Raw genomic sequence first — 46,074 nt, forward strand, 5'->3', positions numbered from 1 at the left:
AGTAATTCGTCCTGATGAATTTTTGCACTTGACCTGACAAGTTTAAAAAGCAGTCTGTATAACCTTATCTTCTCTTGAGTAGATTTTGAAACCACAAACCGTCAAGTCGGTATCATATCAGGAAAAAGAATAGAACTCGACGTCACCATGCAACGCAATCAATCCGATAAAAATCAGAGCAATCCGAGGCAAAAACCTTGCGCAAAAACCCCTAAAATCCAAAAACCCAGCAAAATCAACCCTTTGCAGACCAGTTAGACAGGTTTAAGTCTGAATAGTATTGCTACAACGCAGCATAATAGTAGTGTTTATAGGTCTTTTGGAGGTTTTTTGATTTTAAATTGATTGTGATTATGTTGAAAAAGATGGCAATTTGGAGACTTTAATTGCGAATTTGGGGACATTAAATGCGAATTCAACGACCTTAAATGCGAATTCAACGACCTTAAATCTATTCTCTATTTTCTAAATCCTGAATTCTACCTTCCAACTTCCATCTCCAAACTCCCAACTCCCATCTCTCAACCCGAAACCCGCAACCCGAAACCCGCAACATCTTGTCTCTTTCCTCTTGTCTCTTTCCTCTAAATTCCTTCCTTCCCCAAGCACCATTCCAGCGCCTTCACCTTGGTAGCTCTAAAAATAGTAGAATGCTCCTCTTTCGGCTCATCAGAATACTTCCAAACCAAGGTTTTAGGACTTTCTTTCTCCAAAACCTTCGCAAGACTATTCGTGTGAACCGATATATCACCAGCACTAGAACCAGCAAACCATAATCTCTTGTGCTCCGCCGGAAGTTTAGCCAAGCTTTCCTTAGCATTCTTTACCAAATAATGATTGTTCCACCACAGCGATGGATCAAAAGCAATATAAAAGTCAAACAATTCAGGAGTTTGCATAAAAGTCTCCATCACAAACAATCCAGACAACGACTCCCCAATAATCCCTTTTTCCTTAGTCGTTCTATATTTCTTAGTAATTTCAGGAATAAGTTCATCCTTAATAAAGTTTCTAAAATTAGCTGAACCGCCTACAACCGGTGCAATCTCTTTATCTTTAGCCACCACAGTTGGACCACTCAAATCCCTTCTACGAACCGTGTTTTCAATACCAACCAATATAATAGGAGCAATACTTTTAGACTTAATCAATTCCGCAAGCGTATTAGCAATATGAGGAAAATCCTCCTTCACACCACCATCCGCCATATACAATACAGGAAGCGAATCAGTAGAACTAGCATAATCAGCCGGTGTCCAAACATTGATAACACGGGTTTCACCAACATGTTTTGATACCATTTTAAAACTATCATGCACCGGAATAGGATCCTGCGGTTGCGATTTAGAACAAGCCGTCAAAAAGAATAACAACAACAAAGGGAGATAACTAGTTTTCATACTAAAGATTTAAAAGTTCATTCAATCCAAATATAAGTAAAACAAGAAAATAACAAAAGTAAATACAGTATATTCGGTATGCTACTGAAAATTAGTCAGTTAAAACAATGTTAAAACCGCCATTTTTTCATTTTTACTACCAATAAAGCGATGAATTTCCGTCAAAATGACCTAAAAAACACACTGGTACATCCTTTGTTAAAAGCTAAGCATAAGTAAAAAATTGTTTAACATAAATCATAAAGCTATGAACTTAGTAAAAAGAAACACAGTACATCTACCATCTATCATTGATGAATTTCTAAAACCAGATTGGTTTGGCGGAATGCAAAACTATGCACCAAATATTCCAGCCGTAAACATCAAAGAAACCGATACCGCCTTTGGCCTAGAGCTGGCAGCACCAGGAAAAACAAAAGAAGACTTCATCATTGAGATAGACCACAATGTATTAACCATTTCTTCCGAAACCAAAAACGAAACCGAACAAACCGAGAACAACGGTCGCTATACCCGAAGAGAATTCAGCTATACATCCTTCCGCAGAGCATTTACACTACCCGAAACCGTAAATACAGACGCCATCAATGCCGTCTATGAAAACGGAGTACTACTAATAACTTTGCCTAAAAAAGAAGAAGCATTACCAAAACCAAAACGATTGATTGATATTATATAAGTTTAGATTGGGTTACCTAAAACCGCTTCCATAGTGAAGCGGTTTTTTTATACCATTACTATAAAAATAAATATCTTTGACCAAAATAAAACCACAGTCCTACAATGATTATCAATTTAAAAAACGGAATAGACCAACTCCTTTTTGGCATGAAACAAAAAGACGTTGAAGCCCTTTACGGAAAACCCAGCAAGCAGTTTAACGACGACGATGGTAACATTATTTACCTCTACAATGACCAAAAACTCCGTTTAACCTTCTATGAAGACGAAGACTATCGTTTAGGATACATCATTACTTCCAATGCAGAAGCAACCGTTTTAAACCAAACAGTAATAGGGAAGAATATAGAACAAATAAAAGCAGATTTGCCTTTCACCACCTGGGAAGTAGAAGAGTTTGATAGCACAGAAAATCACTTTAATGAAAGCAACTGGCTAATCCTTCAAGCCGAATTCAATACCATCATCCGTGCCGAAGTAGGCGCAATTATCAAAGACAACGACGAATTTGACTGGAAGTTCAAAGGATAAGATTGTAAAAAATAAATTCCAAATTCCATAGCAACCAGCTTGGAATTTGGAATTTATTTTTTGGAATTTAATTTATATGATTTCAGCGCTCAAACCAGCTTCTAAAAGTTGAGTGCATTGAGGTTTTAATTCGTCAAAATGACCAGTTTTTACAGTACATTTCCCTTTATAATGCACGAGTATAGCACATTGTTCCGCCTGTTCAGCAGTATGTTTACAAACCCTGATTAGCGTATCGATAACGTGGTCAAAAGTATTTACATCGTCGTTATACAAAACAATTTCGTTGTTAACTCCCGTTAATTCATCAACTAAAACGTCTTCTTGAACTTTTTCTATCGTACTCATTTTCATCTAATTTATTAAAAATTAATCATTAACCATTAAACTTTAAAAAGTGTATTTCAATGAAACCCAATTGTTTCTTTCAAATTTTTTAACATAAGTCAATCCTTTTTCAGTACATGATGCATCAATAAAAGGAATATCTTCAGTATAAAAACCGCTCAATAACAGAATACCGTTTTTATTTAAACAATCAACATACTGTTGCATGTCGTTCAACAAAATATTTCGGTTGATGTTAGCAATAATCAAGTCATATTTTTTACCTGCTAACAAAGCAGCATCGCCTTCATAAACCGTAATCTCTTTGCAATTATTGCGTTCAGCATTTTCAATAGAGTTGAGGTAACACCAGTTATCAATATCAATAGCATCAATAGGTTTTGCACCTTTCATCTCAGCAAGAATGGCCAAAATAGCGGTTCCACATCCCATATCAAGAGTTTTCATGTTCTTAACATCGGTTTCCAATAAATGTTGTATCATCATGTGCGTAGTTTCATGATGACCAGTGCCAAAACTCATTTTAGGTTCAATAACAATGTCAAACTGAGCATCAGTTTTTGGATGAAATGGTGCACGAACATGGCATTTTCCGTCAACATCAATGGGTTCGAAGTTTTTTTCCCATTCTTCATTCCAATTTACTTGATCGATTTCTTCCATCGTGTAGGTAATAACAAATTCATCAGAGTTTAATATACTGATGTCACTCAAGATATCTTCTGTCCAAAGCTCTTTTTGAATATAAGCACTAAAGCCATCTTCGGTTTCAATGAAACTTTCAAACGGTTTTTCGCCCAATTCGGCAATTAAAATTTCTGAACCAAGTTCTTTGGGTTGAACGCTAAAGTGATATCCTAAATAGATGTTTGACATGATATATTTTTTTTGCAAAGGTAAGTATCAAGCATTCGATTTTGAACTTATTTGCAAAAAAAAATTACTCCACTTTTGTGATAGTCTTCAAGTGAGAGTCAGGAATTTCATCTGGATAAACATTGAAAATCATCAATCTATTGTAGCGTTCATTATCAGCATCATACAAATAGGTTATCGTGTTTTCTTCTGGGTTATAAGTTAATTTGGCTTTGCTAGTTTTTGACTTAAAGAACCATGTTCCTTCTTTTTCGCTTGTTTTTGTATAGCTGTAAATGGAACCATGATGCAATCGAGTTAAACCATTATCAAGCATGCTGATAACAATGTAACCGTTTGTTTTTGAGCCAATTTCACGAATGTCGATGATGGAATGTTCGTATTCAGTTTCTTTTAATTCATATTTTTTTTCAAAAACATCCCAAACATAATATTTACGCGTATCCGATTGAAATCGTTTTTGGTTGTCGATTTGTCCATAAAATTTTACGCTAAGCAATAGCAGAAATAATAGCGTTAATTTTGATTTCATAATTAATTTGTGGATTTTGTGGCAGGTAAAAATAAGCAAAAAACCTTTCAAATTCATGAAAGGTTTCTTAGAGTTCTATTTTTTAGTAGAATTAAATCGCTTCTACAATTTTAGCAAAATCTTCAGCTTTAAGTGCTGCACCACCAATTAATCCACCATCAACATCGGGTTTAGAAAATATTTCGCCAGCATTTTCTGGTTTAACACTTCCACCATATAGTATTGATACGTCTTCAGCAATTGCATTTCCATATCTCTTTCTAACGGTTTCTCTAATGAATTCGTGCATTTCTTGAGCTTGTTCAGGTGAAGCAGTTTCTCCGGTTCCAATGGCCCAAACGGGTTCATATGCTAACACAATTTGTTCCCAATCTTTATTCTCAATATGGAATAATCCGTCGCGAAGTTGGTTTTCTACAACATTAAAGTGTTGGTTGTCTTGTCTATCTTTCAATTCTTCACCAAAACAGAAAATAACAACCATATCGTGTTTTAAAGCTGTCGAAACTTTATTGGCAAGCAAAGCATCAGTTTCGTTAAAATAAGCTCTTCTTTCTGAATGACCAATGATTACCGTGTTTACACCAATACTTTTCAACATATTTGCCGAAATTTCTCCGGTAAATGCGCCAGCTTCTGCCTGATGCATATTTTGAGCTGCAACCGCAATATTAGTAAACTCAAGATGATCAACTGCTGAGGCCAAGTTTACAAAAGTTGGTGCCACAATAATTTGTGCTTCAACATCATTAGGAAGTTTATCAATTAAATCGTTCAATAAATCTTCGGTTTCCTCGGCGTTTTTATGCATTTTCCAGTTGCCGGCAACAATTTTTTTTCTCATTATTTTAGGTTTTTTAAAGTAGTGTTGATAGTTTCAAAATCAGTTTCAATCGCACGATACAGTACAACTTTATTATCTTTATCCAGTATGATATATCTTGGAATCCAATCTAAATTTATAGACTTCCCAAATTCGCCTTTCATTCCGTCTTCTGCCCAATAATGGTCGCCTTTCAATTCGTGTTTTTCAATTCCGGCTTGCCATTTTCCAAATTCTTTATCCATAGAAATGAATACATAATCAACATCAGGATGATTGGCTTGTAATTCTTTGAGTTTTGGCATTGCTTTTACACAATCGCCACACCAAGAAGCCCAAACTTCAATAACGGTGACTTTACCTTCGTGTTTTTTTAGTATTTCACGAAAATTAAGTTGTTTGTTTTCTACTGTTGTCAAGTTTTTTGACAAAGCATCTTTGGTAAATTGCTTATTTTCTTGCGCTTTGGAACAAGAAAAAGAAACAATAGCCAATAAAAGGGTTGAAATGTATTTTTTCATAATTTATTTTTTTAGTTCGCTGTAGGGTTTTGCGATTAGTTTTTCAAAATCATGAACGTCAAATTTGTTGGCGTTAATTCCATCATAATATTTGTATTCATTTCCATTCCAAAGGTATTTAATTCCTGGCGTATCGCGTCCTGAACCTAAAACTTTCCAAAACGGTATTACTTCAATAATTTTATAAGGATATTCAGCTCCAGCTGCTTTAAAAAAGTCGGGTATTAATTCCGCTTCTTCATTCATAAAGATAATTGAAATTTCTGGAAAATTTTTAGTTTTCTTTCTTAAATCGGTTAATTCTTTTGCCGCATCACGACAATGATCACAACCCGGAACAAAAAGAGCAAGTGTTTTTCTTCCATTATCGATAGTCGAGAAATATTGAGCAAATCCAGATTTTTTCTTCGCAGGTTCGTCGATTACTTTTTCAACTTCTTTTTCCACTTTTTTAGTTGCATCTGTTTTGATGGAAGTGGTATCTTTTAGCGTTTCAACAGCAGGAATTGAAGTCATTGTAGTATCAATTACGGGTAAAACCGAGTTGATTTCTGGTTCTACAGTTTCAGCAACAACTGGTTGAATTGGTGCTACCATAAATAAGGCTAAAATGGATGCCAATGTTACCGTTGCTAAAACCCAAAAGTTATGTCCTTTTTCAATAGTTTTTGGCAAAATAATAAACAACCAAACCAATAAAGCCATTGCTAAAACGTTCTTGATTATAGCTTCAATCGGTGTCATTGGTAACAAACTTCCAAAACAACCACAATTACCGGAATTTCCACCATTCATAAACGTTTCAATCGTTAAATGCGTAGTGAAAACGGCTAATAATAAAATCGTTGCCGGAATGACAATTGTTCTCAGAAAGTTTTTTTGAAGTAATAAAAACCCAAGTGCAAATTCAATTCCAATAAGAATTCGGGAAAAATAAGGCGCAAAACCTTCCGAAAATCCCATTGGATATAATTGTTTTACTTCAAATGTTGAAATGGCAAAATAAGCCGATGGATATAATTTTGCTACAGCTGAAAGCAAGAATAAAAATGAAATTACAATTCGAATTCCCCAAGCGATATTGTTTTTTGACATAATTTTTAGTTTAATTTTTTTGTCCAAATCCCATTAAAATCAACGCAAATACTGAATAATTCAGCATATCTTGATAATTAGCATCAATGCCTTCAGATACTAAAGTTTTTCCTTTGTTGTCTTCAATTTGCTTCACGCGAAGTAGTTTTTGTAAAATCAAATCGGTTAACGAACTCACGCGCATTTCGCGCCAAGCTTCGCCATAATCGTGATTTTTAGCTTCCATTAATGCTTTGGTTAATGCTACTTTTTCGTCATAAAGTTGTGTAGCTTTTTCAACGTCCAAATCAGGTTGTTCAACAACGCCAAGTTCCAATTGAATTAACGCCATGATGGAATAATTGATAATCCCGATGAATTCGCCAGTTTCGTCTTCGTCAACTTTACGAACTTCGTTTTGCTGTAAACTTCTAATACGTTGTGCTTTGATAAATATTTGGTCGGTTAATGATGGCAATCTTAATATTCGCCAAGCACTTCCATAATCTTTCATTTTATTGATGTAAAGTTGTCGGCAAATAGCGATAACTTTGTCATATTCTTGAGAAGTAGTACTCATTTCGATGTATCTTTGTGTCAAATTTTTTGCTTTGTTGGTTCAACCCAAAAGGTCTAGCGTCAAAAGTAAAGAATAAAGATTGAAGTTCAAAGTACTAAATCTTATAACTATCTTAAAATAGAAATGACTATCAATTGTAAAGGAAATTTAATCGATTTAACTTCGCCCAAAGTAATGGGAATTCTCAATATTACGCCAAATTCATTTTTTGACGGCGGAAAATATTCCGATGAAAATTCCATTTTGCAACAAGTGGAGAAAATGCTGATTGACGGCGCAACGTTTATTGATGTTGGAGCATATTCCAGTAAACCCAATGCCGAATTTGTTTCTGAAAATGAAGAAATTAGTCGATTAATTCCTGTTATCGAATTAATTTTGAAAAATTTCCCTGAAACGTTGATTTCTGTAGATACTTTTCGAGCTACTGTGGCAAAAAAAGCCATTGAAAACGGCGCTTGTATTATTAATGATATTTCTGCCGGAAGTTTGGATGAAGATATGATGCAAACCCTTGCCAAACTTCAAGTTCCGTATATTATGATGCATATGAAAGGCAATCCGCAAACGATGCAAAGTTTGGCTCAATATGAAAATATAGTCAAAGAAATGTTGTTTTATTTTTCAGAAAAAGTAGTGCAGGCAAGAAGTTTAGGGATAAATGATTTAATCATCGATCCAGGATTTGGATTTGCTAAAACATTAGAACAAAATTTTGAAGTAATGAACAAGTTAGAATTATTTCAAATGCTTGAATTGCCTTTACTTGTAGGTGTTTCCAGAAAATCGATGATATACAAAACACTTGAAACTTCGGCTGAATTTGCTTTGAACGGAACAACTGTTTTAAATACCATTGCGTTACAAAAAGGAGCAAAAATCCTCAGAGTTCACGATGTAAAAGAAGCAATGGAATGTGTGAAATTGTGCAATAGTTTAATTGGTTAAATATGAAAAAAATAGTAATTGCTTTGTTGTTAATTTCGTTGTTTTCTTGCGGGAAAAAAGAAATCCAATTGCCTCAATTGAATGAAACGGTTGTGGCTGATGTCAAAGATCATTCACCGATTTTTATGTTTTTTGAAACTAATGGAAAAGATACTTTGATTGATGTAAACCGAAGTAATTCTATTAGTTCGACAAATTGGTTGTTTAATATCGACAAGCGATTGCCGTTGAAATTGGTTATTCCTGAAATTCAAAAACTGCAAGCCAAAAAAGAGAAAAGTTCACATAAAAAAGAAGGTACTGAAAACTATTTTACCTATATGGATAAAAAGAAGAAGACGTTGGCTTTTTTACCACTAGTTGATGTTGAATATGTTTTTGATAAAGCAACATTGGGATTGAATACACTTTATTTTAAAGCAGACGGGAAGATTTTTTTTAACAATCAACAATTATCAGAACAAGAGTTAGAGCAATATTTTAATAATTTGAAAGTTGAAAGAGAAAGTGAAATTTTTATTGGTTATGATAAAAATTTGAGTTTTGAAAACTATTTAAAATATAGGTTGAAGACTAAAAAAATAGTGATAACTAAATTAGGCTTGACTATTAATTATACCAAAGAGTTTGTGTATTGAATTTGAAAACTTTGAACTTGAAACTCGAAACTTTCAACTATTGATGATGATATGGTTCATTTCGTAAAATTGTAAATCCGCGATATAATTGTTCAATAAAAAATAACCGAACCATTTGATGTGAAAAAGTCATTTCAGAAAGCGAAACTTTTCCTTGTGCTTTTTTGTAAACTTCCTCGCTAAAACCATATGGTCCGCCAATGACAAAAACCAAAGTTTTTACACCAGAATTCATTTTCTTTTGTAGATAATCCGCAAATTTCATGCTCGAGAAAGTACTTCCGTTTTCGTCTAACAAAATCAATTGATCAGTAGGAGTGAGTTTGGCTAAAATCAATTCGCCTTCTTTTTCTTTCTGTTGGCTTTCGGATAAATTCTTTACGTTTTTAATATCCGGAATGATTTCTAAATCAAACTTGATGTAAAAAGACAAACGTTTGGTATAATCGTCAATTAAGGTTTGTAACGATTTGTTGTCGGTTTTTCCAATGGCGATTAGTTTGATGTTCATGGTTTGGATACTATCTTTTTTACTGATATCATTTCAGCTATCTCAAAGAAAGTTCTGTTAATATTTGTTTGATGTCCAAATGCTTTGTATCTTGAATTTTCTTTGCATGTTCAGAAACTAAATCTATCCAATCAAAAAATTTTGTTTTTTCAGTCGTTTTAGTTTCCCAATATTCCGAAAGTTCAAACGCTGATGTTTGTAAAATTGTTTCAATGATATTTGGAATATTGTTAAACAAGTTCAAAAATATCCTAGAAACTTTTGGATAAACTCTCGTATTAAATGAAAAATCATTCGTGCCTCCTGCCGTAAATGGATCTCTTGTGTTAGGACAAACTATATTATGTTTTGAAACTAACCAAAATGCAAACCTATTGAATTTGTCCTGTGTCTTTCCAAATATTTCTGGAAAAAAAATCATTCCTAAAACTAATAAATTATCTCTTTCCTTTTTACTAATATTATTCCAAAAGCGAAGTTTTAACCCTCCAACATCTGTTTGATTATCCATCCACCAAAGTTCTTCGCCTGGTTTTAGTTTACTTCTATAATAATCAACAATTGGTTTGATTGGACTTTCTTTTTTTCGTAAGGTGTCATAAGGCATATTTATTTTGTCAAAAATGGTTTTGCCATGTTCCAAATTCATATCTATCAAATATCGTGGTGAATGTGTAACTACAACTTCTGATAAGACTTCTTCATATGGACGACAACGAAATTCTATCGGACTCGCAAGTTTTGCGAACAACATATAAATTCGTTCGACATTATCAACTCTTGTGCTTTCCAATACACTATTTCCTGTTGTTTTCCAATGGTTTTGTGTGGTTGTTTTTACTTCAATTCCGTAATATTTTTTCGCAATAATATCTGGAAATTTTTGTCCGCCAATTAATTCTATTGAGTTTTCAAATATGGTTCCAACAGCTAAATCTGTCATCACATCTCTTACGTAAGGCTCAAGATTTCTTCCTAAAAGTGTTGCAACTTTCTTTGTTGATTTTTTTGCGTGAATATTCAGCTCGTCAATGGTCGAACCAAGTAACAAATCAAATTCACTTCTATTTGGATCTGAATTTACTGAAATTATCATTCTTATTTCTTAAAATATAAGTCCCAAACATCTTCAATTCTCTTGGCTAAATTGTAAGCCAAAAGTGGTGGAACTGCGTTACCAATAATTTTATACGCTTGTGATGGACTAACTAAATATGAACCTTTTCTACCATTTTTATTCTCGATAACGAAATCATAATCTGGCGGAAATGTTTGGATTAATGCACATTCTCTTGGTGTTAATCTTCTTTCGGTTAATCCATTGTTTAATTCCTTTTCTATTTTTCCACCATTTACAGAAGAAAGTCTTCTAAATTCAATATTTCCGTGATGTTCAGAACGAATTGTTGGTGCAATTCCTTCTAATTTTATTTCAGTTTGTCCTTGACAATGTTTTCCCATAAACTTTGCTTTTGAATAAAATTTTTGGGATAAATCTTCTGTATTTTCAGGTTCTTCCAAATTTTTAAATAAATCTTTTAACTGAACGAAATGTTTCAAATTTTCACCTTCTACCGTATAAGAATGCGTTGGATTTGGATAAGGATTGTATTGCTCTGAAATCGTTTCTTTTTCTAATTCTGCCAAAGCCGATTTTTTCAAAGCCGATTTTTTGATACCAATAAAAATTACTCTTTCTCTTGATTGTGGAACGCCAAAATCTGCCGAATGTAAAACTTGCGGATCAAGTACAATGTAACCGTTTCCGTTAGCTGATGAAAAGTCATTTTGAATAATTGATTTTACATCACCAAGATTTACCAAACCTTTTACATTTTCTGCAATGAAAATTTTCGGCTGTGTAATTTCAATCACTTCTTTCATCCACATATAAAGCTGTCCGCGAGTTTCAATGGATGCCGTCTTGTTTTCGATAAGTTCACCTTTGTGATTTTTGTGTGAATTAAAACCGTTTCGTTTTCCTGCTATACTAAAATCTTGGCAAGGAAATCCACCTGTTACAACATCTACTTCTTTGGGGAAAACATTCAAGCCATTGTGATACATTTTTACTAAATCAACAATACTTTCCTTGTGAAAATCCTCTACATTGTGTCCGCGTTTTGAAAAATAGTTAACCCAAGCATTTCTTGCATCAGTCAAAATATCGTTAGCAAAAACGGTTTTGAATTTTGTTTTTTTGAGTTGAACAAATCCATTTTTAAATTTCTTGTCAATGAAATTTGGTGTTAAAATTTCGTTGATTGACTGTTGTAAAACAGAAAATCCACCCTCAAAACCTAAGTCCATTCCACCACAACCCGAAAAGAGAGAAAGTACATTTAATATTTCTTTTTTTTCTCTTTTATTTGGTTTAATAGATGACTTTGAAAAATAAGAGATCTCCAATTGAGGTTCTTCAACTACGCTTATTTGAGTATCTATAGCTTCTATTCGCATAGCATTTATTAATTATTTTGTATAAAGAAATTTTTTGAATATAAATATACAAATTTATGTTTATTAAAATTTTTTATTCCAAATCTTCCAGGCTTTTTCTGCTTGAAAAACCAACATTTCATAACCGTTTTTAGTTATTGCGCCTTTCTTTTTAGCTTTTTTCAAGAATTGTGTTTCCTCCGGATTGTATATTAAATCGAAAGCGATGTGTTTTTCGGTGAAAAATTGATATGGTAAAAGTGGAAAATCTTTAATATTTGGGCTTGTTCCCAATGGTGTGCAATTGATAATAATGTGATAATTATCAAATGTTGTAGCGTTAATTCGGTTGTAATCAATCATGCCTTCTTTTTCTTCGCGAGAGACAAAGGTGTAAAGAATTCCAAGTTCATTCAAGGCAAAAGCTACGGCTTTCGCTGCGCCACCAGTTCCAAGGATTAATGCTTTTTTATGATGCGATTGCAATAATGGTTGTAATGATTTTTTAAAACCATAATAATCGGAATTGTAACCTTTTAAAGTTCCTTTTTTTGTAAAACGAATAACATTTACGGCACCGATTTGTGCTGCTTTTTTTGATAATTTGTTCAGGTACGGAATGATTTCTTCTTTATACGGAATGGTTACATTCAATCCTTTTAACTCAGGATTATCCGTTATCAGTTTTGGAAAATCTTCAATGGATTGCAAATCGAAATTCTCATAAACATAACCGTCAAGATTTCCTAAAGCAAATTTTTCGGTGAAATGCTTTTTAGAAAACGAATAGGAAATGTTTTTGCCAATTAAACCATATTGATTTCTCATTCTAAATTTCTTAAATGTATGGGAATTGTATATGAAGATCTGACAGCTTTGTTTTTAATCTTTCCTGCTTTCCATCCTTTGATGTTTTTTATAACTCTAATTGCTTCTTCACCTGAACCAAATCCACAATCTCGGATAGATTTTAAATTACTGATTGTTCCATTCTTTTCAATTGTAAAAGAAATTGCAATAAAACATGTTGTTATATTGTTTTTTTCTAACGCTTTAGGATTTTTGTAATTGCGATAAATTTCAGCATAAAGCAATTCGTTTCCTTTTATATAGTCAGCATTTTCGTCTAACTCGTTTTGGTTGTAAATTTTATCCTTGCTGGTATTTTCTTTTTTGTTTTGACCAAATGTTGTAGAAAATACTAAAAGCAAAAAAATGAATTTGTTCATTATTTAGTGTGTTTCGCAATATATTCCTGAACCGATGGTTTTTCCCAAATGGTTGGAAACATTTCTTTTAATAAAGTCTGATGTTTTGCGTTCAATCGTAATCCGTTGCTAAGGTGGAAATTTCCTTTTTCGGTTTCGTTTAATAACAAATGCAATCCAGCCAAACGGTATTCGATTTCGGCTTCTTCAGGAAAATATTCCGCCGATTGAATAAGTGTTAAAATAGCATTATTGTATTCGCCCATTTGATGCATCATATCAGCCCAAAATAACCATGTGTCCAATTGATAATCGCCAAATTCAACGGCTTTTCGGTATCCAAATTCGGCTTCTTCAAAATTACCCATTGCTTTGTTGATGGTTCCAAAACGTTTCCAATACAAACGATTTTGGTCATCAATTGCCAAAGCTTTGTTTACATAATACAACGCTTTTTGGAAGTTTTTTTGACGAACATAAAAATCGGTTATAGCAATCCAGCCTTTGTCTAAAAGTGGATCTTCGTGAACCGTTTTGTTGAAATATTTTAAAGCTTCCACTTTGTTGCCTAACTTCTCATAACATTTTCCTATGCGAAGTAAAGCATACGAAGTAGGATCATCTAATTCGATAGTTCTTTCATAGCTTTCGATGGCTTCGTCATATCTTTTTAAACGTTCCAATGCTTTTCCTTTTTCCATAAAAGCACCGATAAATTCTTCATCGATATAGGTTGAAAATTCAAAAGCACGAACGGCATTTTCATAATCTTTTAGTCCATAATATAAACGTCCAGATTGATGCCAAGCGATTTCACTGTATGGATTTCTGTCAATATAGGTTTTTAGATATTCAATCGCTTCAAGGTTTTGGTCTAAAAATTCAAAGCAATACACAACATTATATAACGCCGATTGGTCTTCAATATCCTCTTCTAAACAGTTAATAAAACTTTGTTTTGCTTGTTCCAGATTGTCCATAAAAAGATATTCCATCCCGATTAAATTGTACACATCAGCATAATCATCAGTATATTTTAAAGCAATGTTTAGGTATTCAACAGCTTTTTCGTGTTGATCTCTTTTGGAATAGATATTGGCTTTTTGGATAAAAATTTCTTCATTAGTAGGTTCGATAGCATAAAGTTCGTTTAATAACTTTTCTGCTTGATCTAATTTATCATCATACACCAGCATTTCTACTTGAACTAATTTTAATCCGGTAGATTTTGGATGTTGTTCCAGTCCTAACTTTAACGCTTTTTTGGCTAAAGTAGCTTTGCCCATATCGAGATAATGCAGGATGATTTCCTCGAATTCCTCTGAATCGAAAAAGAATACTTTGTTGGTTTTCAACATCGATTCAAACTTCGATAAGGATAAGTTGTAGTCTTCTTCGTCGTGATCCAAGTGCATAATGATAGGTGTTAAAATTATCCTTAATAAAATTAGAGAAATGTGGTCTTTTTTTGATTGAACAACATTATTGTTGTAAACAATTTAATTAACAATTTTTTAAATTTTGGTTTATCCTTGAGAACAGCTGTAACAAACAATATTGCAAAATTTAAACCAAAAAAATAGAAATGTGACAAAATATAAAATCAAAATTGCGATACTGACAAATTGATGTCTTTTTGAAATTTTGTAAATCAATAAAACAAATGCTAAAATTGATAACACAAAAAATAATATTGTCAAAAAATCATTTGTTACTGAATGACTATCTGCTGATTTTTGAGCAAATGGTAACAAAAAATATATGGTAAAAACAATAAATAGTAATAAGCAAAATAACTGTAATATATATTTAATGTATTTACTCATCTATGGTATCATTCATTACTTCGTCCATTGCTTCCAGAATGATTGCACAACCTTCTTTGATTTCTTCTTCGGAAATTGTTAGCGGTGGCGTAATTCTTATGGCACATCCTTCAAAGAGCAACCAAAATAAAATCAATCCTTTATCTTGGCATTTTAAAATCACTTGATTGGTAATTTCGGCGTTTTTGGTCATTGCGGCAAGCATTAACCCTTTTCCTCTAATTTCTTCTATCAAAGGATGTACCAAAAGTGTTCTAAATAACTTTTCTTTTACTAAAGATTGTGTTGTATAGTCTTTTTCTAAGACTTCTTGTAAGGTTGCAAGGCTTGCTGCCGCTATGACAGGATGTCCGCCAAAAGTGGTGATGTGTCCGAGTTTTGGATCGTGAGTTAACAAATCCATATACTTTTCGTTGGCAATAAATCCGCCAACAGGCATTCCGCCAGCCATTCCTTTTCCAATAATAACAACATCGGGAACGACATTGTAGTTTTCGTAACCAAATAGTTTTCCTGTTCTGCCAAATCCGGGTTGGATTTCGTCAATAATCATCAGTGCGCCAACTTCTTCACAACGTTTTTTTACTTTTGCCAAAAAATCATTTTTAGGTTCGATAAAACCTGCGCCACCTTGAATACTTTCGAGAATAATTCCGGCGGTTTTGGTTGTGATTTTTTCTAAATCGGCTTCGTTATTAAAAGTGATAAAATCAACATCGGGAATCAATGGACGAAAAACTTGTTTGCGTTCTTCAAAACCCATAACGCTCATCGAACCCATTGTGTTTCCGTGATAGGCATTGTGACAAGAAATTAATTGACTTCTTCCAGTAACACGACGAACGAGTTTTAATGCACCTTCGCAAGCTTCGGTTCCTGAGTTTACCAGATAGACTTTGTTTAAACTTGGATGTAAATTTTGAACCAATAATTTGCAATATTCCACCGCCGGATGTTGTGCATATTCGCCATAAACCATCACATGAGAATATTTGTTTAACTGATCGATAATAGCTTGATTTACTCGCGGATGTTGATGTCCGAGTGAACAAGCAGAAACTCCAGCAACAAAATCTAGATATTTTTTATTATTTGAATCGTAAATATAGGAACCAACAGCATATGAAACTTCCATTCCTAATGGATAAGGAGAAGTTTGTGCTTGGTATTTTAAGAAATCTTGTTTCATAACTAAAAATATACTCTGCGAAGACACTTCTTCCGAAAATTCGGGATGCGCTCAGTGTGACAAAAAAGAACTATTTCACAACTGGTTTAGGATTGTTTTTATCATAATCCAAAGTTTCTTTTCTAGGTTCAAGCGGTTTGTCTTCTTTTGCTTCATTTTTTGCTTTTGCCGCTTGAATTTTGGTATCGATTTCGTTTTCTTCGGGTGGGAAAATGTCATCTTTCGTTTTTATTCGTTCATCTCCACGCCAAATGAAACCGCGAAGTTTTCGAGTGTTTTCGGGTAAATCTTTTTCGGGATAAATATCGCCTTCAATCTGGTTGAAATTGGTAATGGTTTCAATAGTATTTCCTTCCAAAATCATGTTGATACTACTACAAGTACTTTTGTTAATGCCAATGAGTTCTTGTTGGTCATTTCGCATATAATAAATGACTTCGGCATTTTTAACTATGTCAACTTCTTTGAGTTTGTTGTCGGCAAATTTTCCGTAGAGATTTTGTCCTTTCACCTGATTAAATCCAGTGCTTAATGTGTCTTTTGAAATAATAAAAGCATTATTTAGAACTTTCAACGAGTCGAGTTTTTCGGTTTTATTATTGCCAATTAAATGCATAATGTCGCCAGTCATTTGGTTTTCGTAATTCCAAAGAATTGGATTTTTTATCATTTTGGTCAAACCTGTTTTTTGGTCGGAATGAATAGAATCACATTTTCCACTCATATCGGTTTTGTAAAAACGAACATTGTTAAACGCACGGATGATTCTTTCTCCTGGTTTTCCTGTGATGAGCATTTTTTTACCGTGAATATACATCGAATCGTTTTCGACTAAGGTAATCGCAACGGCACGTTTAGTAATCATCATGGAATCTTTTTGGGTTTTTAGATTTCGATAAATTTCGGCATAATGACCTTTGACCAAACCTTTATTGATGGTGTCAGTAATTTTTACGTTATTGGTTGCCGATGCAAATTCTCGATTTCGATCATAGTACAAACTGTCGCCTTCAATCAATCGGTCTTTGTATTTTATATACGATTTTTTCTTGAAAAAGGAGACGTTCTTTTTGGTGTCATAAAATCCTTTTTCGGTATAAATATAGTTTTCCTTACTGGTAATTGTTGATGGTCCAAAAAGATAGGAATGTCCAGAATTTGTGTAATAATCCAAATGATTGGATTTGATTACATATTTAGGATTTGTAATCGTTACTGCGGTTAAAAACTGAAACTTTTTTTGCGCTACATAATATCGTCCCGATTTACTTTTTAATGTGTTTTCTCTATTTGTGATTGTTCCGTGTGTATTGTAAAATGCTTCTTGAACATTTCTATCAAAGTTAATTGTATCGGTAACCAAAGTCGATTCGGGTGAACGCATGATAACATTTCCGGTTGCAAATGCTTTTTTTACTTCGCCGCTATATTCAGCATATTTACTGTTCAAGAAAAGCGTGTCACCTTGAACCATTTGTACATCGCCAAACGCTTTGATATAATTTTCTTTTTGAAAATAATAAGCTTTGTTACAAGTAAAAACTACACCTTCATGGCTAACTCTAACATTGCCTCGAAGTAATAACGCATCTGGAATTTCCTCTTGATTAATGTCGGAGAAATCAGAATATTCAATCTTAATTTTAGATGATTTTTGAGCTTGAACAGTAAACAAGCAGCAAAGTAATCCTATGGAAAGAAACAGTAGCTTTTTCAAGTGTTATAATTTTGAGCAAATTTATGAAAATAGCAGCAATACAAGTTGTTATTAAGAATAATTTATAATGCAAGATATTTCAATCTTTTTTCTATATTTGTCTTTATCACTTTTCGCTGAAATTGGCGACATACTGAATACTATGAAAAATAAATATTTATTAGCATTTACACTTACTTGTTTGATAAGTGTTGCTTCAGCCCAAACAAAAAATACTACCGAGATGAAAAGCAAAAAGAAATCGGATAATCAACCAAAAAAGACCGTAGTGTATCAAGTTTTTACCCGATTATTTGGAAATCAAAATACAACTAACAAACCTTGGGGAACGATTGAAGAAAACGGTGTTGGAAAATTTAATGATTTTACCGATAAAGCTTTAAGTGAAATTAAAAAGTTGGGTGTAACTCATATTTGGTACACTGGAGTTCCGCATCATGCTTTGGTGAACGATTATACTTCAATTGGAATTTCTAATGATGATCCCGAAGTGGTAAAAGGTCGTGCAGGTTCGCCTTATGCTGTGAAAGATTATTATCAAGTTAATCCTGATTTGGCTGTAAATCCCGAAAAAAGATTGGAAGAATTTGAAGCTTTAATCGAAAGAACTCATAAAAATGGATTGAAATTATTGATAGATATTGTTCCCAATCATATTGCTCGAAAATACGAAGGAAAAAACAATCCAAAAGGTGTTCGTGATTTTGGTGCCGATGACAATACTTCGGTTGAATATGCTCGTGATAATAACTTTTATTACATTCCGGGACAAGCTTTTCAAGTGCCAACATCGGATAATTACAAACCTTTAAACGGAGAAAAAAATCCTTTAATTGATGGGAAATTTGATGAAAATCCAGCAAAATGGACTGGAAATGGTTCGCGATTAGCAAAACCAGACATCAATGATTGGTATGAAACGATTAAAGTAAATTATGGCGTTCGACCTGATGGAAGTAAAGATTTTCCAGAACTTCCAGCTGGTTTTGATAAAAAATCATACAAAGAACATTTTGAATTTTGGAAAGATAAAAGTGTTCCAAGTTCGTGGATGAAATTCTGTGATATTGCTTTGTTTTGGACAGCAAAAGGTGTTGATGGTTTCCGTTATGACATGGCAGAAATGGTTCCGTATGAGTTTTGGAGTTTTATGAATTCAGCAATTAAGATGAAAAATCCAGATGCTTTTTTATTAGCAGAAGTGTATAATCCTAACGAATACCGAAATTATATCAACTTAGGAAAAATGGATTATTTGTATGATAAAGTGGAAACATATGATTACTTAAAAGATGTAATTCAAGGAAGAAAATTACCTGATGGATTGTCTAACATTCAAAACGGAATGAAAGATATTGAACATCATATGTTGCATTTTTTGGATAATCATGATGAGCAACGATTGGCCAGTCCAGAATTTGCTGGAACACCAGAAAAAGGTAAACCGCTGATGGTTGTTTCGGCAACAATAAGTACATCACCAACGATGATTTATTTTGGTCAAGAAGTAGGCGAAGCTGGAAATGAAAATGGCGGATTTGGAACACATTCTAGAACGTCAATCTTTGATTATGTTGGCGTTCCAAATCATCAACGATGGATGAATGGTGGAAAATTTGACGGTGGAAAATTATCAGATAGTGAAAAATCGTTGCGTGATTTCTACAAACGATTGTTGAATTTTACATTAAAAAGTAATGCTTTGATGGGTAAATTTTCAGAAATTCAATCGGTAAATAGAGATAAAACCGAAGGTTATAAAGAAGGAATTTATTCGTATGTAAGATATTCTAAAGATGAAAAATTAATCATTACGACCAATTTTTCTTGGGTTTCAGAAGCAACTTTTGATTTAAAAATTCCAGCCGATATTATTAAAGAATGGAAATTAAAAGATGGAAATTATGCTTTAAACGAACAGTTATACGGAAGCAAATCTTCGCTGAATGTTAAAAATGGAGTAGGCGTTGTAAAAGTAACGTTGAATCCTAGCGAAAGTCTTATATTTAAAATAAAGTAAATTAATCCACAAAAAAACCTTTCAGCGATGAAAGGTTTTTTTGTGGATGAAAAATTTTTATTATTTCAATATTATTTTTTTGACCAAAATAGTTTCGTTTACTTTAATTTTTGCAACATAAACACCTGAACTTAAATTTGGTGTTATTGTAGTTTCGGGTTGAATTTTTTGTTGTAAAACTTTCATTCCTAAATTATTGTATAGTTCAATTTCGGCATCATGATTTATACCAAAAACCGAAAAACTTTCATTGGCTGGATTTGGATATAAAACAATTGTTGCCAATTGATTTTCGGGAGTAGAAAGCGATGAAAACCATTGTTGACCAGCATTTAAGCCCCAAATATAATCAGCTAAATTAGGATAATCGATAAATGGATTTCGATTGTATTGCCAAGTGTAGATGTAATTGTTTCTATTCATTTCAAAATCGTCACTTGCATCAAGCTGATTCCACTGTAAAAGCGAAGCTAAATCACCAATTTGACCAACAGTTGTATCAGGTAAATCGCCATTAACAACTTCTAATCCATTATATCTTACAGCCATATAAAATAAAGCTCTAGCAACATCGCCTTTCCACGAACCTTGATTTCCATTTGGACCATTATAGCCAGTTAATCCATAATCTTTATTGCTTCTATTGGTATTTTCTGGTCCATCTTCAGCTCTTAGATGATGAGCATCAGCGTGACCTGCAACAATGTCATTAGCACTTGTTGGAAGCCAAATATCTATTCCATCAGCTGTATCAGAAGTTGCATTAGAAAAACCACCGCGAGATTGTGGATAAATATGTTCCCGATTCCATTTTCCAGTACTAATGCTTCCTGTTTGATATTCTAATTTTGCTCTTGGACTTTCTACATACATCAACCAAACTTGGTTACTATTTAATGGATTTTGGTCAGCCGATTTTAAAATTTCTGCAATATCACCATAGGTATGCGCTCTAACAACAGCTGGATTTGCAATAATATTTTGTAATTCTTGTCTTAAAGCTGTGCCAGCCAAACCTTCAAGCGAATCGTAGTAACCTGTTGGTGCTGTACTTTGAACAATTCCATACGTTGGTGCTAATGGCGTTCCAAAAGGTGAAACAATAAAATCATTATCAACTACTCTAATTTCTATGAAATCATTTAATCGGTTGTAGCCAAATGGCAATGCGTTGAATTTAATAACGATAACTTCATCGCCTTCGTCCAAAGTATCATCAACTGTAGTAATTGTTCTTGAAATTGAGGTTGTTCCTGTTGGAATAGTAATATCGGTTGAACCTGTGAAATCGCTACTGTTAAATGTTCCGTTATTCAATGAAAATGAAAAAGATAAATCGGTAGTAACCGGATTTTGGGTTGTAAATGTAATCGAAAAGGAATTACCTTCATTCACTTGAGTAGCCGAAGTTGTTATTGTTATTCCATTATAAACAAAACCACTTCCGTCATTATTTGCGCCAGGAGTTGGAGGTTTTATTTCGTAAGTTCCATCATTTTTTCGTTGGATAGAGTTTGCCGTACTTGGACCAGCTCCGCTTTCGTTTAATTGAACGGTTACTCCCAATAAGGTCATTAAAGAAGTTGCATCAGGATCGTTTGTTCCATATACAATGGCGTCAATTAAATTATTTGTTGTTGCCATAGAATTGTTAGGAAAATCAGAGGAAGAACCTAAATAAAGCGCAACACCATCAGGGCCATTTTGAAAAATACTTTCTGGCAATAATCTATCAGGAACGGGAGATACAAACTTATTTCCAATAGTTAATATACCGTTCATATCAGTCGTTAAGCCATCCAAATCAATAACATAATAACTTAAATTAGCTAAACTTCCCGTTCCATTAAACAAAACTAAAACATATCCGTCAAGAGGAAAATTAGGCGTTGTAGATTTTAATTCTATAAATTCTTTATCGTCAACTGAAGGTGTATCAGAATCCAATTCATTAATAACAACTTGCGAATAAGAAAGCGTAGAAAAAAAGAGGAAAAATAAAGATAATTTTTTAATCATTTTCATTGTATTTTTTTCAAAGGTAAAAACACAATGCTATACTTTCGTTAAAATTAACGGTTAATTGATGATTTACTTCCATTTATTAGGAGTAATCGTGTTTTATTTGTAGAAGCAAAGTCTAAACTTTTATTAAATAAAAATGGTTATGATATAAAATTAAATACATTTGCATTCGAAATCAAAATAACAAACTTAATAAATGAAAAAATTAGTATCATTTGGATTACTCGCTATTTTACTAGCATCTTGTAAAAAGGATGGCGAATACACTATTGAAGGTTCAGTAAAAGGATTAAAAACAGGAAAAGTATATTTAGAACGACAAGACGAAGCAATGGGATTTGTTCCTGTTGATACTGTTGATATGGTTGATGGTAAATTTAACATCAAAGGAATTGCAGAAGGACCAGAAATGTATTTCGTGCAAGTAGAAAAAGTACAAGGGAAAGTTCCGTTCATTCTTGAAGAAGGTCAAATAGGAATGGAAGTTGATAAAGACAGTTTGTTTAAATCAAAAATTTCTGGAACTTACAGCAACGATGAGTTCTTTAAATTCCAAACGGAGTCCAATAAAATTCAAAAGAAATCCCAAAAAGCAGTTATGGAATTTCAAATGAAGAATATGGCTAAAATGAATGAAGCACAACAAAAAAACGATACAGTTGTTATTAACTCATTACGTAAAGAATACAAAGCGCTTCAAAAAGACATGACCGATTATATGTTTGATTATCCAGAAAAACATCCAAAATCATATATCAGTTTGTTGATTGTTCAATCCATGGTTGGAAATCCGGATTTTACGGATGAAAAAACAGAAAAATTCTTCAACAGTCTTGATAAAGAACTTAAAGAAAGTAAAGTAGGTAAAAAAGTTGCCGAAAAAATGAAAGAAGTGAAACAATTAAAATCGGCTGTGAGTAAACCAACGGCAAGTGCTGTGAAAGTAGGAAGTCCAGCTCCAGATTTTAAGGGTAAATCTCCTGAAGGGAAAGAAGTTTCATTAAAAGAAAGTTTAGGAAAAGTAACGATTATCGATTTTTGGGCTAGTTGGTGCGGACCATGTAGAGCTGAAAACCCTAGTGTTGTAGCTTTATACAATGAGTTTCATGCTAAAGGTTTAAACATCGTTGGTGTTTCTCTTGATGAAAAAGCAGATAAATGGAAAGAAGCAATTGCAAAAGATAAAATTACTTGGACACAAATTTCTAATCTCAAAGGTTGGGAAGATCCAATTGCTAAGCAATACAACATAACAGAAATTCCTTCAACTTATATTCTTGACGACAAAGGAGTAGTTATTGCAGTAAATTTAAGAGGTGATGAATTGAAGAAAAAAATTGCTTCGTTACTTTAATAAACAGTTTTGATAAAAATTAAAAGAAATCTCCTTTTGGAGATTTTTTTTTATGTCTTTCGTTTTGAAACAATTACAATTTTTGCAAAAATAAATTTGATTTTTTGTTTGTCTAAGTCAAAAGTGTTTCTATATTTGCAACCGCTAATAGCGATGGGGAGATACTCAAGCGGCCAACGAGGGCGGACTGTAAATCCGCTGATTACATCTTCGCAGGTTCGAATCCTGCTCTCCCCACAAACTAACCCAATCCAAAAAACGCATCGAGAAATTGATGCGTTTTTTATTTTTTAAATTGTCATAGAAAACAATTGGCGTTGCGGCTGATTTTCTCTCAATCGTAAATCAAAAGCCATGCAAACGTTTCGAACAAATGGTTTTCCTTTTTCGGTGATTTTTAATGAAGTATCGGTTATTTCGATTAGCTCGTCATGAAGCATTTCTTCTAACGAAAATAATACTTCGGGTAACTGTTCAAAATACAATCCTGATGACCAATCGGTTTTTAGATGGCACATTAAATTCAAGATGTGCTTGCGAATAATCAAATCTTCATCGGTTAGAATATGTCCTTTAAAAACCGGTATTTCATTATTTTCTAATCGAGTGTAATAGTCTTCCAAAGTCTTTTCATTTTGAGCAAAACCATACCAACTATCACTAATGGATGAAACACCAAGACCAATCATCAACTGTGTTTTTGACGATGAATATCCCATAAAGTTGCGATGGAGTTTATTTTGTTTAAACGAATGGTATAAACTGTCGGTTCTCAAAGCAAAATGATCCATGCCAATTTCTTTGTATCCTTTGAATGCTAAAAGCTGTTTGCCTACTTCGTAAAGTTTTCTTTTTTCTTCATCCTTTGGAACATCTTCGTCTTTAAAACCGCGCTGACCGTTTCCTTTTATCCACGGAACATGAGCATAACTATAAAATGCCAATCTATCTGGCGAAAGCGATTTTGTTTTCTCAATAGTATCCACAACATCTTCTAAGGTTTGGAACGGTAAACCATAAATCAAATCATGCGAAATAGAAGTATAGCCAATTTCTCTTGCCCAAAAAGTTACTTTTGCCACATTATGAAAGGATTGCACCCGATGAATAGCTTCTTGAACTTTCGGACTATAATCTTGAACGCCAAAACTTACTCGGCGAAAGCCCAAATCGAATAATTTTTGCAGATGTTCTCGCGTTGTATTATTTGGATGACCTTCAAAACTGAACTCATATTCATCGGCTAAATCCGCTTTTGATAAAATGCCATGGATTAGTCGCTCCAGATTTTCGGGTGAAAAGAAAGTTGGCGTTCCACCACCAAGATGGATTTCTTTGATTTTGGGTTTATTTGGAAAAAGGTCACAATACAGTTGCCATTCTTTTAGAACTGCCTCAATATATGGATGTTCAACTTCGTGGCGTTTGGTTATTCGTTTATGGCAACCGCAAAATGTGCAAAGCGATTCGCAAAACGGTAAATGAATGTATAAGCTAATTCCTTCGGAAGTATTACTTTCTTCAAATGATTTTACAAAAGTGTTCTTCCATTGTTCCAATGAAAAGTGTTTTTCGTTCCAGTAAGGAACCGTTGGATAACTGGTGTATCTTGGACCAGGAACGTTATATTTTTGTATCAATGAATTGAGCATACTATTCAAATTATAGGTCAAAAGTAGTTTGATGCAACTTATAATAAAATGATAATTGTCATATTGATACCATAAAAAAAGTTCCGTTACCTTTCGATAACGGAACTTTGAAGTTTTTTTGAGAAAATTATTTTGTTGGTGCTTCAATCAGTTCAATTTCAAAAACGATGTTAGCATTTGGTGGAATTACATTTCCAGCTCCGCGTTCTCCATAACCTAATTTTGAAGGAATGAAAGCTACAATTTTATCACCATAATTCATAAAACTTAATGCTTCAAAAAAACCTGGAATTAATCCGCTTTTGTTTCCATATTGGAAAGGAAAAGGTTGGTAACCATTAGCTTTTGCACGGTTTTCATCAAATTTTCCGTATTCTTTTGCTACTACTTCATAGCTGCTCTCAAACAAGCTTCCGTCTTCAAGATAACCAGCATAGTGAATTAAAACGTTTGTTCCATCGGCTGGTTTCTTTCCTGTTCCGTTTTGGATGATTTTGTATCTCAAACCCGTTGCAGTTTCAGTAGATGCTGTTTTAACTTCGTTTAGTTGTTTTACTTTTGCAGCTATAACTGGTGCATATTTTACAGCATATTCCGCTTTTTTAGCAGCTTCAGCTTCTTCGGCTTTTCTTTTGTTTTCGGCAGCTATTTCGGCTTCTTTTTTGTCTTCATTAGCTTTGTTTGCCATGTAATCTGTAAAGATTTTTGCAGCATCAAATTTCTTGGCTTCAGCACCTTTTCTTACGATGGTAATTTTGTTAATCAAATCGTCTTGTTTGATAGCATTTACCACGTCCATTCCAGAAGTTACTTTTCCAAAAACAGTGTGTTTTCCGTCTAACCAAGGCGTTTCTTTGTGAGTAATGAAAAACTGCGAACCATTGGTTTTTGGTCCCGAGTTTGCCATCGATAAAATTCCACCACTGTTGTGTTTTAAATCGGCAACAATTTCATCCTTGAAAGCATAACCTGGTCCGCCAGAACCATTACCAGCAGGATCGCCGCCTTGTATCATGAAATCAGCAATTACTCTGTGGAATTTTAATCCATTGTAAAAAGGTTTTCCTTTTAATTTTTCGTCTTTCACTTCAGTATTTGTTCCTTCGGCAAGCGAAACGAAGTTGGCTACCGTAATTGGTGTTTTTTTGTATTCTAAAGCAATAACAATTTTACCTTTGGAAGTTTCAATTTCGGCAAAAACACCTTCGTTTGTATTATTGGTTTGTGGTTTTGCGGCAGTAGTTGTAGGTTTTGCAGCTACTGGTTTCTTAGCTGTTTGCGCTACAACAGTTGTCATTCCTATAAGGAATAAAAAAAGAATGTTGTTTTTTATTTTCATAATTATTTTATTTTTTGTCTTTAATTTCAATTTCAAATATAATGTTAGCATTTGGTGGAATAGCATTTCCTGCGCCTTGCTCGCCATAAGCTAATTTTGACGGAATAAACAATACCGCTTTGTCGCCAAGGTTTAATTTGTTCACCGCTTCAATAAACCCTGGAATTAGATTTTTAGCACCTATTTGATAAGGCAAAAGACTATATCCATTTTGCATAGCACGAATTTCATCAAATGTTCCAAAGGTTTTAGCAACTTCTGGATTGCTGGTATCAAAAAGCGTTCCATCTTCAAGAAAACCTGCATAATCGATAAGTATGGTTTCTCCATTTTTAGGTTTTTCTCCTTTAGATTTATGAGTTATTGTATATTTTAATCCAGTTGAGGTACTGATTGCTTTTTCTTTTACCTCTGCAAAATAACTTAACTTTTTATCAATTGCAGGTTTGAATTTTTCTAGTTTTTTTCGCTTTTCAGCATCGGATAATTCTTGTTGTTTTTTACGATTTTCCGCTTCTTTTTTGAAGTAATTGCTAAATACTTTTACCGCATCAAATTTCTTTGCGTCTTCACCTTTTCTGATGATAGTTACTTTGTGCAACATATCATTTTGGGTAACTGAATTTACTACTTCTTGACTTTCAGGATTTACAACTTCGCCAAAAACTGTATGTTTTCCGTCTAACCAAGGCGTTGGAACAATCGTTACAAAAAACTGACAGCTATTCGTTGCTGGACCAGAATTTGCCATCGACAAAATTCCAGGTTTGTCATGTCTTAAATCAGTGATTTCATCAACAAAAGTATAGCCAGCATCGCCAGCACCAGTTCCAAGCGGATCACCAGTTTGTATCATAAAATCTTCGGCATCGCCATTTGATTTTGAAATAACTCTGTGGAATTTAATTTCATCAAATAGTCGCTTTCCTTTGCATTCTTCAGAGGCAAAAGTGTTTTTTCCTTCGGCTAATGTGATAAAATTAGCAACCGTAATTGGTGTTTTTTTGTAGTTTAATTCAAGAAGAATATTTCCTCGCGAGGTTTCTAGTTCGGCATAAAGTCCGTCTTTTAAATCTTGATGTTCGTCTTTACACGATGTGATTGTAATGGATAATGCAAGCAATAGGCATACAATAATTCTATTCATTTTTAATGATATTTACTGGAGTTTGTTTGTTTTCGGGTTTAAAATCGTTTAAAGTTACAGTACAAATTAAAGGTTCATTTGTGCCAATTCTTTTTTCATCGCCATGATAACCAAATCCCATATTGGATGGAAAAAGAAAGGTTACTTTTTCGTTTTTACGCATCAGTTTAATTCCGTCGCGCAAACCCATCATGATGTTTTGTTTGTCAACAGCATAAACTTGCGGACGCAATTCTACTTCAGAATAGACAACGTTACCTTTTAAATCTTTTATTTCATAATCAAAAAAAGCAATGTCGCCTTTTTTTGGACGAAGTGTATCTTTTTCATTTCTAATGTCATAACTATACCAATAACCTTTTTTGGAAGCATAGTATTTTATTTTTGGATTGCTTTTGATGATGGAATCAATTTTGGCTTCTTCGCTTGCAACCAATTTTTTATTTCTGATAACTGATTCTTTCATGAAAGTTCCCGAAGAACGAGAAACTGGCATGCGAGCTTGTTGTTGTTTACAGCTTGCTAATGTTACTACAAGCAAAACTATTGCTGTTATTTGGGATAATTTTCTCATTCTAATGTGTCTTTTTTGAAATTATTTTTTCAAATTTTTTAATCGTATTTTCTAAACTGTCATACGATTTTCCTCCAGCAGCATTGATATGTCCACCGCCGTTAAAATGCTCACGAGCAAATTGATTTACGTCAAAATCACCTTGAGAACGGAACGAAATTTTGATGATATTTTCATCGCGATGTTCAATAAATATAGCAGCAAATTCTATTCCTTTTATTGTTAAACCATAATTTACAACGCCTTCGGTATCGCCTTTTTCATAATGAAACTCGTCCAATTCTTTTTGCGAAAGCGAAATATAAGATGTTTTTAATTCTGGAAAAACTTTCATGTTTTGTAAAGCTCGTCCAAGAAGTTGCAATCGATTATAGGAATTGTTGTCAAATAATAAATTGTGAATTTCGCTGTTATTGATGCCAATGTCGATTAGATCAGCAACAATTCGATGTGTTGTACTTGTAGTTGATGGAAAACGGAACGAACCCGAATCGGTTGTTATTCCGGTGTAAATGCAAGTGGCGATAGTTTTATCGATTAATTCATTTTTACCTAAAAAAGTAATGAAATTATACACCATTTCACAAGTTGAACCAAAAGCAGTATCCGAATAAGTATAGATTGCATAACCATCAGGTTTTTGATGATGGTCAATCATAACCATGGGAACAGTAACTTTGTTAAGAACGTGTTCCATTTCGCCAGTTCGGTGTAAAGCGTTGAAATCTAGTGTGAAAACGATCTCAGCGTCTAAAATGGTTTGAGTTGAAATTTCTTTATTAGTTTCAAAAATCAAAACATTTTCTGAACCTGGTAACCATGCCAAAAAATTTGGAAAATCATTTGGAGAAATTACAGTTGCATGATGGTTTTCTTTTTGAAGGAAATGATACAAGGCTAATGTTGAGCCCATTGCATCGCCATCAGGACTTTTATGTGGAATAATTGCGATTTTTTTTGGCGTTGCCAATAATTCTTTTAGCGCTAAAATGTCTTCGTTTTTCATAGATGGCGAAAATACAAAAATTGAACACAGATTTTACAGATTTTAGCAGTTTTTTATTGCTTATTTGGATAAAAATAATCCGAGCCAAACGGCAAAAAGTCCAGTAATAATGCTCGAAGCGATGTAAGCAAATGCTAAAAAGGAATTATTACTTTGAAAAAGGTTAAAATTTTCTAATCCAAAGGTTGAAAAAGTAGTGAAACCACCACAAAATCCGGTGATTAAAAACCATTTCAAATTGCTATCTGTCAAATTATTTTTGTCTAAATATCCAATGAAAATTCCAATTAAAAAGCAGCCAACAAGATTGGTTAAAAAAGTAGCTAATGGAAAATGATTTTGCCAAAACTTTGCCACAAAAAGCGATGTCAAATACCGAAAAACGCTTCCAATTGCGCCACCAAAAGCAATATATAAAATGGTTTTTAGCATTTGATTTAAGATTGTAGATTAACGATTTATGATTTTCGATTTTGCTTGTTGTTTTTGTCTCTCGACTGCGCTCGAGATGACGAATTCGTTGCAATATTCGAATTTATTTGGAATTTGGGATTTTCAGCTTTTGGATTTTTTATAAAACTTGCTTCTTCAGTTTTGCTCGAAGGCTCAATTAATTTATTCAATTGCTTGATTTCGTCATCGGTTAAATCACGATAACGACCAACGTGAACATCGAGCGAAATATTGATAATTCGAATGCGTTTTAAAGCGGTAACTTCATAACCGAGATATTCACACATTCTACGAATTTGACGGTTTAAACCTTGCGTCAAAATGATTTTAAAAACAAATTTACTGATTTGTTCTACTTTACATTTTTTGGTTACGGTATCAATAATCGGAATTCCATTGCCCATTCGTTCGATAAATCTATCGGTTATTGGACGATTTACCGTGACGATATATTCCTTTTCGTGATTGTTTCTTGCACGAAGAATTTTGTTGACAATATCACCATCATCGGTCATAAAAATTAAACCTTCGCTGGCTTTGTCCAATCGACCAATAGGAAAAATTCGTTTTGGATAATTAATGTAATCTACAATATTATCGCGCACATTTTGATTGGTAGTGCATTCAATTCCAACGGGTTTATTGAACGCTAAATAAATTGGTTTTTCGGTTTTTTCTCGAATTAATTTTCCGTCTACGCGAATTTCATCTTCTGCAGAAACTTTGGTTCCCAATTCGGGAATTACGCCATTGATGGTAATTCTGCCTTGTTCCAATAATTTATCGGCTTCGCGGCGAGAACAATAACCTGTTTCGGAAAGAAATTTGTTAATTCGGGTTTGATTGATTTCCATTTATTTAGAGAATGCTATTTTTTTAGTCTTGATGGCAAAGATACTATTTTTGAGCATAAAATTTTTGATAAGTTCGTTGATAAGTTCGTTTCAAAAAACAGAAAAATACTTTGTAAGTGTTATGTTTTTGTTATTTTTACCCACATGAATATACAAGGAAAACTTATAATAATTGGTGGTGCTGTTGATAAAGGTAGTTTCACCGAAACTGATTTAGACAAAAATGCTGCAAAGAATTTGAATTTCTTTGAAGAAGGCATTTTAAAACGAATAATTAATGAATCAAAACACAAAGAACAATCTCGCATTGAAGTAATTACAACTGCGTCAAAAATTCCAAGAGAAATTGGTCCAGAATATGTAAAAGCATTTCGCTATTTAGGTGCTGAGAATGTAGATGTTCTTCATATTGAGAGAAGAGAACAAGCTAGTGAAGTGGAAATTCTTGACCGTTTAAAAGCAGCTGATGTAGTGATGTTTACTGGCGGCGATCAACTTCGATTGACTTCAATTCTCGGCGGAACACCATTTGATGAAATTTTAATAAATAAATATCGTAACGAAGATTTTGTGTATGCAGGAACTTCGGCTGGTGCTGCGGCAGCTTCTAATAATATGATTTATCAAGGAAGTAGTAGCGAAGCTTTGTTGAAAGGCGAAGTAAAAATTACGTCTGGTTTAGGATTGATTGACGATGTGGTAATTGATACACATTTTGTACAACGTGGTCGAATTGGTCGTTTGTTTCAAGCGGTTGTTGGTAACCCAAAAGTTCTTGGAATTGGACTTGGAGAAGATACAGGTTTGTTGATTACAAATGGTCGTCAAATGGAAGCTATTGGTTCAGGACTTGTGATTTTGGTTGATGGAAGAGAAGTGAAAGACACCAATTTGACACAAGTAGAATTAGGTCAACCCATTTCTATCAATCATTTAGTGACACACGTTATGAGTAATCATGATACTTTCGATTTGGATACGTTCAAAATGACTATTAAAAGTTCACAATACGTTTAATTTAAAATATTAGATTTTAGATATAAAATATTAAATATCCGAAATCTAATATTTAATATTTAATATTTTACATGAAATTAATCATCCACGGCGGATTTTTCTCGGAATCATCAACGAACAACGAAACTAAAGTTGCTAAACAGCAAGCGTTACTTCGTATTGTGAAAAATTCGTATGATTATATGAAAACCCATTCAGCAGTAGAAACAGTAGTTTATGCTACATCACTTTTGGAAGACGATGAATTGTTTAATGCTGGAATTGGTTCTCAAATTCAAAGCGATGGAAAAATCAGAATGAGTGCTTCTTTGATGGATTCTACTACGATGAAAATGAGTGGTGTGATTAATATTGAAGAAGTAAAAAATCCAATTCAAGTAGCGGAAGTTTTAATGAATGTTGATGACCGAATTCTCAGTGGAGAAGGAGCAACCGATTTTGCTAGAAAAAATGGTTTTGAAAAATTCTCTACCGAAATTCCACAACGAAGAAAAGAATATGAAGCCAAATTAGCTTCAACTGGAAAAGGAACAGTTGGTTGTGTTGCTTTAGACAGCGAAGGACGAATTGCTGTTGCTACTTCAACCGGTGGAAAAGGTTTTGAAATTGTTGGTCGTGTTTCTGATTCGGCTACAGTTGCTGGAAATTATTGCAACGAATTTTGTGGCGTAAGTTTAACTGGTGTTGGCGAAGATATTGTTAGTGGTGCAGTGGCTGCTAAAATTGTAACTCGTGTAACCGATGGTTTTTCGCTTGAAAAAGCATTTGAAAAAACCTTTGCTGAGTTAAAACCTTTTGACGGATTTGCTGGCGCAATTGCTATTGATAATAAAGGAAATATCTTCCATCAAGACTCGCATCCAAGTATGGTTTTTGCCAGTTTTGATGGAGAAAACGAAGAAGTTTTTAATTAGTTTGTATAATATGAAAAGAGTTTTAGTAGCATTTATTGCGTTAAGCACAGTTTTAATTGGATGTTCATCCGATAGTGATTCGAAATCATTTGAATCAACTATTAAAATAGATGGAATTTCGTTTCAACCTAAAAAAATTACAGCATATCCATCCAATACTTCTGTTGAAAAGTCGATGGTATTTGTTTTACAAAAAAATACAAACACGCCAACGGATTTGGATGAAATGGTTTTTAGAGTAAATTACCCTTTAACACAAGCTGATGCTTCAGGAACTTATTTGATGACTGGAATGCAAGGAACAGGAAATTATACTAAAGCAAGCAATAGTTATTTGTTTTATAACGGAAGTGTAATTGTTGAAGATTTAGGGAACAATAAATTCAATATTTCTTTTCAAAATGTGAAAGGCTCAGAAGGAAATGGTTCTACAACAGTTATTACAGTTTCAGGAAGTATTAACGGAAAGTTTCAAGAAAGCAACTAATTATTTGGTTGTAAACAACTTAATTGTATAATCCAATAATTTTTGGTTTCCAGTTTTACCATGACCTGGAACTACGATTTTTAGATTTGGATATTCCTTTTTGATTTTTTCTACGGTTTTTGACCAATCGGCTGTATTTGCATCGCCTAAATAACCTTTGGTTGCATTCAATTCTTTGATTAAACAACCGCCAAAAAGTACATTTTCACTTGGAAAATAACCTACAACATTGTCTTGTGTATGACCTTCACCAAAAAATTTGGCGATGATTTTTTCAGTACCAATGTTTAAAACCAGCGAATCGTTAAAACTGTTTTGAGGTAAAGTTTCGTCATTCTTTTTTGCGAATTCTATGGTTTTAAAATTGGCATAGGATGGAATGTTTTTGCTGTGAAAATTTGTTAATCCACCTAAACAATCGTTGTGAAAATGGGTTGGAATAACCGCGTTAATTTTGGATTGTTGCGTTTCGGTTATCCATTTAATTAATTCTTCGGAAGTTTTAGTATTGGTTGGTGTATCAAAAACAATGGCTTCGTTGTTATTGCTAACAATCAAACCATTGCAAGGCACATTTCCAAAATCTTGTGTTTGCAAAAATGATGTATGCACAAATGCATTTTGCGAAACTTGAGTAATGATTAAATCATTGGATTTATAAACTTCTTTGGGTTGAAATACGTCACTTTTTTTAGAACTACAGTTGATGAAAAGCAATGCAATCGAAAGATAGAGTAGAAGTTTTTGAGTGGTTTTCATTTTTTGAAAATTGAAATTTTAAAAAGTTTATTGTTTTTTCTTTTTTTCTTTCCGCACAAATTGATGCTAAACTTTTGTTAGCGGTTTGGGCTTTTTCTATTTTTAGTTTTCAGTTGTTTCAAGTTTCATTCTCAACAAAGGATATTCCTTTCCTTGGTCATCTTTATCTGTTCGTTCGTATGTTTTGAAACCGAGTTTTTCATAAAACTTAACCGCATTTGTGTTTTGTTCGTTTACGTCCACTTTGCTGGCTTTTAATTCTGAAAAAGCAAAGTCAGTCAGCTTTCTTCCGAGACCTTTTCCAATATAGTTAGGCGAAAAGAAAAGCATTTCTATTTTTCTTTCAGCGAGACCAATAAATCCTGCTACTTCGTTATTTTGTTTTAGACAATACACTTCAAAATCATTAAAATTGAATGTATGTACAAGTTGTTTGATTTCTAAAAAGTCATTCGGATGTAGAAAGTCGTGAGTCGCTAAAACAGATTTTTCCCAAATATTGAGAATTTGTTGTCTATCCTTATCTGTATATTTTTCTATTTTAAAATCTTGATTTGTCATAATTCAAATGTATAAAAATAAATGTTTTGGGATACGGATTGTTGATTTAAACCTGACAGGTTAGATGAAGGTGTTCTGTTTATTGATACGAGCAAGATGTTCGCGCTATCGGGTTAATTATTTGAATTTGTTTAATTCATTAGCAATGAGTTTATTTTTTTCATCTCGTTTTTGCTGTTCTATTTTTTCGTCTAAGATTATTTCAATTGCTGTTCTCAAAAGCGGAAAAGAATCATTGCATTCTTTTTCTTCTAATTGATGAATACCTTTGCTTAGAATGGAATATATTTTTTTATTACTTACCAAAAATTCTGGTAAATAATCTTTAGCTAAATCAATTTTCTTTTTAAAATCTGATTGAAATAAATCGTCTTGAGCAATTTCTCCTTTTTCTAAAAGACCTTGTAATATAGGAACTACTATATTTTTTTCAATAATTCTACGCAAATAAACATACGAACCCACACCAATACCATAAGAAGAAAGACCAATAGCTCTGTTTAGCTCTTTATAGATATTTTCATCAAAACTTCGATACTTTTCAATCTCCTTTTTCGCTAAGTCAGCAATTGATGGACTTTGACCAATTTTTATAAGTTCCTTATCTTTTATTCTAAAAACATATACGTGGTTATGGTTACTGTCACTACCAGGACGAGGACATTTGAAAACTCTTTCAAAAGTTCCACATTCTTCTAAGAAATTGAAAACATTATCAACAGAATCAATTCCTCTATCGGTAATTTGTAAAAGTGTTTCACGGAAATTGATAGTTGTAATATCACTACTTATAAATGTTGTTTCTTTTTTACAAACAGTACAATAACTATCAAGAGTTTTAATTTTATTTATATCTGAATTTTCATTGTGAAATAGTATATTCAATAGTTCATCTTCACTAAAAGAGTTTATGCCATATTTTGTGTAAAGAGAATCACTTAAAAAAATTTTGTGTAAATCCATTTTTTCTATTTAGATGGTATAATATTATTACTGCTAACACCCAAATATACGAAAGTCTTTTATTTCGCCAACTAACATTCGTATAACCGTATCAGAAAGTGTTTTTTGCGAATGTTTATTTCCTATTTCGCATAACTTTCATCTAAAACAAAAAACCTCTCAACAATGTCGAGAGGTTTTGGTATAAAGATTGAAAACGTATTATTTAATCGTTAATGCATTTTCAATTAAAAACGAAATGTAATTTCGGTGTGCTTTTGTGCTTTCATCTAATGAAGAAGCTGTGCTAAGCATAAGTTTAATTTTCTTCAACGTTTGACGAGCTGCGGCTTTTGAGATATCGTCATGTCTGTTTTTTGAATCTTTGATATCGGCAATGGCAGCAACTTCTTTTACAAAATAGGTTTGAAGATATTGACGTTGCATATTTACTTTACCTACTAAATCGGCTTTGAAAATTCCATTGGTTAAATCGGTCATGATTTCGGCAACGGTATAGCTGTTTCCATATAAACTTGTGTTGGAAACTCTTTGTAACGTTGTTGGGTGAAGAATATGACCAAGCGTTGCATCGGTTTGGATAGACTGATAAATTGCGCTTAATTTTGGATCTTCTGTTCCTGAAAAGAAGTTAAATCCACGTCTTTGTAACTGTAAATATGGATACAATGGTGCATCAATGCTATAGGCATTTGGTGCAAAAACATATTTGTTTAATACTTCAATTGCTCTTTTTTGTTGTGCTTTTGAAACAGGTGTAAACGGTTTTTCGGTTGTGTTTTGACCAACGAAACTTCTGTCCACCATTACGCCACCAACATAACGGCTAACTACTGCTGCCATGTTTCTTCTTTGATTGTTTAAAGTTGAAAAACGCGCTCTTAACTCGGCATAACTTTGACCTTCTTTGCTGTATTTTGTTTTCAATTTAGCCATAACGTTGTTAACCAATTGAAATCTTTCTTCGGCATTGCCAATAGCATCGCTACTTAAATCATTAATCATCACGCGAGGATCGATTGCTTTTCCAGGTGATCGCATATCGTCAGCATCGTTTCCAAAAGCTAAAGCAGGTTCTGTGCTTCGGTTTAAAATTTTTGTCAATTCAGCTTCTTCTGATTTTTCATCAAATTCTCTGTAACCATATTCAATTGCCCAAAGATCATAAGGTCCAGGTTTTACAGTATAATAATTCCCTTGTTTGCTTCTGTCTAAAGAAAGATTGATAGCAGGATAATCCATTACTGAACCAATAAGACCAACTTTTTCGGTGATGGCTTTGTTGTGTAATTCGGCTGGAGCTAACATTTGGCTCGATTTCATGTTGTGGTTTAACCCTAAAGTATGTCCCATTTCATGCAATACTAAATAGTATAAAAATTCTTTGTGAACTTCTTTTAAAGTTTCTGGATTTTCACCAAAAGTTTCTGCCAAAGTTGTTCCCATGATGAATTGATTTTTAAGTTCGCTAGCCATTGTACAAGCAGTTCCATCTTTGTGGAAATAATGGTTTAGGTGTTCAGAATCGCCTGAATTTTTTATAGAATATAATTCATCCAAAGATGGAGAACTACTTCCCGAAGCCCATTCGATTGTGATATCAGAACCTAAAATTTGTCCTGTTCGTGGATTTGCAAAACTTGGTCCAATGGCACCATAAGTAGGATAAGCCGAAGCAACCCAACGAATTACGTTGTAGCGAACATCGCCAGCATCCCAATCGGCTTCATCTGGTTGGATTTTCATCACAACTGCATTTTTGAAACCAGCTTTTTCAAACGCTTCGTTCCATTTATTTCCAGCTTCAACAACGGTTTGACGATATTCTACTGGCGTTGTGTTTTCAACCCACCAAACGATTGGTTCTACAGGTTCGCTTAAAAAAGCACCCGGATCTTTTTTGGTCAAATACCATCTGTGAATAATATCTTTATAAGGCGTTGCTTTCATGCTGGTTTGGTCGTTTACCGTTTGTCCAAAATAACCAACACGCGGATCATCTCTTCTTGCTCTAAAATCGTTTTTAGGCATTTCTAGAAAAGTATGTTGGATACGAACACGAACATAACGTGCATCGGTAATATCATCGCCACCGCCATTTAACGGAGCTGGATTGTCATAAGCCAAATCAACTAATACATCTGTATTGTTTGGATAGGAGCGAATACTGTGGTATTTTGATTTTGCAGCATTGAAATTTCCTAAATTGAAAACAGCTCCAGGTGGAATTCCTGGTGGCATAATTGGTTTCACAGGATCCATTTTTTCGCTAAGAAATAAACCATCGGCAGCAATTAGATAACCATTGCTATCTTCGGCTACTACTTTTTCGGCTAAGAAAATGGCTTCCGAAATATCAGTTCCAGCGGTTTTGCTTACAGCGTTGTTTTTGTCATAATAAAAATTTGTGTTTACAATGCCAAATTCAATTTTATCATTTGCTTTATTGATGTTAATGATGTTGGTTGATCTGTGCATACTTTGATTTAAACCCAAAGTTGTTGGTCCATTCATTGAGTAACTTTGGTAGATAAATTCTTTACCCAATTGGTCTTTTTTGACAAAAAGTTGAATGCTACCCGTTACTGTATCTTGGTAAATGGTAAACAAACCTTCTGATTTTTTGCTGGATTTTATTTTCTCAGCGATTGTTGGTTTAGCAGGTTTTGCTTTTTTGATAGAGTCTGCTTTTGCAGCAGCAGCGATTTCTTTTTTGTTCTTCTTTTTTCGTTCTGATTTGTCTTGCGCTTGAGACAAACCTGTGCACAAAAGAACTCCAAGAGAAAGCATGAACGTAAGTCTAATTTTGTTCATAAATTAAAATTTAATAGATTGATGAAAAGTTTGGTGTTAAATATAAAATTTGTCTAAAATACAATATAATTTGGTATGTCAAGTATAAGGGAAAGTCTTTTTTTTCGAGATTGTGCAACAGTTACCATTGTTGAGTCTAGTATTTTATATCTGTTTCGCAATACTTATTTTATTGTCAATTGCATCAAAATATTCAACATAGTCTCTCAAATCTGCATCAATCCAGTTTAACATTTCGTAAATTTCATTTTTGATGTTTTCTGCATATGTGAAGTCTATTCCATTTTCATTAAAGCAAATAGGTTCGTTATGATAAACTCTATTTCTAAATTCTCTTATTCTGTTTAATTTTAGACTTATTGCGCTTCTGTTGATTTCTGCAGGCTTGTTACTAAATGAATGTATAACAATTCCACCAATTAACCGATAATGGTGAGTATCAAACAAGCTTGTCCAAAAGCCAAAAGATTGTTCAGCAACAACTTTCCCAGCTGTTACCAATCCACCTTTTCGCCTAATGGTTCTTTCGGCATTCAAGACTGAATTTTTAAGAAAAAATCTGGATGCATTTAACGATTGGTCATTCATAAAACCATTTTTCTCTGTAATAATCCAATTTGGATTTTCGAAGTGCGCAGATACTTGATAGTTGCAAATGTTTCTCAAGAATATTTCAAATAAGTTTAATATTGGATAAAAAGATTGTGCAACTCTTAAGTTTGCTCTATATAATTTTTGCGCTTTTGTTTTTGAATTACCTGAGGCTAATAAAAATCTATTTAATCTTGGTTGTGAAAGATAGTATTCTAGCTTATTATATTCCATTAATTTTTTCTTAAAAAGATTGATTTTATAAATATATGCCGTATATTTGTAACGTAATGCTTAATCAAGCCTCTTTTCTGAAAAGGAAACGTAATTAAGTGAAAGATTTTACTTAAAGCTCTTTGGTTGTTCCGAAGAGCTTTTTTATATTACTGTTAACACCCAAATATACAAAAGTCTTTTAATTATAAATTTTATACAAACAAAAAACCTCTCAACAATGTCGAGAGGTTTTAGTATAAAAAAGGGAAAATTTAATTAGTAATTAAAGATTTCGTCTAAAGTTACTTCTTCAATTTGTCCTAATTTTTTAAGTGCTTCAAAGTCTAAGCTTTCTTTTTTACCAATAATTGCAGTATTGTATTTTTTGGTTTTTACTTCTTTGTTAAAGAAATCGTCAGTAGCTTTTAGGGTTAAACCTTGAATACTTTTGTAAATGTCTTTTCTAATATCGTAGTCGATTCCTAATTTTTTCAAATTTAATTGGTTGAAATAGATATTGGCTTTGATAATTCTGCTGGAAGCCATTTGTTTTAAACTAGATTCTTTTGCGTTATCAAATTGCTTTTCAATTTTTGGCATTTCAGATAATAATGCATTGATTGCATCAACAGCTTCTGGCAATTTATTTGCTTGTGTTCCAATAGAAACTTGCATATAATCGCTTAGATTTTTATCATTTGCTGTTCCATAATAAGCTCTAGCAGAATAAGCCAACGACTTCGATTCTCTAATTTCTTGGAAAACGATTGATGATAATCCCGAACCAAAATAAGCGTTGAAAACATTTACTGTTCCAGCAATTGCAGGATTGTATTTTTCTCCTTTGGCAACTCGTGTCATTTCGGCTTGTACCATGTCATAGTTTGCAAAATATACTTTGTCACTTGTAGCTGGTTCAGCATATTTTTTTGGAGTAGAAGGAGCTTTGTTTGCTGCTAAGTTGTGGTGTTTTTCTAACGCAGCAACGATTGGGTTTAAATCGCTTCCGTAGAAGAAAATCTCGTGTTGGTAATCGTTTACGCCTTTGATTAAATCGGTCAATTCAGTAACGTTCATTTCTTTCAATTGTTTTTCTGAAAGAATATCACGGAAACGTGAATCTTTACCATATTTTGCATAATTCGTCAAAGCGTTCATGATGCTTTCTTTACGTTTTTTAGCATTGGCACGATTGTTCAAAATGGTTTCCACCTGAGTGTTGTAAATCTCTTGGTCTGGTTTTACATTTTTGATGAAATTCTCTAATAATTCAATACCTTTTGGTAAATTATTTTCTAAACCAGAAAGCGTGATGTAGCTCAATTCAGTTCCAATATTTACCGAATAAGAAATTCCAATTTTATAGAATTCTTTTTTCACTTGTTCTGCGCTTAATTTATCAGTTCCAAAATAGTCAAGCATGCCAACAGCCAACGCTAATTTCTTGTCATTATCAGAACCCATATTGAAGATGTAGTTCAAACGAGCAATAGAATTAGTTGTATTTTTGATAAAACTAACGGTAGTGTTTTTTACTTTTTTAGTTTGAATTTCTTTTTTGAAATCAACAAAAACTGGAGCTAAATCAGCCGATTTTAGATTTTGGAAATCTTTGTAAAATTCTGATTGTGCATCTCTGTTTAATTGAACCGGAGTAATTTTTGGGTTAGAAACGCGAACTAATTTGTCGTTTACGCCTTTTCTTTTGTACACAATAACATAGTTGTCTTTGAAGAAATCGTTAGCAAATTTTACAATATCTGCTTTAGTAATTTTTGAATATTCATCAACTTCAGATACAATTTCACTCCAATTTCTACCTTGAATATAAGCAGAATACATAGTTGTTGCCAATCCGTCAGCCGATTCGAAAGTTTTCATTTCGTCTAATTTCATGTTGTTGTTAATGGCTTTTATCATCCATTCGTCAAAATCACCTTTTTTAATTTTTTCAACTTCTGCCAATAACAATTTTTTACCTTCTTCAAGTGTTTGTCCTTCTTTTACGGAAATGCTCATAGCTAAATAACCATAATCATTAAAGACAGAAGTATAAGCTCCAGCACCAAGCGCTGTTTGTTTTTGGTTGATGTTAGTATCGATTAATCCAACATCGCCTTGATTAGAAAGAATTTCAGCAGCAATTGTAGCCAAACGCGCTTCTTTGGTTCCAGCACCAAAAGTTCTCCAAGCCATTGTTAATCTCTCGGCAGTTGGACTTTTTACTTCTCTTTCAACAATTGATGTCATTGGAGCTTCGGATAGTTTTTTCTTCATTGGTAATTCTTTGTATTGGAATGTACCAAAGTATTGATCTACCATTTTAATCGTTTTATCAAAATCCAAATCTCCAACCAAAACTACTGCCATATTATTTGGCACATAATAGGTGTTGAAATAGTTGTGAATAGCAACCATTGAAGGATTTTTTAAGTGTTCCGATTTTCCAATAGTAGTTTGTTGACCATAAGGCGTTACTGGAAATAAAGCATCCATTAATGCATAGTTAACCAAACGACCATCGTTATCTTGAGCACGGTTGAACTCTTCATAAACCGCTTCTAATTCTGTGTGGAAAAGACGTAAAACTAATTCAGAAAAACGTTCTTTTTCAATAACCATCCATTTTTCTAACTCATTAGAAGGAATGTTGTTTTTATAAACTGTCTCGTCAACCCATGTATGCGCATTTGTTCCTTTTGCACCAAGCGACGAAATCAATTTGTCATATTCATTGGCAACTGAATATTTGGAAGCTTCTTGTGATACTTCGTCTATTTGTTTATAAATAGCCGCTTTCTTTTCAGGATTGGTTTCCGCTTTATGTTGTTCGTATAAATCAGAAATTTGAGCGATTAGTTTTTTCTCAGTTTCCCAATTTTGCGTTCCAATTTTGCTTGTTCCTTTAAACACCATGTGTTCAAGATAATGCGCTAAACCAGTGTTATCTGATGGATCATTGTTTGAACCTGTTCTTACTGGAATATACGTTTGAATTCTTGGCTCGTCAGTGTTTTGTGCCAAGTAAACTTTCAATCCGTTTTTTAAGGTATAAATACGAGTTCCGGTTTTGTCATTTTTTACCGTTTCGTAACTGTAACCTTGTTTGTCAGTCTTTTTTTCTGTAGAAGAATTTTGCGCCATGACTGTTGTTAATGAGAGAATTAAGCAACCGGTTAATAGTATTCTTTTCATGTTTTATAAGTTTTCCCAAAAATAGAGAAACTATAAACTCTATAATCAAAAAAAATGTTAAAAAAAGACTACAGCTGAGACTTTTACCCATAAAAAAACCCAACAATAAGTTGGGTTTTTCTATAATAAGTAAGTTAAAATCGAGGTTGTACAAACGTTTATTTTACTTTATTCACAACAGCTTTAAAAGCTTCTGGGTGATTCATTGCTAAATCAGCTAATACTTTACGGTTCAATTCGATACCGTTTTTCTTAACTAATCCCATGAATTGAGAATAACTCATTCCTTCCAATCTAGCTCCAGCGTTAATACGTTGAATCCATAATGCACGGAAATTTCTTTTGTTTTGCTTTCTATCGCGGTATGCATAAAGCATTGCTTTTTCAACTGCGTTTTTAGCAACTGTCCAAACGTTTTTACGACGACCAAAGAAACCTTTGGCTTGCTTCATTATCTTTTTTCTTCTTGCTCTTTTAGCAACTGAATTTACTGATCTTGGCATAATTTTTCTGTTTTTTTGTAGCAGGCGTCCTGAATTTAATCAAAGGAACTTAAAGCCATACTCCAAGGTTATTAAATACTTGTTTTAACCTAAAGAATTATTAGATAATTCTTAATTGTTCTTTAACACTTTTCATATCTGATTGGTGAACCAAAGCAGAATGAGTTAATGCTAATTTACGTTTTTTAGACTTTTTAGTCAAAATGTGACTTTTAAAAGCGTGTTTTCTTTTAATTTTTCCAGAGCCAGTAACTTTAAAACGTTTCTTAGCGCTAGATTTTGTTTTCATTTTAGGCATAATTTCCCAAATTTATTTGTGATTCAACTTACTTATTTTTTTTGCAGCGAAACAATTCGCTTGTTTTTTTATTGTCATTCCCGCTTTTCACTACAATCTCTTCGAGGATTTTCGTTTCAATCGGGGCTAAACAGTAAACCATTTTCTTTTCTAGAAACTATTTACCTTTTTTCTTCGGAGCAATGAACATAATCATTCTCTTTCCTTCAAGAACTGGCATAGCTTCAACTTTACCAAATTCTTCTAAATCCTGTGCCAAACGCAACAATAAGATTTGTCCTTGCTCTTTATAGATGATAGAACGCCCTTTAAAAAATACAAACGCTTTTAATTTAGAACCTTCTTTTAGGAACTTTTCAGCATTTTTTCTTTTAAATTCATAATCGTGCTCATCTGTTTGAGGCCCAAAACGAATCTCTTTAACAGTGATTTGAGTAGATTTAGCCTTTAACTCTTTATCACGTTTCTTTTGTTGATAAATGAATTTTCCATAATCCATCAATTTACAAACTGGCGGATCAGCGTTTGGAGAGATTTCTACTAAATCTACTTCCAATTCAGTTGCTAAACGCAAAGCTTCAGTGAATTTGAAAACTCCTGGTTCAATGTTTTCACCTACTAAACGTACTTCAGAAACACCACGAATCAACTCGTTAATTCTATGTGCTGCTGTTTTTTCTACTCGAGGTTGATAACCTCTGTTGTTTCTAATTGCTATGGCTATATTATTTTAGTTAAACTTCAAATGTTTTTAATGTTTTGGCAATTTCTTCGTTAACAATTTTAGCAAATTCTTCAATTGTTACTGTAATATTGCCTTTTCCTTCTTGTCCATGACGACGAACAGAAATGGTTCCGTTATTTGCTTCTTCCTCGCCAACAATCAGCATAAACGGCATTTTTTGAACTTCCGCATCTCTGATTTTTTTACCAATCGTCTCGTTGCGGTTGTCAATTAGGGCGCGAATTTCGTGATTTTCTAGCAATTCTAAAACTTTTTTAGCATAATTTTCATATTTCTCACTCAAAGACAAGATAATAGCTTGCTCTGGCATCAACCAAAGTGGGAAATTTCCAGATGTATGCTCCAGTAAAATAGCTATAAAGCGTTCCATTGAACCAAATGGTGCACGGTGAATCATAATTGGACGATGTAATTTGTCATCGGCACCTTTATAAGTTAATTCAAAACGTTCTGGTAAATTATAATCCACCTGAATTGTTCCCAATTGCCAGCTTCTGCCCAAAGCATCTTTTACCATAAAATCCAATTTTGGACCATAAAAAGCAGCTTCGCCACTTTCGATAACATAGTTTAATCCTTTGTCACGAGCTGCGCTAATAATTGCATTTTCTGCTTTTTCCCAGTTTTCAACGTTACCTATATATTTATCTGGATTGTCTAAATCACGAACTGAAACTTGCGCTGTGAAATTTTCAAATCCTAATGAACCGAATACATATAATACAAGGTCAATTACTTTTTTGAACTCACTGTCCAATTGGTCTGGTGTACAAAAAATGTGAGCATCGTCCTGAGTAAATCCACGAACGCGTGTCAATCCATGTAATTCTCCCGATTGTTCGTATCTGTAAACCGTTCCAAATTCAGCATATCGCTTTGGTAAATCTTTGTAAGACCAAGGTTTTGTGTTGTAGATTTCGCAGTGATGCGGACAATTCATTGGTTTTAATAAAAACTCTTCACCTTCTGCAGGAGTGTGAATTGGTTGAAAACTGTCGGCGCCATATTTAGCATAATGTCCAGAAGTTACATAAAGTTCTTTCTGACCAATATGTGGTGTAACAACTTGTTCGTAACCTGCTTTTTTTTGAGCTTTTTTCAAAAATTGCTCTAATCTATCTCTTAAAGCGGCACCTTTTGGTAGCCATAATGGCAAACCTTGTCCAACTTTTTGAGAAAACGCAAACAATTCAAGTTCTTTTCCTAGTTTTCTATGGTCGCGACGTTTAGCTTCCTCAAGTAATTCTAAATATTCAGTCAAGTCTTTTTGCTTTGGAAACGAAATTCCATAAACACGAGTTAACTGTTTGTTTTTCTCATCACCGCGCCAATAAGCACCAGCAACACTCATGATTTTCATAGCTTTTATAATTCCTGTATTCGGAATATGGCCACCACGACACAAGTCAAAAAAGTTGGCATGATCACAAAAAGTAATCGTACCGTCTTCAAGATTAGAAATCAATTCAGTTTTATATTCGTTATCCTTATATATAGCCAAGGCTTCCGCTTTAGAAACCGGACGCATTTTAAACTCGTGCTTCTCTCTAGAAATTTCTAAAACTCGGTCTTCAATTTTCTTAAAATCAGCATCCGTAATTTTGTTATCGCCAAAATCTACATCATAATAAAACCCGTTATCAATCGCTGGACCAAGCGTTAATTTAATTCCGGGAAATTGTTCTTCCAAAACTTGCGCCATCACGTGAGAAGTAGAATGCCAAAAAGCTTTTTTTCCTTCTTTGTCATTCCATGTATATAATATAAGAGAACCGTCGGTCGTCAATTCTGTTTCCGTTTCAACTGTTATACCATTAAAAGCTGCCGAAATTACATTTCGAGCTAATCCTTCACTGATGCTTTTTGCAACATCCATTGGAGTTGTGCCTTTCGCAAACTCCTTAATCGAACCGTCAGGTAGAGTAATCTTTATCATTATTTATAAATTTTCAAGTCCAATTCCGAAAATTCAGAATGGGATGCAAATATATACGATTACAAAAACACATACAATATAAGTATAAATATAATTTACATTAAGTATATACATAATTGTAATAATGTAGATGTAATAATGTATTAATATGAATATGAATATATAGGTTATTAATGTGAAATTTAGGAGCGATTCTTTGTTTATTATTTGGGAGTCATATTCCCGCTGTTCGGTACAATCTTTTTGTTTTTTTGTGATGTTTTGTGATAAAGAGGGATAATTAAGGATAAAAAAACAAAAAGAATTTACGTTTCCATCGGGGCTAATGGGTAAACTATTTGTTAATTTGTAAAAATTTCGGCTTGCATGATATGTAAAATCAATGAGTTAAGAAAAAAGTAAAAAAAAGGGATAAAAAGATTTGGATTAGGAGAAAAAAGATTTCTATATTTGCACCCCGCAAGAGAGGAAGTTCATTGAATAATTGAGAAACAAGTTTTAAAAAAATAAATCAAAAATATTTTCAAAAAAGCTTGTCAGTTAAAAAAGAAGTATTACTTTTGCACCCGCTAACCGAAAGAGAGGCGAAAAGAAAGAATAAAACGTTCATAGACATATTGGATTGACAGCCGTCTCGTTTTAATAACGAGACAAAATAAGAGAGTAAGAGAATCGATAAAAATCGAAGCTAGACTTTGTCTAAAAATACAAAAAATATACGATGAAGAGTTTGATCCTGGCTCAGGATGAACGCTAGCGGCAGGCCTAACACATGCAAGTCGAGGGGTAGAGGAAGCTTGCTTCCTTGA

Annotated in this window: 43 protein-coding genes, 1 tRNA gene and 1 rRNA gene; 11 read left to right on the forward strand and 34 right to left on the reverse strand. The window is 33.4% G+C overall.

Annotation, left to right across the window (positions count from 1 at the left end; all coding sequences use genetic code 11):
• Positions 1 to 584: 584 nt before the first annotated feature.
• Positions 585 to 1,400 carry an alpha/beta hydrolase gene (locus G6042_RS02505; protein WP_169522687.1) on the reverse strand — a complete coding sequence of 272 codons (816 nt, stop codon included), beginning with the start codon at positions 1,398 to 1,400 and terminating at the stop codon, positions 585 to 587.
• Between the two features lie 247 nt (positions 1,401 to 1,647).
• Between G6042_RS02505 and G6042_RS02510 the strand changes: the two genes are divergently transcribed.
• Positions 1,648 to 2,079 (forward strand): Hsp20/alpha crystallin family protein, encoded by a 432-nt coding sequence (locus G6042_RS02510; RefSeq protein WP_169522688.1) that lies wholly within the window; start codon positions 1,648 to 1,650, stop codon positions 2,077 to 2,079.
• A 104-nt stretch (positions 2,080 to 2,183) separates the two neighbouring features.
• Positions 2,184 to 2,612 (forward strand): hypothetical protein, encoded by a 429-nt coding sequence (locus G6042_RS02515; protein ID WP_169522689.1) that lies wholly within the window; start codon positions 2,184 to 2,186, stop codon positions 2,610 to 2,612.
• A gap of 72 nt (positions 2,613 to 2,684) precedes the next feature.
• Here the strand turns inward: G6042_RS02515 and G6042_RS02520 are convergent, their stop codons facing one another.
• From G6042_RS02520 to G6042_RS02550, 7 genes are all read right to left on the reverse strand, one after another.
• On the reverse strand, positions 2,685 to 2,960 hold the full coding sequence (locus G6042_RS02520) for an ATP-dependent Clp protease adaptor ClpS (protein WP_169522690.1): 276 nt from the start codon (positions 2,958 to 2,960) through the stop codon (positions 2,685 to 2,687).
• Between the two features lie 42 nt (positions 2,961 to 3,002).
• Entirely contained in the window at positions 3,003 to 3,836 is an 834-nt protein-coding gene (prmA, locus tag G6042_RS02525; RefSeq protein ID WP_169522691.1) for a 50S ribosomal protein L11 methyltransferase, read from the reverse strand.
• A 64-nt stretch (positions 3,837 to 3,900) separates the two neighbouring features.
• Positions 3,901 to 4,368 carry a hypothetical protein gene (locus tag G6042_RS02530; protein ID WP_169522692.1) on the reverse strand — a complete coding sequence of 156 codons (468 nt, stop codon included), beginning with the start codon at positions 4,366 to 4,368 and terminating at the stop codon, positions 3,901 to 3,903.
• Between the two features lie 91 nt (positions 4,369 to 4,459).
• Positions 4,460 to 5,212: a triose-phosphate isomerase gene (tpiA, locus tag G6042_RS02535; protein WP_169522693.1), complete on the reverse strand. Its 753-nt coding sequence runs from the start codon at positions 5,210 to 5,212 to the stop codon at positions 4,460 to 4,462.
• Positions 5,212 to 5,712: a TlpA family protein disulfide reductase gene (locus G6042_RS02540; RefSeq protein WP_169522694.1), complete on the reverse strand. Its 501-nt coding sequence runs from the start codon at positions 5,710 to 5,712 to the stop codon at positions 5,212 to 5,214. The genes tpiA and G6042_RS02540 overlap by 1 nt, the downstream gene beginning before the upstream one ends.
• A gap of 3 nt (positions 5,713 to 5,715) precedes the next feature.
• Positions 5,716 to 6,807, reverse strand: a complete 1,092-nt coding sequence (locus G6042_RS02545) for a MauE/DoxX family redox-associated membrane protein (protein ID WP_169522695.1) — start codon at positions 6,805 to 6,807, stop codon at positions 5,716 to 5,718.
• Positions 6,808 to 6,817: 10 nt separating this feature from the next.
• Positions 6,818 to 7,366, reverse strand: a complete 549-nt coding sequence (locus G6042_RS02550) for a DUF1599 domain-containing protein (RefSeq protein ID WP_169522696.1) — start codon at positions 7,364 to 7,366, stop codon at positions 6,818 to 6,820.
• A gap of 123 nt (positions 7,367 to 7,489) precedes the next feature.
• Between G6042_RS02550 and folP the strand changes: the two genes are divergently transcribed.
• Positions 7,490 to 8,314, forward strand: a complete 825-nt coding sequence (folP, locus tag G6042_RS02555; RefSeq protein ID WP_169522697.1) for a dihydropteroate synthase — start codon at positions 7,490 to 7,492, stop codon at positions 8,312 to 8,314.
• A gap of 2 nt (positions 8,315 to 8,316) precedes the next feature.
• Positions 8,317 to 8,952: a hypothetical protein gene (locus G6042_RS02560; RefSeq protein ID WP_169522698.1), complete on the forward strand. Its 636-nt coding sequence runs from the start codon at positions 8,317 to 8,319 to the stop codon at positions 8,950 to 8,952.
• 37 nt (positions 8,953 to 8,989) lie between these two features.
• On the opposite strand, the gene rlmH is transcribed toward G6042_RS02560, so the two are convergent.
• The 8 genes from rlmH to G6042_RS02600 all read right to left on the reverse strand — a co-directional run bounded on the left by rlmH (position 8,990) and on the right by G6042_RS02600 (position 17,842).
• The gene (rlmH, locus tag G6042_RS02565) at positions 8,990 to 9,463 is read right to left on the reverse strand and encodes a 23S rRNA (pseudouridine(1915)-N(3))-methyltransferase RlmH (RefSeq protein ID WP_169522699.1); all 474 of its coding nucleotides are present in this window, start codon (positions 9,461 to 9,463) and stop codon (positions 8,990 to 8,992) included.
• Between the two features lie 37 nt (positions 9,464 to 9,500).
• Positions 9,501 to 10,559: a hypothetical protein gene (locus tag G6042_RS02570; protein ID WP_169522700.1), complete on the reverse strand. Its 1,059-nt coding sequence runs from the start codon at positions 10,557 to 10,559 to the stop codon at positions 9,501 to 9,503.
• A 2-nt stretch (positions 10,560 to 10,561) separates the two neighbouring features.
• On the reverse strand, positions 10,562 to 11,923 hold the full coding sequence (locus G6042_RS02575) for a DNA cytosine methyltransferase (protein ID WP_169522701.1): 1,362 nt from the start codon (positions 11,921 to 11,923) through the stop codon (positions 10,562 to 10,564).
• Positions 11,924 to 11,986: 63 nt separating this feature from the next.
• Positions 11,987 to 12,730, reverse strand: a complete 744-nt coding sequence (locus G6042_RS02580; RefSeq protein WP_169522702.1) for a shikimate dehydrogenase family protein — start codon at positions 12,728 to 12,730, stop codon at positions 11,987 to 11,989.
• Positions 12,727 to 13,131, reverse strand: a complete 405-nt coding sequence (locus tag G6042_RS02585; protein ID WP_169522703.1) for an energy transducer TonB — start codon at positions 13,129 to 13,131, stop codon at positions 12,727 to 12,729. The genes G6042_RS02580 and G6042_RS02585 overlap by 4 nt, the downstream gene beginning before the upstream one ends.
• Positions 13,131 to 14,525, reverse strand: a complete 1,395-nt coding sequence (locus G6042_RS02590) for a tetratricopeptide repeat protein (RefSeq protein ID WP_169522704.1) — start codon at positions 14,523 to 14,525, stop codon at positions 13,131 to 13,133. The genes G6042_RS02585 and G6042_RS02590 overlap by 1 nt, the downstream gene beginning before the upstream one ends.
• 403 nt (positions 14,526 to 14,928) lie before the next feature.
• Positions 14,929 to 16,125 carry an aspartate aminotransferase family protein gene (locus tag G6042_RS02595; protein ID WP_169522705.1) on the reverse strand — a complete coding sequence of 399 codons (1,197 nt, stop codon included), beginning with the start codon at positions 16,123 to 16,125 and terminating at the stop codon, positions 14,929 to 14,931.
• Between the two features lie 70 nt (positions 16,126 to 16,195).
• Positions 16,196 to 17,842, reverse strand: a complete 1,647-nt coding sequence (locus G6042_RS02600; RefSeq protein WP_169522706.1) for an OstA-like protein — start codon at positions 17,840 to 17,842, stop codon at positions 16,196 to 16,198.
• Positions 17,843 to 17,984: 142 nt separating this feature from the next.
• Between G6042_RS02600 and G6042_RS02605 the strand changes: the two genes are divergently transcribed.
• Positions 17,985 to 19,862: an alpha-amylase family protein gene (locus G6042_RS02605; protein ID WP_169522707.1), complete on the forward strand. Its 1,878-nt coding sequence runs from the start codon at positions 17,985 to 17,987 to the stop codon at positions 19,860 to 19,862.
• 60 nt (positions 19,863 to 19,922) lie between these two features.
• Here G6042_RS02605 and G6042_RS02610 read toward each other — a convergent pair whose 3' ends face one another.
• Entirely contained in the window at positions 19,923 to 21,881 is a 1,959-nt protein-coding gene (locus G6042_RS02610) for an endonuclease (RefSeq protein WP_235933174.1), read from the reverse strand.
• 202 nt (positions 21,882 to 22,083) lie between these two features.
• Between G6042_RS02610 and G6042_RS02615 the strand changes: the two genes are divergently transcribed.
• Together G6042_RS02615 and G6042_RS02620 are read left to right on the forward strand one after the other, a co-directional pair.
• Positions 22,084 to 23,241 (forward strand): TlpA disulfide reductase family protein, encoded by a 1,158-nt coding sequence (locus G6042_RS02615; RefSeq protein WP_169522709.1) that lies wholly within the window; start codon positions 22,084 to 22,086, stop codon positions 23,239 to 23,241.
• 155 nt (positions 23,242 to 23,396) lie between these two features.
• Positions 23,397 to 23,478: transfer RNA gene (locus G6042_RS02620), tRNA-Tyr, on the forward strand.
• A 53-nt stretch (positions 23,479 to 23,531) separates the two neighbouring features.
• Here the strand turns inward: G6042_RS02620 and hemN are convergent.
• The 7 genes from hemN to rluF all read right to left on the reverse strand — a co-directional run bounded on the left by hemN (position 23,532) and on the right by rluF (position 30,266).
• A complete protein-coding gene (hemN, locus tag G6042_RS02625) occupies positions 23,532 to 24,893 on the reverse strand; it encodes an oxygen-independent coproporphyrinogen III oxidase (protein ID WP_169522710.1) in 1,362 nt (453 codons plus the stop codon).
• 127 nt (positions 24,894 to 25,020) lie between these two features.
• A complete protein-coding gene (locus G6042_RS02630) occupies positions 25,021 to 26,232 on the reverse strand; it encodes a peptidylprolyl isomerase (protein WP_169522711.1) in 1,212 nt (403 codons plus the stop codon).
• Positions 26,233 to 26,239: 7 nt separating this feature from the next.
• Entirely contained in the window at positions 26,240 to 27,379 is a 1,140-nt protein-coding gene (locus G6042_RS02635) for a peptidylprolyl isomerase (RefSeq protein ID WP_169522712.1), read from the reverse strand.
• Positions 27,372 to 27,953 carry a gliding motility-associated peptidyl-prolyl isomerase GldI gene (gene gldI, locus G6042_RS02640; protein ID WP_169522713.1) on the reverse strand — a complete coding sequence of 194 codons (582 nt, stop codon included), beginning with the start codon at positions 27,951 to 27,953 and terminating at the stop codon, positions 27,372 to 27,374. The genes G6042_RS02635 and gldI overlap by 8 nt, the downstream gene beginning before the upstream one ends.
• Position 27,954: 1 nt before the next feature.
• A complete protein-coding gene (locus G6042_RS02645) occupies positions 27,955 to 28,959 on the reverse strand; it encodes a DHH family phosphoesterase (RefSeq protein ID WP_169522714.1) in 1,005 nt (334 codons plus the stop codon).
• Positions 28,960 to 29,019: 60 nt separating this feature from the next.
• Positions 29,020 to 29,391: a fluoride efflux transporter CrcB gene (gene crcB / locus G6042_RS02650; RefSeq protein ID WP_169522715.1), complete on the reverse strand. Its 372-nt coding sequence runs from the start codon at positions 29,389 to 29,391 to the stop codon at positions 29,020 to 29,022.
• Between the two features lie 26 nt (positions 29,392 to 29,417).
• Positions 29,418 to 30,266, reverse strand: a complete 849-nt coding sequence (gene rluF / locus G6042_RS02655) for a 23S rRNA pseudouridine(2604) synthase RluF (RefSeq protein ID WP_169522716.1) — start codon at positions 30,264 to 30,266, stop codon at positions 29,418 to 29,420.
• Between the two features lie 144 nt (positions 30,267 to 30,410).
• On the opposite strand from rluF, the gene G6042_RS02660 reads away from it, so the two are divergent.
• From G6042_RS02660 to G6042_RS02670, 3 genes are all read left to right on the forward strand, one after another.
• Positions 30,411 to 31,283 carry a cyanophycinase gene (locus G6042_RS02660; protein ID WP_169522717.1) on the forward strand — a complete coding sequence of 291 codons (873 nt, stop codon included), beginning with the start codon at positions 30,411 to 30,413 and terminating at the stop codon, positions 31,281 to 31,283.
• A gap of 71 nt (positions 31,284 to 31,354) precedes the next feature.
• Positions 31,355 to 32,197, forward strand: a complete 843-nt coding sequence (locus tag G6042_RS02665) for an isoaspartyl peptidase/L-asparaginase (RefSeq protein ID WP_169522718.1) — start codon at positions 31,355 to 31,357, stop codon at positions 32,195 to 32,197.
• Between the two features lie 10 nt (positions 32,198 to 32,207).
• On the forward strand, positions 32,208 to 32,684 hold the full coding sequence (locus G6042_RS02670; protein ID WP_169522720.1) for a hypothetical protein: 477 nt from the start codon (positions 32,208 to 32,210) through the stop codon (positions 32,682 to 32,684).
• Here G6042_RS02670 and bla read toward each other — a convergent pair whose 3' ends face one another.
• The 10 genes from bla to thrS all read right to left on the reverse strand — a co-directional run bounded on the left by bla (position 32,685) and on the right by thrS (position 45,265).
• Positions 32,685 to 33,443, reverse strand: a complete 759-nt coding sequence (gene bla / locus G6042_RS02675) for a subclass B1 metallo-beta-lactamase (RefSeq protein ID WP_169522722.1) — start codon at positions 33,441 to 33,443, stop codon at positions 32,685 to 32,687. It abuts the gene before it with no gap.
• A 102-nt stretch (positions 33,444 to 33,545) separates the two neighbouring features.
• A complete protein-coding gene (locus tag G6042_RS02680) occupies positions 33,546 to 34,004 on the reverse strand; it encodes a GNAT family N-acetyltransferase (protein ID WP_169522724.1) in 459 nt (152 codons plus the stop codon).
• A 117-nt stretch (positions 34,005 to 34,121) separates the two neighbouring features.
• Positions 34,122 to 34,967: a hypothetical protein gene (locus G6042_RS02685; protein ID WP_169522726.1), complete on the reverse strand. Its 846-nt coding sequence runs from the start codon at positions 34,965 to 34,967 to the stop codon at positions 34,122 to 34,124.
• 201 nt (positions 34,968 to 35,168) lie between these two features.
• A complete protein-coding gene (locus tag G6042_RS02690; RefSeq protein ID WP_169522727.1) occupies positions 35,169 to 37,781 on the reverse strand; it encodes a zinc-dependent metalloprotease in 2,613 nt (870 codons plus the stop codon).
• A gap of 144 nt (positions 37,782 to 37,925) precedes the next feature.
• Positions 37,926 to 38,606 carry a hypothetical protein gene (locus G6042_RS02695; protein WP_169522729.1) on the reverse strand — a complete coding sequence of 227 codons (681 nt, stop codon included), beginning with the start codon at positions 38,604 to 38,606 and terminating at the stop codon, positions 37,926 to 37,928.
• A 258-nt stretch (positions 38,607 to 38,864) separates the two neighbouring features.
• Positions 38,865 to 41,783, reverse strand: coding sequence for a M16 family metallopeptidase (locus G6042_RS02700; protein WP_169522731.1), 2,919 nt, complete (start codon positions 41,781 to 41,783; stop codon positions 38,865 to 38,867).
• Between the two features lie 158 nt (positions 41,784 to 41,941).
• Complete coding sequence (gene rplT / locus G6042_RS02705; RefSeq protein ID WP_169522733.1) at positions 41,942 to 42,286, reverse strand: 50S ribosomal protein L20; 345 nt, start codon at positions 42,284 to 42,286, stop codon at positions 41,942 to 41,944.
• Positions 42,287 to 42,386: 100 nt separating this feature from the next.
• Positions 42,387 to 42,584 (reverse strand): 50S ribosomal protein L35, encoded by a 198-nt coding sequence (gene rpmI, locus G6042_RS02710; RefSeq protein WP_108370561.1) that lies wholly within the window; start codon positions 42,582 to 42,584, stop codon positions 42,387 to 42,389.
• 157 nt (positions 42,585 to 42,741) lie between these two features.
• Positions 42,742 to 43,242 carry a translation initiation factor IF-3 gene (gene infC / locus G6042_RS02715; RefSeq protein ID WP_288110596.1) on the reverse strand — a complete coding sequence of 167 codons (501 nt, stop codon included), beginning with the start codon at positions 43,240 to 43,242 and terminating at the stop codon, positions 42,742 to 42,744.
• A 76-nt stretch (positions 43,243 to 43,318) separates the two neighbouring features.
• Positions 43,319 to 45,265, reverse strand: a complete 1,947-nt coding sequence (gene thrS / locus G6042_RS02720) for a threonine--tRNA ligase (protein WP_169522734.1) — start codon at positions 45,263 to 45,265, stop codon at positions 43,319 to 43,321.
• Between the two features lie 718 nt (positions 45,266 to 45,983).
• Between thrS and G6042_RS02725 the strand changes: the two genes are divergently transcribed.
• Positions 45,984 to 46,074: ribosomal RNA gene (locus G6042_RS02725) — 16S ribosomal RNA — on the forward strand; the annotation flags it as partial.

Source organism: Flavobacterium solisilvae (assembly GCF_012911605.1).
GTDB lineage: Bacteria > Bacteroidota > Bacteroidia > Flavobacteriales > Flavobacteriaceae > Flavobacterium > Flavobacterium solisilvae.

Coding starts and splice junctions, on each gene's coding strand:
- G6042_RS02690 (WP_169522727.1), bottom strand. CDS start 37,781: ATGAACAAAATTAGACTTACGTTCATGCTTTCTCTTGGAGTTCTTTTG.
- rluF (WP_169522716.1), bottom strand. CDS start 30,266: ATGGAAATCAATCAAACCCGAATTAACAAATTTCTTTCCGAAACAGGT.
- G6042_RS02670 (WP_169522720.1), top strand. CDS start 32,208: ATGAAAAGAGTTTTAGTAGCATTTATTGCGTTAAGCACAGTTTTAATT.
- G6042_RS02685 (WP_169522726.1), bottom strand. CDS start 34,967: ATGGATTTACACAAAATTTTTTTAAGTGATTCTCTTTACACAAAATAT.
- G6042_RS02585 (WP_169522703.1), bottom strand. CDS start 13,131: ATGAACAAATTCATTTTTTTGCTTTTAGTATTTTCTACAACATTTGGT.
- G6042_RS02645 (WP_169522714.1), bottom strand. CDS start 28,959: ATGAAAAACGAAGACATTTTAGCGCTAAAAGAATTATTGGCAACGCCA.
- G6042_RS02680 (WP_169522724.1), bottom strand. CDS start 34,004: ATGACAAATCAAGATTTTAAAATAGAAAAATATACAGATAAGGATAGA.
- bla (WP_169522722.1), bottom strand. CDS start 33,443: ATGAAAACCACTCAAAAACTTCTACTCTATCTTTCGATTGCATTGCTT.
- gldI (WP_169522713.1), bottom strand. CDS start 27,953: ATGAGAAAATTATCCCAAATAACAGCAATAGTTTTGCTTGTAGTAACA.
- G6042_RS02510 (WP_169522688.1), top strand. CDS start 1,648: ATGAACTTAGTAAAAAGAAACACAGTACATCTACCATCTATCATTGAT.
- G6042_RS02540 (WP_169522694.1), bottom strand. CDS start 5,712: ATGAAAAAATACATTTCAACCCTTTTATTGGCTATTGTTTCTTTTTCT.
- G6042_RS02615 (WP_169522709.1), top strand. CDS start 22,084: ATGAAAAAATTAGTATCATTTGGATTACTCGCTATTTTACTAGCATCT.
- hemN (WP_169522710.1), bottom strand. CDS start 24,893: ATGCTCAATTCATTGATACAAAAATATAACGTTCCTGGTCCAAGATAC.
- G6042_RS02630 (WP_169522711.1), bottom strand. CDS start 26,232: ATGAAAATAAAAAACAACATTCTTTTTTTATTCCTTATAGGAATGACA.
- tpiA (WP_169522693.1), bottom strand. CDS start 5,212: ATGAGAAAAAAAATTGTTGCCGGCAACTGGAAAATGCATAAAAACGCC.
- G6042_RS02515 (WP_169522689.1), top strand. CDS start 2,184: ATGATTATCAATTTAAAAAACGGAATAGACCAACTCCTTTTTGGCATG.
- G6042_RS02575 (WP_169522701.1), bottom strand. CDS start 11,923: ATGCGAATAGAAGCTATAGATACTCAAATAAGCGTAGTTGAAGAACCT.
- rpmI (WP_108370561.1), bottom strand. CDS start 42,584: ATGCCTAAAATGAAAACAAAATCTAGCGCTAAGAAACGTTTTAAAGTT.
- G6042_RS02560 (WP_169522698.1), top strand. CDS start 8,317: ATGAAAAAAATAGTAATTGCTTTGTTGTTAATTTCGTTGTTTTCTTGC.
- folP (WP_169522697.1), top strand. CDS start 7,490: ATGACTATCAATTGTAAAGGAAATTTAATCGATTTAACTTCGCCCAAA.
- G6042_RS02530 (WP_169522692.1), bottom strand. CDS start 4,368: ATGAAATCAAAATTAACGCTATTATTTCTGCTATTGCTTAGCGTAAAA.
- prmA (WP_169522691.1), bottom strand. CDS start 3,836: ATGTCAAACATCTATTTAGGATATCACTTTAGCGTTCAACCCAAAGAA.
- G6042_RS02545 (WP_169522695.1), bottom strand. CDS start 6,807: ATGTCAAAAAACAATATCGCTTGGGGAATTCGAATTGTAATTTCATTT.
- G6042_RS02610 (WP_235933174.1), bottom strand. CDS start 21,881: ATGATTAAAAAATTATCTTTATTTTTCCTCTTTTTTTCTACGCTTTCT.
- G6042_RS02605 (WP_169522707.1), top strand. CDS start 17,985: ATGAAAAATAAATATTTATTAGCATTTACACTTACTTGTTTGATAAGT.
- G6042_RS02700 (WP_169522731.1), bottom strand. CDS start 41,783: ATGAAAAGAATACTATTAACCGGTTGCTTAATTCTCTCATTAACAACA.
- crcB (WP_169522715.1), bottom strand. CDS start 29,391: ATGCTAAAAACCATTTTATATATTGCTTTTGGTGGCGCAATTGGAAGC.
- G6042_RS02595 (WP_169522705.1), bottom strand. CDS start 16,125: ATGAAACAAGATTTCTTAAAATACCAAGCACAAACTTCTCCTTATCCA.
- G6042_RS02505 (WP_169522687.1), bottom strand. CDS start 1,400: ATGAAAACTAGTTATCTCCCTTTGTTGTTGTTATTCTTTTTGACGGCT.
- G6042_RS02580 (WP_169522702.1), bottom strand. CDS start 12,730: ATGAGAAATCAATATGGTTTAATTGGCAAAAACATTTCCTATTCGTTT.
- G6042_RS02665 (WP_169522718.1), top strand. CDS start 31,355: ATGAAATTAATCATCCACGGCGGATTTTTCTCGGAATCATCAACGAAC.
- thrS (WP_169522734.1), bottom strand. CDS start 45,265: ATGATAAAGATTACTCTACCTGACGGTTCGATTAAGGAGTTTGCGAAA.
- G6042_RS02520 (WP_169522690.1), bottom strand. CDS start 2,960: ATGAGTACGATAGAAAAAGTTCAAGAAGACGTTTTAGTTGATGAATTA.
- G6042_RS02550 (WP_169522696.1), bottom strand. CDS start 7,366: ATGAGTACTACTTCTCAAGAATATGACAAAGTTATCGCTATTTGCCGA.
- G6042_RS02570 (WP_169522700.1), bottom strand. CDS start 10,559: ATGATAATTTCAGTAAATTCAGATCCAAATAGAAGTGAATTTGATTTG.
- rlmH (WP_169522699.1), bottom strand. CDS start 9,463: ATGAACATCAAACTAATCGCCATTGGAAAAACCGACAACAAATCGTTA.
- G6042_RS02660 (WP_169522717.1), top strand. CDS start 30,411: ATGAATATACAAGGAAAACTTATAATAATTGGTGGTGCTGTTGATAAA.
- G6042_RS02590 (WP_169522704.1), bottom strand. CDS start 14,525: ATGCACTTGGATCACGACGAAGAAGACTACAACTTATCCTTATCGAAG.
- G6042_RS02695 (WP_169522729.1), bottom strand. CDS start 38,606: ATGGAATATAATAAGCTAGAATACTATCTTTCACAACCAAGATTAAAT.
- rplT (WP_169522733.1), bottom strand. CDS start 42,286: ATGCCAAGATCAGTAAATTCAGTTGCTAAAAGAGCAAGAAGAAAAAAG.
- G6042_RS02635 (WP_169522712.1), bottom strand. CDS start 27,379: ATGAATAGAATTATTGTATGCCTATTGCTTGCATTATCCATTACAATC.